General features: G+C 46.0%; 54 protein-coding genes and 1 pseudogene (2 of these 55 cut by a window edge). 40 read left to right on the top strand and 15 right to left on the bottom strand.

Annotated elements, in window-relative coordinates; all coding sequences use genetic code 11:
* The 4 genes from ACX9NY_RS03410 to glsA all read left to right on the top strand — a co-directional run.
* Positions 1-508: the 3' portion of an L-lactate MFS transporter gene (locus ACX9NY_RS03410; protein WP_472479202.1), read on the top strand. The gene continues 728 nt to the left of window position 1, outside the view; the window shows 508 of its 1,236 coding nt (coding positions 729-1,236); the start codon falls outside the window, past its left edge; its stop codon occupies positions 506-508.
* Positions 509-606: 98 nt separating this feature from the next.
* Positions 607-786, top strand: a complete 180-nt coding sequence (locus ACX9NY_RS03415; RefSeq protein WP_339256305.1) for a hypothetical protein — start codon at positions 607-609, stop codon at positions 784-786.
* Positions 773-1,255, top strand: coding sequence for a GNAT family N-acetyltransferase (locus tag ACX9NY_RS03420; protein ID WP_339256303.1), 483 nt, complete (start codon positions 773-775; stop codon positions 1,253-1,255). The genes ACX9NY_RS03415 and ACX9NY_RS03420 overlap by 14 nt, the downstream gene beginning before the upstream one ends.
* Positions 1,256-1,394: 139 nt before the next feature.
* Positions 1,395-2,336 (top strand): glutaminase A, encoded by a 942-nt coding sequence (glsA, locus tag ACX9NY_RS03425; RefSeq protein ID WP_339235652.1) that lies wholly within the window; start codon positions 1,395-1,397, stop codon positions 2,334-2,336.
* Positions 2,337-2,547: 211 nt separating this feature from the next.
* On the opposite strand, the gene ACX9NY_RS03430 is transcribed toward glsA, so the two are convergent.
* On the bottom strand, positions 2,548-2,889 hold the full coding sequence (locus ACX9NY_RS03430; RefSeq protein WP_472477065.1) for a YolD-like family protein: 342 nt from the start codon (positions 2,887-2,889) through the stop codon (positions 2,548-2,550).
* Positions 2,886-4,130, bottom strand: a complete 1,245-nt coding sequence (locus ACX9NY_RS03435) for a DNA polymerase IV (RefSeq protein ID WP_472477067.1) — start codon at positions 4,128-4,130, stop codon at positions 2,886-2,888. Before ACX9NY_RS03435 ends, ACX9NY_RS03430 begins: the two co-directional genes overlap by 4 nt.
* Before the next feature lie 853 nt (positions 4,131-4,983).
* Between ACX9NY_RS03435 and ACX9NY_RS03440 the strand changes: the two genes are divergently transcribed.
* The 6 genes from ACX9NY_RS03440 (at position 4,984) to ACX9NY_RS03465 (ending at position 13,340) form a co-directional block, all read left to right on the top strand.
* Positions 4,984-7,209 carry a hypothetical protein gene (locus tag ACX9NY_RS03440; RefSeq protein WP_472477069.1) on the top strand — a complete coding sequence of 742 codons (2,226 nt, stop codon included), beginning with the start codon at positions 4,984-4,986 and terminating at the stop codon, positions 7,207-7,209.
* 26 nt (positions 7,210-7,235) lie between these two features.
* Complete coding sequence (locus tag ACX9NY_RS03445; protein ID WP_342570617.1) at positions 7,236-8,444, top strand: HEAT repeat domain-containing protein; 1,209 nt, start codon at positions 7,236-7,238, stop codon at positions 8,442-8,444.
* Positions 8,445-8,466: 22 nt separating this feature from the next.
* Positions 8,467-9,867, top strand: coding sequence for a glycosyltransferase family 2 protein (locus ACX9NY_RS03450; RefSeq protein ID WP_339307069.1), 1,401 nt, complete (start codon positions 8,467-8,469; stop codon positions 9,865-9,867).
* A gap of 285 nt (positions 9,868-10,152) precedes the next feature.
* Complete coding sequence (locus ACX9NY_RS03455) at positions 10,153-10,956, top strand: response regulator transcription factor (RefSeq protein ID WP_342570616.1); 804 nt, start codon at positions 10,153-10,155, stop codon at positions 10,954-10,956.
* 84 nt (positions 10,957-11,040) lie between these two features.
* Positions 11,041-12,408 carry a nucleotide sugar dehydrogenase gene (locus ACX9NY_RS03460; RefSeq protein WP_472477072.1) on the top strand — a complete coding sequence of 456 codons (1,368 nt, stop codon included), beginning with the start codon at positions 11,041-11,043 and terminating at the stop codon, positions 12,406-12,408.
* 8 nt (positions 12,409-12,416) lie between these two features.
* Positions 12,417-13,340, top strand: a complete 924-nt coding sequence (locus ACX9NY_RS03465) for a hypothetical protein (RefSeq protein ID WP_472477074.1) — start codon at positions 12,417-12,419, stop codon at positions 13,338-13,340.
* Between the two features lie 321 nt (positions 13,341-13,661).
* Here ACX9NY_RS03465 and ACX9NY_RS03470 read toward each other — a convergent pair whose 3' ends face one another.
* The gene (locus ACX9NY_RS03470) at positions 13,662-14,540 is read right to left on the bottom strand and encodes a helix-turn-helix transcriptional regulator (protein WP_472477076.1); all 879 of its coding nucleotides are present in this window, start codon (positions 14,538-14,540) and stop codon (positions 13,662-13,664) included.
* Between the two features lie 551 nt (positions 14,541-15,091).
* Here ACX9NY_RS03470 and ACX9NY_RS03475 point away from each other — a divergent pair.
* The 10 genes from ACX9NY_RS03475 to ACX9NY_RS03520 all read left to right on the top strand — a co-directional run bounded on the left by ACX9NY_RS03475 (position 15,092) and on the right by ACX9NY_RS03520 (position 24,929).
* The gene (locus ACX9NY_RS03475) at positions 15,092-16,273 is read left to right on the top strand and encodes an LLM class flavin-dependent oxidoreductase (protein WP_472479204.1); all 1,182 of its coding nucleotides are present in this window, start codon (positions 15,092-15,094) and stop codon (positions 16,271-16,273) included.
* Between the two features lie 267 nt (positions 16,274-16,540).
* Positions 16,541-17,815: an ABC transporter substrate-binding protein gene (locus ACX9NY_RS03480; RefSeq protein ID WP_472477078.1), complete on the top strand. Its 1,275-nt coding sequence runs from the start codon at positions 16,541-16,543 to the stop codon at positions 17,813-17,815.
* 3 nt (positions 17,816-17,818) lie between these two features.
* Complete coding sequence (locus ACX9NY_RS03485; RefSeq protein ID WP_339235625.1) at positions 17,819-18,691, top strand: carbohydrate ABC transporter permease; 873 nt, start codon at positions 17,819-17,821, stop codon at positions 18,689-18,691.
* 143 nt (positions 18,692-18,834) lie between these two features.
* A complete protein-coding gene (locus tag ACX9NY_RS03490; RefSeq protein ID WP_472477080.1) occupies positions 18,835-19,650 on the top strand; it encodes a carbohydrate ABC transporter permease in 816 nt (271 codons plus the stop codon).
* A gap of 113 nt (positions 19,651-19,763) precedes the next feature.
* Complete coding sequence (locus ACX9NY_RS03495; protein ID WP_124116114.1) at positions 19,764-20,981, top strand: MFS transporter; 1,218 nt, start codon at positions 19,764-19,766, stop codon at positions 20,979-20,981.
* A gap of 280 nt (positions 20,982-21,261) precedes the next feature.
* On the top strand, positions 21,262-22,323 hold the full coding sequence (locus tag ACX9NY_RS03500; RefSeq protein ID WP_472477082.1) for a cell wall hydrolase: 1,062 nt from the start codon (positions 21,262-21,264) through the stop codon (positions 22,321-22,323).
* A 175-nt stretch (positions 22,324-22,498) separates the two neighbouring features.
* The gene (locus ACX9NY_RS03505; protein WP_472477084.1) at positions 22,499-22,783 is read left to right on the top strand and encodes a hypothetical protein; all 285 of its coding nucleotides are present in this window, start codon (positions 22,499-22,501) and stop codon (positions 22,781-22,783) included.
* A 118-nt stretch (positions 22,784-22,901) separates the two neighbouring features.
* Complete coding sequence (gene yaaA / locus ACX9NY_RS03510) at positions 22,902-23,654, top strand: peroxide stress protein YaaA (protein ID WP_472477086.1); 753 nt, start codon at positions 22,902-22,904, stop codon at positions 23,652-23,654.
* A 260-nt stretch (positions 23,655-23,914) separates the two neighbouring features.
* Positions 23,915-24,073 carry a hypothetical protein gene (locus ACX9NY_RS03515; RefSeq protein WP_190945054.1) on the top strand — a complete coding sequence of 53 codons (159 nt, stop codon included), beginning with the start codon at positions 23,915-23,917 and terminating at the stop codon, positions 24,071-24,073.
* Positions 24,051-24,929 carry a prohibitin family protein gene (locus ACX9NY_RS03520; protein WP_339235611.1) on the top strand — a complete coding sequence of 293 codons (879 nt, stop codon included), beginning with the start codon at positions 24,051-24,053 and terminating at the stop codon, positions 24,927-24,929. Before ACX9NY_RS03515 ends, ACX9NY_RS03520 begins: the two co-directional genes overlap by 23 nt.
* Before the next feature lie 464 nt (positions 24,930-25,393).
* Here the strand turns inward: ACX9NY_RS03520 and ACX9NY_RS03525 are convergent, their stop codons facing one another.
* Positions 25,394-25,960 carry a DUF4879 domain-containing protein gene (locus tag ACX9NY_RS03525; protein ID WP_339235599.1) on the bottom strand — a complete coding sequence of 189 codons (567 nt, stop codon included), beginning with the start codon at positions 25,958-25,960 and terminating at the stop codon, positions 25,394-25,396.
* A gap of 654 nt (positions 25,961-26,614) precedes the next feature.
* Here ACX9NY_RS03525 and ACX9NY_RS03530 point away from each other — a divergent pair.
* The 10 genes and pseudogenes from ACX9NY_RS03530 (at position 26,615) to ACX9NY_RS03575 (ending at position 34,301) form a co-directional block, all read left to right on the top strand.
* Positions 26,615-27,835: a WXG100 family type VII secretion target gene (locus tag ACX9NY_RS03530; protein WP_472477089.1), complete on the top strand. Its 1,221-nt coding sequence runs from the start codon at positions 26,615-26,617 to the stop codon at positions 27,833-27,835.
* 12 nt (positions 27,836-27,847) lie between these two features.
* Positions 27,848-28,447, top strand: a complete 600-nt coding sequence (locus ACX9NY_RS03535) for a pentapeptide repeat-containing protein (protein WP_472477091.1) — start codon at positions 27,848-27,850, stop codon at positions 28,445-28,447.
* A gap of 127 nt (positions 28,448-28,574) precedes the next feature.
* Entirely contained in the window at positions 28,575-28,991 is a 417-nt protein-coding gene (locus ACX9NY_RS03540) for a hypothetical protein (protein WP_472477093.1), read from the top strand.
* 74 nt (positions 28,992-29,065) lie between these two features.
* On the top strand, positions 29,066-29,326 hold the full coding sequence (locus tag ACX9NY_RS03545) for a hypothetical protein (RefSeq protein ID WP_472477095.1): 261 nt from the start codon (positions 29,066-29,068) through the stop codon (positions 29,324-29,326).
* A 309-nt stretch (positions 29,327-29,635) separates the two neighbouring features.
* Positions 29,636-29,830 (top strand): hypothetical protein, encoded by a 195-nt coding sequence (locus ACX9NY_RS03550; RefSeq protein WP_472477097.1) that lies wholly within the window; start codon positions 29,636-29,638, stop codon positions 29,828-29,830.
* A 565-nt stretch (positions 29,831-30,395) separates the two neighbouring features.
* Positions 30,396-30,653 (top strand): hypothetical protein, encoded by a 258-nt coding sequence (locus ACX9NY_RS03555; protein ID WP_472477099.1) that lies wholly within the window; start codon positions 30,396-30,398, stop codon positions 30,651-30,653.
* A gap of 120 nt (positions 30,654-30,773) precedes the next feature.
* Positions 30,774-31,097 (top strand): hypothetical protein, encoded by a 324-nt coding sequence (locus ACX9NY_RS03560; protein WP_472477101.1) that lies wholly within the window; start codon positions 30,774-30,776, stop codon positions 31,095-31,097.
* Positions 31,098-31,369: 272 nt separating this feature from the next.
* Complete coding sequence (locus tag ACX9NY_RS03565) at positions 31,370-32,095, top strand: hypothetical protein (protein WP_472477103.1); 726 nt, start codon at positions 31,370-31,372, stop codon at positions 32,093-32,095.
* A gap of 157 nt (positions 32,096-32,252) precedes the next feature.
* Positions 32,253-32,639, top strand: a pseudogene (tnpA, locus tag ACX9NY_RS03570) (IS200/IS605 family transposase); the annotation flags it as partial.
* Between the two features lie 543 nt (positions 32,640-33,182).
* Positions 33,183-34,301 carry a hypothetical protein gene (locus tag ACX9NY_RS03575; RefSeq protein WP_472477105.1) on the top strand — a complete coding sequence of 373 codons (1,119 nt, stop codon included), beginning with the start codon at positions 33,183-33,185 and terminating at the stop codon, positions 34,299-34,301.
* 376 nt (positions 34,302-34,677) lie between these two features.
* On the opposite strand, the gene ACX9NY_RS03580 is transcribed toward ACX9NY_RS03575, so the two are convergent.
* Complete coding sequence (locus ACX9NY_RS03580; protein ID WP_472477107.1) at positions 34,678-35,256, bottom strand: hypothetical protein; 579 nt, start codon at positions 35,254-35,256, stop codon at positions 34,678-34,680.
* A 131-nt stretch (positions 35,257-35,387) separates the two neighbouring features.
* Here ACX9NY_RS03580 and ACX9NY_RS03585 point away from each other — a divergent pair, with 131 nt between their 5' ends.
* Both ACX9NY_RS03585 and ACX9NY_RS03590 read left to right on the top strand, forming a co-directional pair.
* Positions 35,388-35,597, top strand: coding sequence for a hypothetical protein (locus ACX9NY_RS03585; RefSeq protein ID WP_472477109.1), 210 nt, complete (start codon positions 35,388-35,390; stop codon positions 35,595-35,597).
* Positions 35,598-36,688: 1,091 nt separating this feature from the next.
* Positions 36,689-36,970: a DUF6809 family protein gene (locus ACX9NY_RS03590; protein WP_472477111.1), complete on the top strand. Its 282-nt coding sequence runs from the start codon at positions 36,689-36,691 to the stop codon at positions 36,968-36,970.
* A 138-nt stretch (positions 36,971-37,108) separates the two neighbouring features.
* On the opposite strand, the gene ACX9NY_RS03595 is transcribed toward ACX9NY_RS03590, so the two are convergent.
* Both ACX9NY_RS03595 and ACX9NY_RS03600 read right to left on the bottom strand, forming a co-directional pair.
* Positions 37,109-38,488, bottom strand: a complete 1,380-nt coding sequence (locus ACX9NY_RS03595) for a right-handed parallel beta-helix repeat-containing protein (protein ID WP_472477113.1) — start codon at positions 38,486-38,488, stop codon at positions 37,109-37,111.
* Between the two features lie 655 nt (positions 38,489-39,143).
* Positions 39,144-40,736 carry a catalase gene (locus ACX9NY_RS03600; RefSeq protein ID WP_472477115.1) on the bottom strand — a complete coding sequence of 531 codons (1,593 nt, stop codon included), beginning with the start codon at positions 40,734-40,736 and terminating at the stop codon, positions 39,144-39,146.
* Between the two features lie 233 nt (positions 40,737-40,969).
* On the opposite strand from ACX9NY_RS03600, the gene ACX9NY_RS03605 reads away from it, so the two are divergent.
* Entirely contained in the window at positions 40,970-42,952 is a 1,983-nt protein-coding gene (locus ACX9NY_RS03605) for an ATP-dependent DNA helicase (RefSeq protein ID WP_150364543.1), read from the top strand.
* A gap of 580 nt (positions 42,953-43,532) precedes the next feature.
* Here the strand turns inward: ACX9NY_RS03605 and cysK are convergent.
* The 4 genes from cysK to ACX9NY_RS03625 all read right to left on the bottom strand — a co-directional run bounded on the left by cysK (position 43,533) and on the right by ACX9NY_RS03625 (position 46,952).
* Positions 43,533-44,489 carry a cysteine synthase A gene (gene cysK / locus ACX9NY_RS03610; RefSeq protein WP_472477117.1) on the bottom strand — a complete coding sequence of 319 codons (957 nt, stop codon included), beginning with the start codon at positions 44,487-44,489 and terminating at the stop codon, positions 43,533-43,535.
* A gap of 345 nt (positions 44,490-44,834) precedes the next feature.
* A complete protein-coding gene (locus ACX9NY_RS03615) occupies positions 44,835-45,218 on the bottom strand; it encodes a YhjD family protein (protein WP_472477119.1) in 384 nt (127 codons plus the stop codon).
* A 466-nt stretch (positions 45,219-45,684) separates the two neighbouring features.
* Positions 45,685-45,918 (bottom strand): hypothetical protein, encoded by a 234-nt coding sequence (locus tag ACX9NY_RS03620; protein ID WP_017687536.1) that lies wholly within the window; start codon positions 45,916-45,918, stop codon positions 45,685-45,687.
* Entirely contained in the window at positions 45,915-46,952 is a 1,038-nt protein-coding gene (locus ACX9NY_RS03625; RefSeq protein ID WP_339235578.1) for a nucleotide-binding protein, read from the bottom strand. Before ACX9NY_RS03625 ends, ACX9NY_RS03620 begins: the two co-directional genes overlap by 4 nt.
* A gap of 850 nt (positions 46,953-47,802) precedes the next feature.
* Here ACX9NY_RS03625 and ACX9NY_RS03630 point away from each other — a divergent pair.
* Positions 47,803-48,537 (top strand): YitT family protein, encoded by a 735-nt coding sequence (locus ACX9NY_RS03630; protein WP_339256251.1) that lies wholly within the window; start codon positions 47,803-47,805, stop codon positions 48,535-48,537.
* Between the two features lie 200 nt (positions 48,538-48,737).
* On the opposite strand, the gene ACX9NY_RS03635 is transcribed toward ACX9NY_RS03630, so the two are convergent.
* Positions 48,738-49,208, bottom strand: coding sequence for a DUF2188 domain-containing protein (locus tag ACX9NY_RS03635; protein WP_339256249.1), 471 nt, complete (start codon positions 49,206-49,208; stop codon positions 48,738-48,740).
* Between the two features lie 317 nt (positions 49,209-49,525).
* Here ACX9NY_RS03635 and ACX9NY_RS03640 point away from each other — a divergent pair, with 317 nt between their 5' ends.
* Complete coding sequence (locus ACX9NY_RS03640; RefSeq protein WP_472477122.1) at positions 49,526-50,326, top strand: lipid II flippase Amj family protein; 801 nt, start codon at positions 49,526-49,528, stop codon at positions 50,324-50,326.
* A 58-nt stretch (positions 50,327-50,384) separates the two neighbouring features.
* On the opposite strand, the gene msrA is transcribed toward ACX9NY_RS03640, so the two are convergent.
* Positions 50,385-51,347 (bottom strand): peptide-methionine (S)-S-oxide reductase MsrA, encoded by a 963-nt coding sequence (msrA, locus tag ACX9NY_RS03645; RefSeq protein ID WP_339235569.1) that lies wholly within the window; start codon positions 51,345-51,347, stop codon positions 50,385-50,387.
* Positions 51,348-51,527: 180 nt separating this feature from the next.
* Complete coding sequence (locus ACX9NY_RS03650; RefSeq protein ID WP_472477124.1) at positions 51,528-52,139, bottom strand: TVP38/TMEM64 family protein; 612 nt, start codon at positions 52,137-52,139, stop codon at positions 51,528-51,530.
* A gap of 199 nt (positions 52,140-52,338) precedes the next feature.
* On the opposite strand from ACX9NY_RS03650, the gene ACX9NY_RS03655 reads away from it, so the two are divergent.
* Together ACX9NY_RS03655 and ACX9NY_RS03660 are read left to right on the top strand one after the other, a co-directional pair.
* A complete protein-coding gene (locus ACX9NY_RS03655) occupies positions 52,339-53,277 on the top strand; it encodes a Gfo/Idh/MocA family protein (protein WP_472477126.1) in 939 nt (312 codons plus the stop codon).
* A gap of 32 nt (positions 53,278-53,309) precedes the next feature.
* Positions 53,310-53,624 (top strand): hypothetical protein, encoded by a 315-nt coding sequence (locus ACX9NY_RS03660; protein ID WP_091028755.1) that lies wholly within the window; start codon positions 53,310-53,312, stop codon positions 53,622-53,624.
* A 25-nt stretch (positions 53,625-53,649) separates the two neighbouring features.
* Here ACX9NY_RS03660 and ACX9NY_RS03665 read toward each other — a convergent pair whose 3' ends face one another.
* Entirely contained in the window at positions 53,650-54,468 is an 819-nt protein-coding gene (locus ACX9NY_RS03665; RefSeq protein WP_017687546.1) for an AraC family transcriptional regulator, read from the bottom strand.
* Positions 54,469-54,658: 190 nt separating this feature from the next.
* Here ACX9NY_RS03665 and ACX9NY_RS03670 point away from each other — a divergent pair, with 190 nt between their 5' ends.
* From ACX9NY_RS03670 to ACX9NY_RS03680, 3 genes are all read left to right on the top strand, one after another.
* Positions 54,659-55,771 (top strand): Gfo/Idh/MocA family protein, encoded by a 1,113-nt coding sequence (locus tag ACX9NY_RS03670; protein ID WP_472477128.1) that lies wholly within the window; start codon positions 54,659-54,661, stop codon positions 55,769-55,771.
* Positions 55,772-55,974: 203 nt separating this feature from the next.
* Positions 55,975-56,943, top strand: coding sequence for a sugar phosphate isomerase/epimerase family protein (locus ACX9NY_RS03675; protein WP_253438881.1), 969 nt, complete (start codon positions 55,975-55,977; stop codon positions 56,941-56,943).
* A gap of 24 nt (positions 56,944-56,967) precedes the next feature.
* Positions 56,968-57,671, top strand: partial view of a ThuA domain-containing protein gene (locus ACX9NY_RS03680; RefSeq protein WP_017687549.1) — the 5' portion only. 25 nt of this gene lie beyond the right edge of the window; the window shows 704 of its 729 coding nt (coding positions 1-704); it begins with the start codon at positions 56,968-56,970; its stop codon lies off the right edge, out of view.

Genomic DNA, 57,671 nt, shown 5'->3' on the forward strand with positions numbered 1-57,671 from the left:
TGCAGGTCTAGATGTAGCTACAGCTGCCAACGCAGTGGCCATGGTTGCGATCTTTAACACGGCAGGACGTATTATTCTCGGTGCGCTGTCGGACAAAGTGGGACGAATGAAAGTCATCGCTGGTGCGCTGCTGGTGACAGCTGTAGCTGTCATGACACTTAGTCTGGTTCCATTGACCTTCGGGATCTTCTTCGCCTGTGTGGCGGCCGTTGCATTCTGCTTCGGCGGTAACATTACGGTATTCCCGGCGATTGTGGCTGATTACTTCGGACTGAAAAATCAGAGCAAAAACTATGGAGTGATTTATCAGGGCTTTGGATTTGGTGCTTTGGCAGGATCATTCATCAGCGCCCTGCTGGGCGGGTTCCATCTAACCTTCATCGTGATTGCCGTACTCTGTGCAGTCTCCCTGTTGCTCGCACTGATCATTACCCCTCCAGGTCAAGGTCGTCGTGAACGTCAACGTGAAAAACAGATGAACCTTAAGCCTTCATCACGGGCAAGCTAATAGCACGCTTTGGAAGCACCGAACAGAGAATATTTCTTCATCTTAAAAAGCAAATTAAAAACAAAGTAAACAAAGCGGTCTCCAGATGAGGCCGCTTTTTGGTATCTATTGTTGCCAAATTGCTGGTCAGACTGTTGGCCTTTTGGACCATCCGGCTGCCTGCAAGTGGGGTGCCTTGTGTGCATTCCATCATTCGCTTCTGTTATACTCTAGGTGAATTCAACAACACCAAGACCAAGTTATGTACCCCAGAGGAGGCATATCATGAAATTCATTAAATACACACAACCTGATTTTGACGATTATTACGCATTGGTTTCCAATACGGAAGTGATGAAACAGATTACAGAACGGGCAATACCGGAGCAAGAGGCGAGAACGCAATTCGAATCCATGCTGGAGTTTAATGAACGTTCCACATGTGGACATTACCGAGTATTCAGTGAAGAAGGAGCGGGAGTAGCCTATGCCAAACTGATTCCAGATCAGAAAGACCCGAATCGGGCTGAAATAGGTTATATGATTCTGCCCGAACATTGGGGCAAGGGCCAAGGGACATCCATTGCGTCACGGTTGATTATCCAGGCACAAGCCGCAGGGATTGGATCGCTCTATGCTGTTATCGATCCGTCTAACGTCGCTTCCCGCCAGATTTTAACCAGACAGAACTTTGTATCCACCTGGACAGGGGATTATGATGGTCTTCCTGGTGAGATTTTGGAGTTAGATCTTCAAATGAAGCGGTAAAGTAACTGTTCTGCGGGTAATCAGACATATGAGGCATCTTGCATGGGATGGATGGAGCGCATTGCTCATTAATGATATGGGCGCTCACCATGCACATTTCATGCAAGAGGTACATATAGAGATGTGGAGGAGATGACATATGAGCAATACAACCATGGAGCGTCTGAATGATTTACTGCCGGAGTGGCTGGAGACCAGTCGGTTGCACACAGGGCAAGGTAAAGTCGCTTCTTATATCCCGGAGCTTGTCAAAGCTTCTCAGGATGAGCTGGGTATACATATCATGGACGCCGAAGGCAATCATGTGTCGGCAGGGGATTGCGGTGTGCCATTTACGATGCAAAGTATCTCCAAAGTCTTCACCTTAATTCTGGCCTTAATGGATCATGGAGAAGAAGCAGTCTTCTTTAATGTAGGAAAAGAACCTACAGGCGATGATTACGACTCGATGATCAAGCTCGAGCTGGTTGAACCCGGAATTCCGTTCAATCCGTTGATCAATGCCGGCGCGATTACGGTGTCCTCCCTCATTGGAGGAGATTGCAAAGAGGAGAAATCACGGCGCATCCTGGAGTTCTTCCGTAGGCTCGCGCATAATGATCAGTTGGGTTATAACGAGGATGTATTCAAGTCCGAGTCGGAGAGTGGTCACCTGAATCGTTCACTGGCATATTTCTTGAAGCATAATGGTGTGATCAAGGATGATGTGGAAGATGTACTTGCCGTGTATTTCCGTCATTGTTCCATTGAAGTGACCTGTGCGGACTTGGCACGCATGGCGCTGGTTCTGGCTTACGATGGAACCGATCCGATTACGGGTGAAGAACTCATCCCTCGTCGGTATGTACAGATTGCAAAAACCTTCATGACGACCTGTGGGATGTATAATGCGTCAGGTGAATTCGCTATTGAAGTCGGTTTGCCCGCCAAAAGTGGGGTTTCCGGAGGGATTCTGACTCTGGTACCGGGACAGTTCGGTATTGGAGTGATTGGACCCGCTCTGAATCGCAAAGGTAACAGCCTTGCAGGCGTGCATCTGCTTGAGCGTCTGTCCAAGGAATTCGACTGGAGCTTTTTCTAAAAAGTTTTCTAAAAAAAGCCATACCCTTATAAGTAGCCGATGAATCACGTATCCGATATTTTACTTCTTTTGAACGAAGTAAATGGCCTGGGTATGTTTCGTCGGCTGCTTTTGGTATTCATCAGGATGTGTAGGAAGACAGTCCTGAATGTAACGACTAAGGTGCACCTATCATGGAGAATCCACAACACTGGGGTAGGTATAAACGCCCTCAGTCATTGGCTTGGGCCACATTTGTAATGAGGTTCATCTGAATATCCCGGGACCCATCTTCCATCCGTAGTCTGAGGGTACGGGCAGGACGGTCCAGCCGAAGCACTTGGCCGGTGTACCGAATATCGTCATGTTCGTGAAACAACGTAATGGTGACTCTATCTCCAAGCATCATCGAGTTGCTGAGCAGACGGGACATTTCTTCCGCGGCCTGGGCATCCAGAGATGGGCGGGCACGAGGAGCAAGTTGTTCCTGATGAAGAATGTAGGCTTCCCGGTGTTCGGGGAGCATCATGCGTGAGGATTCGAAGATACCGTTTTGCTGCAGTTTTTTACTCATTTATAATGACCTCCAATTTTATGAGAACGTTCATGGGCTTGCGCGGACGAGCAGAGGGAGGATGCCCGCATAATGGCAGTATCTCCGTACCTGCGCTTGATATCATCTGTCGCACGTTCCAGCTCTCTTTTGCGTTCACGGTCATCGAACCAGGACAGCTGAACTTCAGAATCGGGTACAAGTCCGGTCAGTGACACGCTGATGCGGCGGATGGGTAGTCCGTCCCAATGGCGCAGGAACAGCGCTGCTGCCGCATCGTATACTTCGTCCGTAATGTTGGTGAGTTCATTGACCTTCATCTGACGGGAGAATCCGGTTGGTCGATCATAATCCTGTCCGCGACATGCAACCGAGACCACATGGCCCATAAGTGATTTGTCCCGGGAACGTCGACTGACGAGTTCGGCCAGTTCAAGCAGGACCACTTTGATATCTTCCCACGAGTCATAGTCCCGGGGCAGCGTCATCTGATGTCCAATTCCCTGCTGCTGATTAGCATATGTCCCGGGTTTGACCGGGGAATCATCCATACCGCGGGCGATACGCCATAGTACCTCGCCATTCACACCCCAACGTTCTCTGAGTCGGGACAGTGGGGTCTGGGCCAGATCACCGATCGTATGGACCCCCATCTTGTAGAGATGCTGCGCCATGCGGGAACCGACCATGAACATGTCTCGTACAGGCTTCTTCCAGATGGTTGTTGGCAGGTCTTTGCGGGGCAGCGTGCAGATGCCTCCTGGGACTTTTTTGGCATACAAGTCACAGGCCATCTTGCTAACGACTTTGGTATCACTGATGCCGATCCGAATGTATACACCCGTCTCCTCCATCACCCTGGATTGTATGCTGCGAGCAATCGTCTCGGGGCTGCCGAACAGCTCCAGACTTCCGGTTACATCGAGAAACTGTTCATCAATACTATAGGGCTCTACCAGATCGGTGTAAGACTGAAGGATGCGTGTAATATGAAGGGACACCCGAATGTACTCAGCCATCCGAGGGCGGACAACCACGACATCCGGACATTTGGCGAGTGCTTCGCCTAGTCGTTCTGCTGTCGTAATTCCATAGGACTTGGCGAGTGGACAGGCTGCGAGAATAATACCCGAGCGACGGGCCGGGTCTCCCGCGACTACGAGGGGGAGGTCCTTGTATTCGGGATGTGCAGACTTCTCCACACTGGCGTAGAATGACTGGCAGTCAGCCAGCATGATGACACGTCTGTCTTGGCGGGACATAAGACTTCTCTCCTTATTCGTGATGCGGTACTCTGTTCACCATGGATTATCTTCATTTGAATATCGTTATTTAACATTTAATTTACAGTTTGGAACAAGTGTTCTTATTTTATAAGCATATATGACAATTTAAAATGCGGCAACCGGAATTATTTTGCAAATTGGACACAATTGCCCTAAGACCATATTAGAGTCAGAAATTAGGAAATAAGATGTGCTTTTTTACATTTAATGTGAGAGATCCGTGACTTGAGGGTGATGACCGGGCGTTCATTTCGCTTTTTGTAAAAGGGTTATAAATGGGTACAGTCCTATAGAGGGGGACTGATGTCCTTTTTTGGTTTTCTGCACTTTTCAGAAAACCTTGATGTGACGCGGAATATCGCTGATGCGTTATCAGACTATAGTATCAATTTTGTAATCTTTATGGTTAATACTGTAAAAACGTCCGCAACTTTAAAATATAACTCGCGTTTAATGGGGTATGCGTTCTAACGGCAAACGTTGCCTGTACCCGCGTTGCACATAACAATAAAGGTTCCAGAATTGCAAGATCAGCACGGTATCCAAACCATGCGATTCAAGCAGGTATTAGTGTTCGGGAATCAGATGTACCCTGAAGGCTTTCGGGTACCCGTTGATGGCGCTTTTTACGAATCATGGGCAGAATGTTCCATTTCATGTTTGCTTCCATCAGCCTAGTTACAAATGCAGAGTCTTAGCGCTATAGTGAGAACTACACCGCTGACATCTCTACCAAGCGGACATCCGAAGCGGAATGATTCGTAAACTTCATGTTGGACCATTCGATGTTGAAGCAGGATGATATTAGAGAGGTGAGCAATCTAACGACATGAGCAGACAAAGACGAAGACGCTGGTTATTAACGGTGTTGACAGGCGCAGTGGTGGTGACCGGCGGGATATTTGCCGGATGGCACTATATGCAACCCAAGCTTGTTACGTACACAGCGGAGAACGGCACGGAAATGAAATTCAAGACCGATGGAGACCGGTTTATGGAATACGGGCCGGATGGATCGTGGAGGGAGATGTTCGTCAAAGGTGTCAATCTGGGCGCAACATCACCGGGGCATTACCCGGGAGAATTTCCGCTGACCAAAGAGGATTATTTGCGGTGGTTCCAACAGATCGAGGATCTGGGAGCCAATGTTATTCGGGTATACACGGTTCACGAACCGATTTTCTACACCGCATTGGTCGAATATAACCGTGGACGGGAGCAACCGTTATATTTTATACAGGGCATATGGTCACCTGAGGAAGAGTTGATTGAGAAACAGGATGCCTACGCCGCCCATATTGAGCAGACGTTCAAGCAGGAGATTGAAAAGGCCGTATCTGCTGTCTATGGCGATGCGGACATTCCGGCCAAGCAGGGAGAGTCCAGCGGCAAATACAAGACAAATGCAGGGAAATATCTGATGGCCTGGCATGTGGGTACGGAATGGGACCCGGCGATGGTAGACAATACAAATGAGAAACATGCGGACGTGCCGCAGTACAAGGGAGTTCATTTCTCGGCTACGCCAGAAGCATCACCGTTTGAGAACTGGCTCGCAGAGCTGCTGGATCATACGGCGGTACTGGAGAAGAAGTATGGATGGGAGCATCCGATGACCTTCACCAACTGGGTAACGACCGATGTGTTGGATCATCCCGGCGAGCCGCTGTATGAAGAGGATCTCGTCAGTGTGGATGCCCGGCATATTCAGCCTGAGGGGTGGCAGGGAGGTTATTTTGCAGCCTACCATGTGTACCCGTATTACCCGGATCTGTTCCATATTGATAAAACGCTCCAAACCATCAAGGATGAGAATGGCGAGTACAACACGTACAAAAGTTATCTGCGCAAACTCAAAGCCGAGTTTTCCGATATGCCTGTAATGGTTACAGAGTATGGCGTACCTTCTTCTCTTGGTATTTCCCATCTGGGTATGGGAGGCCGGAATCAGGGTGGACATAACGAAGTAGAGCAGGGAGATATTGACGCGTCGCTGACGCAGGATATCTATGATGAGGGATATTCGGGAGCCATTGTGTTCATGTGGCAGGATGAATGGTTCAAAAAAACATGGAACACGATGCCACTGGAAATTCCTGCTGATCGACGTGCATATTGGCTGAACGTGCTGACAAACGAGAAGATGTTTGGTCTGCTTGCCATGGACCCGGGGAAACAGGAACAGTTGACCATCGACGGATCACTGGATGACTGGGATGATCTGAAGGATGAAGAAGTTACGACCTGGCAGGGCCAAGTGGACGGCATCCAAGAAATGAAGATGACCCATGATGAAGCTTATCTGTATATTGGGCTGACCTTGGATAAACCTTTTGACCCGGATCAGACGGTGCTGCGAATCGGGACTGATACACTTGCTGGAGGCAGTCAGCCTGACAAGTTACTCCCGGGCCGAACGCTCAGTGATGGTCTTGAGACGGTGATTACACTGGGGCAGGATGAAGAATCTCAGGTGGAGATTGCCAAGGATTATGACTTCAATCAGCGCCTGTACGGCAAGGAAGGATACGACATGCTGCCAGATCAGCAGTCAGACACCGCAGATCCGTTCCACCCATGGAATCTGGCAGTCAGCCTGAGGATGACACCGCCGGATACCCGATCTGCTCATCCATTCATGAATGAAAAGGTCGGAACTTTGAAACGGGGAACGACAGCTCCCGGTCAGTCCGACACGGATTCGTTAACGGCATGGCAGTATAACGGTAATCAGGTGGAGATGCGAATTCCCTGGATGTTACTTGGGTTCGGTGATCCGAGTTCGCTGCAAGCGATCGACTATGGACCGCTCAAGAATGAACGTGAGTTCTCCACAGTTGCTGTGGAAGGTGTCACCCTCATTCCATGGTTAACGGACCGCGCCACGAAGAAAGTATCTTGGCCTGGGGGTGAACAGACAACCCTGGATCTGAAGACTTTGCCGGTATATAGCTGGCAGCCTTGGGAGCAGGTGCAGTATAGTGAACGGCTGAAGCTTAGCTACGAAAAAATGAAGAAGAGCTACGAGAAAATTCCTAGTTTTCAGATCGAATAAATGAGTATAAAGGAGGACCTTTTCACATGTTTCCAAGTTTGGCTTTGGCCTATCTGTTTTTGTACATCTGTATCGCACTTGTTGTTGTAGGCGTCATCGTATTGTTTGCCATGAAAATGTCCCACAACGGCAAACGACGCAAGACGGCGTTCTATGAATTAAAACAGCGCGACTACTTCACTTATCTGCAAACGGCCTTAACCGAGAATAGCCCGCTGAGATTGCCACCAGGCAAGCTGGCTCCGCTAGAACGCAGAGTTATTCAGGACAGGCTGATTGAATGGATCGACCAGTTCAAGGGTGAATATCGGGACAAGTTAATTGCACTATGCCGTGAAGCAGGATTTGTAGAGCATGATCTGAAGGAATTAGGCCGTCTGCGTTACGGTCGCCAGATTGATGCGGCTTATCGCTTGGGTGGCATGCGTTGTCCAGAAGCTGTTCCCGGCTTGATGGAATTGCTGAAGGATGAGAAGCCGGGGCCGATGGCCATTATGATTGGTCGCTCCATCGCAAGATGTACAACCCGGCAAGGGGAACTAAAAGACATGCTGGCGTTGCTGTTGAACAAAGGCAAGTCCATTCACCATCTTGCAGCAGATATTCTGCTTGAAACCAGTCTGGATACCAGCAGAATTCTAATCGAATTGCTGGAAGATCGGAATCCGGATTTTGTCAAAGTCGGACTCGTTGCGATGTGGGGACAGGCTGTGCCTGAAGTAATGCCTGCACTGGACAGACTTGTAGGAGCCGAACATCAGGATGTACGTGCCGAGGCGGTGAAGCTGTATCTTAGCGCAAGTCCGGCACTGCGGGATGAGACGATTCTGAAGCTGATTCAGGACACTGACCCGGAAGTTCGTGCCGAAGTGGTGCAAGCACTCGGTTCGAAGCATGCATCGGGTAGCATTCCACTGCTGCGCAAAGCGCTGCGGGATGAAGACTGGAGAGTTCGTTATAACAGTGCGGAGAGTCTGAGTAAGCTTGGCGAACCGGGATTTGAAGCGCTGTGTCAGGCTGCGGTACAAGGAACAGGTGCTGAACGCGAGATTGCGATGCAGCAGATCGAGAGTACAATGCAGCACACGAGAACCGATGACAGAGCTGTAGAGCAGATGATTGCTCATAACAAAAAAAGACTGCTGTACGATCGTTATTTTGGGCCTGTACGAGAGAACAGAACCAGCAAGAAACGCACAGGTGTCGCTACGGTAGGAGGGGATTACACTGCTTAGGGATCTATTATTAATCTACGGCATGGTCGCAATCTACTATGTTGTTTTCGTCAATACGCTCTATTTTTCCATCCTGGCCTTATCGTTCCGTAACATCTGGACGATCTTCCGCCGGTCGCATTATTCCAAATATAATACGTTGTCAGGATCGGAACTGGTACCTTCGGTTTCTCTGCTGGTACCGGCATACAACGAGGAACTGACGATTATTGAAAATGTGAACTGTCTGATGACGCTGAATTATCCAACGTATGAAGTAATCGTCGTTAATGACGGTTCCAGTGACTCCACACTGAAGATTTTGCTGGATGAATACCGCCTGAAGCCGGTACCCAATACGAAGATTCGTGGCAAGATCGCCTGTCAGAAAATTCGCGGGATTTACCATAATCCGGAGTTCCCTGATCTGTATGTCATTGACAAGGAAAATGGCGGGAAGGCAGATTCCCTCAATGCAGGAATCAACTTGTCTCATTATCCGCTGATCTCTTCCATCGATGCCGATTCGTTGCTGGAGAAGGATGCCCTGATCCGCATGGCACGCATGTATATGGAGAATCCGGAAGAGACAGTGGCCATTGGGGGAGATGTACGGATCGCCAATGGCTGCAAAATCGAAAACGGAGCAGTGCAAGATGTATCGCTGCCGCGCAAAATCTGGCCCATGTTCCAGTCGATTGAATATCTCAAAGCCTTCCTGGGCGGACGGATTGGCTGGAGTCATATGAACGGTCTGATTATTGTCTCTGGTGCTTTCGGCATGTTCCGTAAGGATGCTGTAATTGCCGTTGGCGGATACCGGGATGGTTATCCCGGGGAAGACATGAACATCATTATCAAGCTTCACCGTTATATGCTGGAAAATAAATTGAAGTACCGCGTTGCCTTTTGCCCTGAGGCGGTGTGCTGGACACAGGCTCCCGATTCCTACCGGATTCTGTCCAGTCAGCGCAAGCGCTGGGGCCGCGGGAATCTGAAGAACATGCTGGAGAATCGAGGCATGCTGTTCAATCCCAAATACAAAGTGATGGGTATGGTAACGATGCCGTATAACGTCATTTTTGAAGCACTCAACCCGTATTTCCGAATTACCGGACTGCTAGCTCTCGCTGGATATGTCCTTCTGGATATGACCCAGTGGCCAATCCTGCTTCTGTTCGGACTATTGAACTTCGTGAGTGGTTATCTGCTGAGTGTAGGCGCACTTGTCCTGGAGGAGATTGCTTTCAAGCGTTACAACAAACTCTCCGATCTGGTCAAAATGCTGGTCTACTCCGCGCTGAAATTCGTGGGTTACCATCAGCTGGGCGTACTGTGGAGATTGCAGGGACATGTGCAGTTCCTGCAAAACAACAACTCATGGGGGACCATGACACGTCAAAGCTGGTCCGAGGATGAGAAGAAAACAAGCGAAGCCGCTTAAGTACAGAGATCATGGTAATACAGTAACAGCAATATAGATGTTCAACTATATTTTTACACGATAACGGAGAGGACAGAAATAACCTGATGAAGCGAAGCGTGCGCCTAAAAGCTTTCTGAAAGAAAGCTGCATCGAAAGCATACGCTATCCCCGGATTTCCCCTTGTTAAAAGGAATCAAAAAATCTGGGATAACAGCGATCAAAAGGTTGTTCTGTCATTGGAGTGTCAGTGTAAATAACATTTTGAACATGTATAGATAATCGAGGAGAAGGGTGGAAAAGAACATGCCAAATACGGCGACATTGCAGCGTGAGGCTGCCGTTAATGTGTACCGAAGTGTAGAACAGGGATTAAAGGAAACGGGTGCCGAAACATGCGGCTTAATGTTCATCCATTGTGCAGGACACGCTCAACCTGAGCAGCAGGTCAGGACACATCTGGAACAGACGAGCGAGTCTGCCTTCCAGGTGTGGAAGGATGGGGCGACACAGGCGATTGCCGTCCTGCTGCCGGGGTTGTCACTGGATGAGGTTCACTATAAAGGACTTCGGATCAAGCATGAGCTTCAAGAGACCGTACCTGGTGCCGATCCACAGATCACACTGGCCAGTTTTGCAGAGGGTGAGCGTCCTTCGAAAGCAACCATTCAGCATATGGCTGAATCCTCGAAGCTCGTAGATTCGTCGGAGATTCATATCTACACGCTAGACAATACAGCGGACGAGCCGGAACGCATTTTGATTGTGGACAACGATCCTACGGTACGGGAATTCCTGCAGTTGCGTTTGAAAATGCAGGGATACGAAACCTATGAGGCTGTAGATGGACTGGCTGCACTGGACTTGATCGAGAAAGTCACACCGGACTTGGTGCTCACCGAACTGAATCTGTATGGCATCGACGGTCTGCCGTTCATTCATCATATTCAGAATCTGGAGATGGAGCAACCGCCCAAAATTGTCGTGTTGACCGAGCAACGTGTTGAGCAAACGATCAGTCAATGCTTCCGCAGCGGGGTCGATGATTACATGACCAAACCGTTCTCGCCCGTAGAGCTGGATGCCCGAATCAGACGCTGCCTGCATTAAAAGATAAAAAAGAGCAACAGACAGACAACCATCTATTTACATGGATTTGAAGCACCATCAAATACACTACCCGGAGGGAATATCATGGAGAATCAACAATTCCACACATTACTGAATGCGATTGAAAATAAAGAAGCTGTACTCGGCGTTGTCGGGCTCGGTTACGTAGGACTTCCACTTGCCGTGGAAATGGTCAATCAAGGTTTCACGGTAATCGGAATTGATCTGGATGCGTCCAAAGTAGAGAGTATCTATCAAGGGGATTCCTATATTCACGATATTTCGTCCGATGAGTTGAAAAAAGTCATGCAAAGCGGTCGCTTCCAGCCAACGACAGATTACAGCATGCTGCGCGTCATTGACGCACTCAGTATCTGCGTTCCGACACCGCTTAGTGAGAATCAGGACCCGGATACGTCTTACATTGAGACCGTTGTGGATCAGATCAAACTGCATATGAAACCAGGTATGCTGATTACGCTGGAGAGCACCACTTATCCAGGTACGACGGAGGAACTGATCCAGCAGCAGCTGGACAAAATCGGACAAGAAGCAGGCAAAGACTACTTCCTGTGCTTCTCGCCTGAGCGTGTAGACCCGTCCAACGGACGTTTTACAACATTCAATACACCGAAAGTGATCGGGGGCACAACCGAAGCTTGCCTGAAACTTGGAACCGCACTGTATGGCAAGTATGTAGAGACCGTAGTACCGGTATCTTCGCCAAAAGTGGCTGAAATGTCCAAACTGCTGGAGAACACATTCCGCAGTGTAAACATTGCCTTTGTGAATGAAATGGCGATGATGTGCGACCGCATGGGCATCGATATCTGGGAAGTAATTGATGCGGCAGCAACGAAACCATTTGGTTTCATGCCATTTTATCCAGGGCCAGGGATCGGTGGACACTGCATCCCGCTTGATCCGATGTACCTGTCGTGGAAAGCCAAAGGTTTCCGTTTCTATAGCAAATTCATAGAACTGGCGCAATCGACCAATGACAACATGCCATATTATGTGTTGAACAAAACGTCAACGATTCTGAACGAATACGCGAAATCTGTACGTAAATCCAATATCCTGCTGCTCGGTATGTCATACAAACCGAATATTGCCGACCTGCGTGAATCACCAGGACTGGAAGTATATGAACTGTTCAAGGAAAGTGGAGCCAACGTAAGCTACTATGATCCACACGCGGATTCCTTTAAGGACAAGCATGGGGAGACGGTACACAGCGAAGCGTTCAATCTGGAACAGTTCAAGAAATACGATTGCATCGTGTTGATCACCAACCACAGCGATTTGCCTTACTTTGATATTGCCGAGATGGGTGTGCCGATTCTGGATACACGTAATGCATTCCGTTCGTACACACATCCGCACATCTACAAAATTGGTCACTCGGTTCAGCATCCTGTGTTTGAACCAAGTGAAGCGTTGCTCGTCTGAGGAAATATATGAAGCAACGGGGCAAGCTGGTGGGGATGGCGAAATGGGCCATTCTGGCTGTGGTGTTGTGCCTGCTGCTTCTGTCTTGGATGTTTAAATGGTTCTCCACCGAGGAACACAAAGCGACCTGGCTGTGGGACGCGTCCATTATTGCAGAACAGACACCTGAGATTATTGCTTTCTCCAAAGAGCAGGGCGTGGATACCATCTTCCTGCAAATCCAGGATGAGGTGCCTGATGCAACATACCGCAAATTCATTGCGGCTGCCCGGCAGGCTGAGATTGAAGTGCATGGACTTAACGGCCATGCAGACTGGGCCTATGAGCAGAAGCGGGATGAAGGACTTGCTTTTATCGAGCGAGTGAGAGCCTACAATGCAGCTTCTGCCAAAAATGAACGTTTCCAAGGTATTCAACTGGATGTGGAGCCGTATCAGCTGAAACGCTGGGAGGATGAAGAAAGCAGTGTCATTGCGGAGTGGAGCGACAACATGAAGGCTTGGACGAAAGCGGGAGAGGCCGCCGGATTGTACATGAGCGCTGCCATTCCGTTCTGGCTTGATGCCCGTCAGTCGGCGGAAGGTGAGGGTACATTCAGTCGCTGGGTTATCTCCCACTTCGATGCAGTGGCGATTATGGCTTATCGGGATAGCGGGCAGCAGATGTATGATCTGTCCAAGGAAGAACTGGACGAAGCGGATGATCTCGGCAAGAAAGTCTGGATTGGCGCAGAACTCGCGGATACACACGAAGGGGATCACCTGACCTTTTTCCGTAAAGCGGTTAGCAACATGAATGAAGAAATGGCCAAGGTGTTTGATCTCGGTTCTTCCCATTCCTCTTTTGCAGGTGTGGCTGTGCATCATTATGAAGCATGGTATGCGAAGGAGAACGGTATTCCGCTTGCACGTAAGGATGAGAAAAAGGAATAGCGTTACGTCAGTGAAAAGTCCCTGATTCCTGCATGATACGTGAATCAAACTATAGTATAGAAAGAAGGCAAGTCCCAGGTAGATGGGGCTTGCCTTTTTTGGTGATGGATTAAGCAATGGGTTTTGCAGCACTATGATGTACAAGAGTGCTGCAAAATCCACTGTAATTCTCATCTAACAAGGCTGTTTCGATTTTATGGAAAGTTTCTTCGAAGTCCTTTTGTGCACGTTGTTCGGTAAAGGGGACATTGTACACAAGCGCATACAAGGCGTGGTACACGTGGCTTAATTTTATAGGTTGGGGAGCGGAAGGTCGCTCCCTTACTGTTTCGTGTTTTCTGTGGTCCGATAGCGATTGGGTGGCAGTCCAACCTGCTTTTTGAACGCTTTGGAGAAGGAGAACAAGTCGGGATAACCCACGGAATGAGCCACTTCAGTTAAACTTAGCGGCGTCTGCACGAGTAGACGTTTGGCTTGATTCATTTTTAATTGCTGGATGTATTGTACGGGGGACAGACCATAGGCTTTGCGGAACTGTTTGGCAAAATGGGTTCGATCCACACCCGCATGAGCGGACACACCTTCCACGGAGATGCCACCTGCAAAATGAATATCCATGTATTCCTTGCCTTTCTGGAGCCAAGGTGTGGCTGAATCCGGTTGCAACCCTTTGGTGGCCGGTGAACGGGCTATCCGGTCAAAGAGGCTTAGAAACCGGGTGAGTCGCCCCAGATCACTTGCTCCATCCTGCGGTTTACGAACATCCTCCATGAACGAGCGCATGGCGCTTGCAGTCTCCGACGTCAGTACACCTGAACGATATGGTGATTCGGGTGTAAGTCCAATACGAGACAACAGTTCGGCTGCGTATGCACCATCGAAGGCAATAAAAATTTTTTGCAACGTGTCCTCCGGGTCCGTCCAGTACTCATGTGTTACATGTGGATACAGGCAGAACGCATCCCTGGCTCGAAGGGCATGACGCTGTCCGTTCTGTATAAATGTACCTTCTCCCTCCAGCACAAATAACAAATAATGATAAGGTGTGGTGCGAGGCCCAATATGATAGTTGGTCTTGGCTATATTACGGCCGATGCGAATCGGCCAGGCGCCCCCGGCTTTCTCAAATTCTGATGGAGTGAAGAATATAATATCCAAAAATTCGTGGTGGTCCTCCTTCATGCGTTCAATCTCGGTCATCAGGAACACCTCTTTAGTATATAAGTATCGTTTGTACTTTCTAAAAGTTTCGCTTATAACCTATTATACAGGTGGGTTTTGTACATATTCAAGATCAGCAAGACCTAAATCTGAGAAAAGACCACAAAATGACAAAATAAAATTGCCGCGAAATGACATTGCTCACAGACAAATCAATTGATATGATGTCCATACCTATTAAACCAAGTTAATTAATCGGCATTTGGATCTTTCATACGAATAAAATGATTAGAAATTAGGCGCACTTTAAAAATAAGTTTCAAGAGATGCCAACGTAGTGGAGGGGACGAAATCGATTCTGAAGAAGCGAAGCGGTCGCCTGAAAGCTTTCTGAAAGAAAGCTACATCGGAAGCATAAGCTATCCTTGAATTTTTACCTTTAAAAAGGAGAATCAAAAAAAATCAAGGATAACAGTGATCGGAAGAACGATTCGTACCTGGAACGTCTAGGAGGCGTAACGGTAACTTTTTTAACATGAGACTTTATTTATTCATAGAAGGGATTGACTTTTGTGAGCGAACAGGAAGATATGAAGTTTGGATGGTTTTTGCCTACAGCAGGAGATGGGAAGTATGTGGGGGTTGCCCCGGAGCGTGAGCCGAGTTTGGATTATCTGATCGATGTAGCACAGACGGCGGAGAAGGCAGGATTCGAATTTGTACTGATTCCTACAGGGGGAGCCTGTCTGGACGCATGGGTGGTTGGCTCGGCAGTAATGAGTCACACGAAGACATTGCGTCCCCTTGTCGCCATTCGCCCGGGTTTGGTTACACCCGTACTCGCTGCACGCATGGGAGCGGCATTGGATCAGCTATCTGGTGGTCGTGCCATGATCAATGTAGTGACAGGCAGTTCGGTTCGGGATCTGGAGGAACTGGGAGATCCACTCGCACATGCGCATGATGAACGGTATGTTCGCGCGAGTGAGTATATGGAAGTGATGAAGCGTTCATGGACGCAATCGACGGGACTGAATCTGACGGAGTTTGCCGGAAGTGGCACACAATCAGGAGCTGATGCATCCAGTGATCCCAATCCTGAATTCAATGGCCAGTATTATAATTTCAAAGGGCCTGTAGGCATGCCGGAGACGGTACAAAATCCGTATCCACCATTCTATCTGGGAGGAAGTTCACCGATTGCTAAGAAGGTCGCTGTGGAACATGCGGATACGTTCCTGATGTGGGGCGAGCCTCATGACTGGATCCAGGAGCAGATTGAAGAGATTGAGGTCATTCGTCAGCAGGTGAAAGAGGAGACTGGACAAGATCGTCAGCTCCGTTACGGCATGCGTGCTCAGGTTCTCATTCGGGATACCGAAGAAGAAGCCTGGGCTACAGCGTGGGAGATTATTAGCAAAGTACCACCAGAAGCGATCGAGAAAGCCAAAGCCGTATTTGCCGAGACGGATGCAACCAATCAACGCAGACAGAACGAGTTACGGGAACTGTCCGAGAAGCAGCAGTTTGTCGTAGGTCCCAACCTGTGGACAGGCTTGTCCGTTGTGCGTTCTGGCGGTGCAATCCTCATTGTAGGTACAGCGGAACAAGTCGCAGAACGTCTGATGGAATATGGAGATCTGGGCGTTACGACATTCATTCTGTCCGGTTATCCGCATCTGGAAGAGGCCGAAATCTTCGGACGGACCGTGATGCCGATCATTCGCGAGAAATGGAAAACAAGACAGAAGCAGCAAGTTACTACTAACTAAGTTATTACCAAGTCTAAGTAAGTGCCAGCTTTTTTTACACTATAACGGAGAGGGCAGAACCGATCTGAAGAAGCGGAGCTAAAAGCTTTCTGAAAGAAAGCTACTTCGTAAGCATAATCTCGCCTTTATCCCCGAATTTTAACCGTTGAAAGAGTGATTCAAAAAATCCGGGGATAACAGCGATCGGAAGATGGTACTGCACTCGGAGTGCGCCGTGTAGAAACTTTCGTGCAACTTACATTAATCACCCTCAGGAGGTCGTCTTTCATGAAAAAAAATAAAAAAATGATCCTGCCGCTCGTCAGTATGCTGGTGATGTCCATCCTGTTGTCAGCTTGCGGCGGTGGGGATAACGCGCCCTCTGGAGATAACGGCTCCTCAGGTTCAGGCAAGGTTACGATCAGCTTTATGCACTGGCGCGGAGAGGATTCCGAAGCACTCAACAAGACCATAGACGCATTTGAAAAAGAAAACCCGAACATCAACGTGGAGATGCAGACGCTTCCCTCCGATCAATATCAGTCCACTGTTCAATCCAAAATCAGTGACGGTTCGGTAGGAGATGTATTTGCATCCTTCCCGGGTGCACAATTCGAAGCTTTCACCAAAGCGGGTTTGTTCACGGACCTGAGCGGGTCATCGTTCCTTTCGGCTTACAATCCGAAGCTGATTGAAGCAGGACAGCATGATGGCAAGCAATATGCGATCCCGTATCAACTTGTATATAACGATCCAATCTACAATGTGAAACTGTTTGAAAAATACGGCTTGACGCCACCAACCGATTGGGAAGGCTTCTTGGCCCTTTGCCAGAAGCTGAAAGACAATGGCATCATTCCGATTGCCTTTGCCGGAGCGGACATTGGCCCAGGGCAATTCATGAATACAATGGTGATGAACAACGCACCAAGTGACGACATTTTTACCAAAGTAGAAGCAGGCGAAGCCAAACTCACAGATGAGTTCTGGGTGAAAACGTTGACTCAAATTAAGGAATTGAACGATAAAGGTTACTTCCAACAAGATGCACTGGGTACGAAGGACCCTGCGGCTGGCGCACTGTTCATTCAGGAAAAAGCAGCCATGCTGGCAAGTGGATCATATCAACTCGCTCAGAACAAACAGCAGAATCCAAATCTGGAGCAAAAACTGCTTGCACCAATTACAGTAAGTGCAGATCAAGCGAAGTATGAAGGGGTGCATACGACCACATTCATGCTTGCGGTGAATAGCAAATCAAAACATCCGGAAGAAGCGAAGAAGTTCCTTGAATTTTTGAGCAATCCCGATGTAGCTAGTGACTACGCCAACCAGACAGGACAGAATGTAACGGTGAATGATGTGAAGTACGATACGCCTGAGCTTCAGGTAGCCGGAGAATGGGCAAGCAAAAAGACCGTGTTCCAGCCACGGTTCACCATCCTGAACGGAGATAATCAAAAAGCTGTAACCAACTCCATTCAGGCTGTGCTGAGCGGCACTTCTCCAGAAGAAGCAGCACAGCAGGCACAAGCGATCATTGATCAGCATATCGGGAAATAAACGATGAAGAATCGTATTCAGCTATCCCTGTTTTTGATCCCCGGGTTGCTGCTGTACGTGGCACTGTTCGTATTTCCTACATTGACGGGGCTGTTCTACTCCTTTACGGATTGGGACGGGGTATCCCCGTCGTATGCATTTGTAGGGCTGGATAATTACAAGGACAGTCTCAGCAGCATCGTATTCCGCAAAGCCTTTGGTAATAACGTGGAGTTCATGTTAACGGTAGTTATAGCACAAACCTTTATCTCACTTGTCCTGGCCCTGCTCCTGGTACGCAATACCAAGACACGCATTGTGCTTCGGGCATTATATTTCCTGCCTGCGATTCTGTCTTCCGTATCGGTCGGATTGATCTGGGCGTTCATGTATGATCCATCCATTGGATTGATCAACTATGGACTGAATGAAGCGGGCATGAGCAGCATCGCCCGTAACTGGATTGGAGATCCCAAGATCGCCATCTATTCCATCGCTGCGGTCCAAGTCTGGGCACATGCCGGACAGATGATGATCGTATTCATCGCGGGTCTGCAAGGCATCCCGGCAGAATTATATGAGGCGGCTCGTATGGACGGCGGCAGCAAATGGCAGGTATTCCGTACCGTGACCTGGCCGCTGCTGGCACCTTCGGCAACGATTGTTGTGGCCTATACGACCATTCAATCGTTCAAGGCCTTTGACCTCATTTTCACCATGACGGACGGAGGCCCGAACTACGCAACTGAAATTTTGACCACATATATCTATCATACCGCCTTTGGCAGCTATTCATTTGGTCTGGCTTCTGCCGGTTCGATGATCTTCCTGGTGCTGCTCGCGCTCTTGACGCTGTTGCAGTTCAAGGCACTTCGTGCCGACCGGGTAAGCTATTGAAGATTGGACGCGTGTTCGTGAGTATGTGAGCCGTGACTGAATGAGATGTAGAAGTATTTGTCGTTTCCGTTCCATCCGAACGGCGAACCTGAACGGCACCGAAGTTGACCTAATAGACTTAAAAAAGAAGGGAGGGAGTTTATATGGTTTTAAAATGGTTCAATCGACTGATCCTGTTGGTGTACGCGCTACTGATCCTTGTGCCGCTATATTTTGTATTTGTATCTTCGTTCAAAACAAGCAGCAACTTCTTCACCAGTCCATTCAGCTGGCCGGACCCGTTCGCGTGGGATAACGTCATTGGCATGTTCCGCAATCAGCCGATGTGGCAATATTTCGGAAACAGTCTGGTCGTAACGTTGGGTACTGTTGCGATTGAGCTGCTGCTCAGCAGTATGATTGCTTATGCCATTGTCCGTTGGGGCGGCAGCGTAGGCAAAATCGTATTTGCGCTGTTCGTGGCAGGCCTAATTGTTCCTTCCCAGGTGAGCATGCTGCCAATCTATTCCCTCACGCGTACACTCGGTTGGTCGGACAGTCTGACGGGCCTGATTGTCGTATCCGCCGCGATGCTCATGCCTGTCTCTGTATTTATGCTGACAGGTTTCATGCGCATGCTCAATTCGGAGATTCTGGAAGCGGGCAGTATGGATGGAGCAAACGAATGGAGGCTCTATACCCGGATTGCACTGCCACTTGCCGCACCTTCGCTGGCGGCAACAGCGACGTTCCTGCTCGTCATGGTATGGAATGACTTGCTTATTCCGATGCTCATGCTCAGCAGTAAGTCCAAGCTGACTTTACCACTCGCACTGATGCAATTCCGTGGGGAGTATGTAACCAACTATCCGATGATGCTCACGGGTGTACTTGTCACTGCTATTCCGATGATTGTGCTGTTCCTGTTACTCCAGCGTTACTTCGTTGCAGGTCTGACAGCGGGTTCACTCAAGGGGTGAGGTATCGTAGAAATCGGAAGGAAAAGCTTATTTTGCATTGATTTCTGGAGCATTCTGCATAATAATGATGTAGTGTCAGAGTGACTACATAGAGATCAAGGGAGCTATAAGTGATGAGCAAACTGGAAGTATTGCGGAATCCCAAGCAGCGCAAGCTGCTGTTCAGTGCCGGTATGAGCTGGCTGTTTGATGCGATGGAAGTGGGTATGATCTCCTTTATCGTGGCTGCACTCGCCAAGGAATGGAGTCTCAGTCCCGGACAAGTCGGGGTGCTTACGAGTATTAACTCGATCGGTATGGCACTCGGTGCTTTGCTTGCAGGTGCACTTGCGGACCGTTTTGGACGGAAGGCCATTCTAATGTGGACCTTGTTAATCTTCACGATTGCAAGCGGTCTATCTGCATTGGCGACTGGATTTGCCGTATTGTGTGCACTACGTCTGGTTGCGGGTATTGGACTTGGCGGAGAGTTGCCTGTGGCATCTACACTGGTATCGGAGTCGATGCCTACAGCGGAACGTGGACGTGCCGTTGTATTGTTGGAAAGTTTCTGGGCTGGGGGCTGGATTGTATCGGCGCTCATTGCCAACTTTGTCATCCCGGAGTACGGATGGAGAATTGCCTTTGCCATCGGTGCACTTCCGGCGTTCTATGCACTGTATCTGCGTCGTGCCATTCAGGACCCGCCGCGGTATAAGAATCATGCCAAGCTTCGTAAAATCACGTTCCGCGAGAAAGTGGCTACCGTCTGGTCAGCACCACATCGCCGTACAACGTTGATGCTCTGGATTTTGTGGTTTACCGTCATTTTCTCTTATTATGGCATGTTCCTGTGGCTGCCTTCCGTTGTGATGGCCAAAGGATTTACGTTGGTTAAAAGCTTCCAGTACGTGCTGATCATGACGATCGCACAATTGCCAGGTTACTTCACCGCAGCGTACTTCATTGAACGTTACGGTCGCAAGTTCGTACTTGTTGTCTATCTTACGTTGACTGCATGCAGTGCGATTGCGTTCGGACTGGCAACAACGGAAGCGACGATCCTGGCCGCAGGAATCTGTCTCTCGTTCTTCAACCTGGGTGCCTGGGGTGGATTGTACGCGTACAGCCCGGAATTATATCCGACTTCCGTTCGTTCGACGGGTGTCGGTCTTGCCACATCGGTAGGCCGGATCGGTGGGGTACTTGCTCCACTGATGGTCGGTATGCTGGTTCAGCGTGAAGTGGCAATCAGCCTGATTTTCACCATTTTCTTCGTGACCATCCTCATTGGCGCAGCGGCTGTGCTGTTCTGGGGCCGGGAAACGAAGGGACAAGAACTCGCCGAGTAATTGTCATTATATTCAAGCGCAACTTTTGTACGGGTCTGCCTGCCTACGGAAACGGGGGCTAGACAAGCGGTACAAGGTTGATACAAGAAGAGGTGTGACCCTGATACGACCATGGGCTCATGCCTTTTTTTGTTGTGTCCAAGACTCATTTTTACATGCTCCATCGGTCCGATAGACGGCACTTTTTCTATATCCTATAATGACACTCGGGATGTAGAGCCGTGAGGATTCAGGGGAAAGAAATGGGATCTGGATTCAGAAAATGGAGGGTAACGAAAAGATGCAGACCAAGCGAGAAATGGATCAGATGAATGAATTCAATGAAAATAATACGATGGGTGAAGCGACTCGTGCGAACAGCATAAATGGAAGCCACAACAACGTGATTGACATGGTGCGAGTACATGGTGATAACAACATACATGTAACTTACAGTGATAATAACAGTAAACAACTGAGTGAGATAAACGGAATGTATGTTGTGGATGAAAGTAAACCTACGAAAGAGATGGAGGTCACTAATATTATGAATAACATGACGTTTACGAAAAATATGGAGTACACGGGCAGTGAGGATGTACGGGTTAGAGCCGGTAGCACAAATGAGGGAGATGATGTGCAGTTGAGTGCTGACTTCATAGAGCCTATCACCGTTAGCCGAAAAGTAACCCATCGGAGAGGGAGAAAGGCAGGCAAAAGAGCAGGACGTGTGGGTATGCTTCTCGGTACTTGTGCGATGGCTGTCGGGTTGACCGTAGCAGCGCCTTCTGCGGGAGCACAGAAGCTGGAACAGGGCGTTCGCAGTGAACATGTGCTGCAATTGCAGGAGCAATTAAGCGACCTGGGGTATTTTGACGCGGGAATGACCGGTTATTATGGTTCGATTACCAAAAGCGCTGTCCGCGAGTTCCAGCAGGCGCAAGGACTGAGTGCGGATGGAGTTGCAGGTCCCGCAACGCTAAACAGGCTGAATAAAAAGGCCAAAGCGGAGGGCGAGACGCTACGCCAGTTGGCAAAGCTGATCCATGGCGAAGCGCGCGGAGAATCTTTTGAAGGACAGGTTGCTGTAGGAGCGGTTGTCTTAAACAGGGTGCATTCGGATGCATTTTCGTCGTCGATCTCCAAGGTCATTTTCCAGAAAGGGCAGTTCACGGCAGTTGACGATGGACAGTTTAATACAAAGCCGACGGCGACCTCTTATAAGGCAGCACGCCAAGCATTAAATGGCGTTGACCCGACGAATGGAGCGCTGTATTATTACAATCCGAAGATTGCCACTTCGGTATGGAGCAAGAGCAGGCCGACGCTGCTGACCATTGGGCAGCATGATTTTACGAGATGAGATAGTTTGAGTTATTAATTAGATCAAAGGTATTTTTTAATACAATAAGGAACCCCGGCTGTAATCTGCTCATCTGCAGGTACGTGGCCGGGGTTTAATCATTATTATATTATCGTGGACAAATGGTATATTAACATTGAAGCAAAATGTAAAAATAAAAGTCAGGGTGAGTAAAATGAAGTTGCTAAAGACCTCATTAGTTATCGTTGCACTAGTGGTCATCGCTTCTTTTACATGGTATGGCTCGTATAAGAGTGACATGAAGAAGCTGGAGGATGACTTGAGAACACATTTAACCGCCGAAAAAGGAATAGATGGGAATACGATTATAAGCATCACCGCTCGTCGAAGCAAAATGCCGATGTATCCTGTTGTCGTCCAATTCAAGGACAATCCACAGGAATATATCTACTATAGAGCAGATGAATGGATTCAGCTGACGCCTGATCCAACTGAATAATTCAATCATACTTACTATGACAAAAGAGAGTAATATGCAACACCATTGGATTTACCCATTCAATCCTGTACAATGGATAACGACAAAAACAAAGGTAGATTAAGGATGGATTAGCACGATGAGAATTATTATATCACCAGCTAAAAAGATGAGGATCGACACCGATTTGATGGCTATCGCGCAGATGCCGCAATTTATAAATGAATCAGAACAGCTATTGAGTCTGCTTCAAAAGTTATCCTATGACGAACTCAAAGCGATGTGGAAGTGTAACGATGCAATCGCCGAACAGAACGTGGAGCGGATTCGGAATATGAATATAAAAACAAATCTTACACCAGCCATCTATGCCTACGAGGGCATTCAGTATCAATATATGGCACCGGGCGTTTTTCAAAATGAGGAACTGGCGTATCTTCAGCAGCATTTACGCATATTATCCGGTTTTTATGGCATTTTACGGCCTTTAGATGGCGTTACGCCGTATCGGTTGGAGATGCAGGGTAAGCTGCAAGGTCCAGGTTTCAAATCGCTCTATCAATTCTGGGGCAGCAAGTTGGCGGATCAGCTTCAATCTGAAAGCAATTGTATTCTGAATTTGGCTTCCAAAGAGTATAGCAAGAACATCACGCCTTTCCTGAAGGAGGAAACCCGGATGATCACTTGCGTGTTCGGACAAATGGTCGATGGAAAACTTGTTGAAAAGGCAACCCGGGCCAAGATGGCCAGAGGTGAGATGGTACGATATATGGCTGAGCGGAAGATTACAGATGTGGAGGATATCAAAAGCTTTGATCGGTTAGATTTTGATTTCTCAGAAGAGAAATCGGAAGAGAGTACTTATGTATTTATATATTCGGAGGGACAGTAGCCTGTTGTACAATGGTTTATAAATTTTGGTTCGTATAGGTTACGCATTCGTAAATGCCATCAAATAATTTGATGGCTCTTTTTTTGCAAGACTAAGGCAGTCTTGTTCGGAATATGTTTGTATCTACAGAGGTCTACAGGAAGCGACGCTGAATATCATTGAAACCTAATATGAATTTACAAAGTATATATAAAGAAGGATATAATTAGTTGCTATTTATAAATTTGTACTCGGTTACATCCAAAGAGGGGAGGACGAATATGCCATTTATTGGGGGAATCATTTTAATCTTGATCCTAGCATTTATTCTATGGGCATTAATGATCCCGCTATTCAATAAAATAGGTAGTAGAATTCTGAAGAAATATAATAAATTCAAACAAGAGGAGAATGTTGATGAAAAATTCAAAGACGTTTAGAGTAGGGGCAATAACAGTTGCATTGGTTATTATAGTGGGAGTATTACTGGTGACCTTCTTTGTCACACGAATTCCTAATGGTTATGTTGGGGTTGTGTATTCACCCAATGGAGGGGTAAAAGATAGCACACTGAGTCAAGGGTGGAAACTGGTTGGAGCGTTCGATAAAGTAACCAAATATCCGATCCGAATTCAAACGGTGGAATACAGAGATATTCAAATTGCTACATCTGACGGAAAAAACATCACCATCGATTTTGCTTACAACTATCAGGTAGAACCAAGTAAAGTATCTTCTATTTTCAACACATTTGGGCCAATTAGCATTCAAGAAATTGAGGATACATATCTCAAAACACGTTTCCGTGACGCAGCTCGTAAAGGTATTTCCAAGTTTACAGTCATTGATGTGTATGGTGAAAAGTCATCTGATGCAGGCGTGGACGTGCAACAACGTTTCTCTGATGACGTTAAAGAGTTAGGTTTTATCGTATCCAACGTTACCGTAGGTGTTCCTCAACCTGACGCTAAGACTCAGGAAGCCATCGATAAACGTGTCGAAGCATCTCAAGAACTGGAACGTAAAACGACTGAACTGGAGATTGCCAAGAAAGAAGCAGAGCGCAAGCGCGTGGAAGCGCAAGGTAATGCAGACAAACTATTAATTGAAGCAGAGGGTCAAGCTAAAGCCAATAAAGAGCTTCAACAATCCTTATCCAGCCAACTCGTTGAATATGAAACCATTAAGAAATGGGATGGAGCCCTTCCATATGTAAGTGGGTCCAACACGCCAATGATTCAATTGCCGACTACCAAAACAGAGCAAAATAGCGGCGCGGGAAGCGTATCTCCCTAATTAGCGGTTGAAAATGCACGCCTTGCTTTCTCACCAAATTAATGTGTTGAAAGTCGAATGAACAAGCCGGTCCAATCGTGGGCTGGCTTGTTTATTTTTGATGAATTTCAAAGGTACTGGATACATTTAGTCTAAAAATCGGATTCAAGAGTAGTGCGAACGTGGCTTTGTTGGGCTACAAGTTCAGGCTTGTTGTGGCAAAAAGATACTCGGCATTGCCTTGGCAATTTTGCTCGGCTACTGCTCTTAGGATAACGTCACAATGAGAAAAGACGCAGCGATAAATATCCCTGCGCCTGATCAAGCTAACGTAATTGTTAGCAGAAGAATGAGCTGTCATATCATATTGGGGCGATCCGATTCGTTTCCAAAGCTGATGAGTTTTTGGGCTTACCTCCCGTATTCCTCCTCAGGATAGAACCTGGATAGCCAATTACTCCAATATTCAGATTACATCCTTCCTGTTAACGAACATTAATCCAAGCGGTCCACTGTGTTGGGATGTTAATGGAATAGACCGTACCTACAAATTGTCCACCTGTTGTATTAGGGGATTCATAAACCCATGAATGGGCGAAAGCATCTATGACACGATCACCGTCCAGATCAATAGCTTCAGACCAGTTGTTTGTCATTGTATTGCCGGCGAGTTTGCCGAAGTGACTGCTGTCATAACCGATCTGGAACGTAATACACTGAATCCAAGCCCCACCATGATCATTGGTCGTGGAGAGCGGGTTGTTATTGAAGCCGTAAATTTCTTGACCGCCATTAGGAGATACAACACCGTATACATTAATGTGAGATACGTTCGGAGCAGGCGCAAACAGAACTGGACCCCCCGTATCTTTAGACTTTTGCGCTTTAAATTCAGCCTTAGCAGCCTCAACAGCTTCACGAAATTCTTTGGAATTAATAATTTCTTCCTTTGTTAACGGTTTGGCTTGAGTCACATCACCATCTGCATAGGCAGCCACATTAAACGAAAGTACGAGAACAAGAATAAGAGCTAAACCAACCAACTTTTTCATAGTAATAAATTCCACCTTTCTTGTTATGGGTATTCTTTTTACAAAAAATATGGATAACGACAAATAGACCTGCTTGCAGATAAAGCCCCTTGCCCTCCTCTCTTATGAAAATGGTTCTACCCTCTTTGTTCTTTACTGAAAACAGAAATAAAGGAGATAGAACTCTACAGGCTAGAAAACTCTATGAAGTAGGAATGTATATGTAAAATGAATGCCTGCCAATGATTATGTGTTGCAGACAAAATGGAAAACTCAATTATAAGAATTGATATCTTGGCTGTGGTAAGCTCTGACACATATGTTGGAGTATAATATTCCGAAATAATTATTTAAATTGAAATATATTCCATATATACAAACATATAGTACCTCTAATTACCAATTCAAGTCAAGTTTATTTATTAATCCCATGAATTGTTAAAGCGTGTTGCTCGTCGCAGTAAAGATGCTACAGTATCCTGAAGTCGTGAAATAAAAGGAACCCCCTCAGGAACATGTATACACCTACATAGAAATCGAAGGGGGCTGAAGGACGGATATGGATCATTCTAAGCGTGGATTGATGCAGTGAAATCAGGAGATTAGCCGGATATCATTGCCATTAAACTTCTGCTAACATAGTTGTATCATTTATTAGATGAGCGGTGAAAATGGATGAGTACAATTAAAGTTACCCCGGAGCAACTACATCACGTGTCGAATCAAGTGGATCAGGCGAGACAACAATTGAATTATATACGGGAGGATCTCTCAAGACAGATCATGTTCCTTCAGCAGATGTGGCTGGGTGTAACGCAGGAGCGATTCTATTATGAGTTTGAGCAGTCGCGCCCTATATTGGATAAAGCACTGGAGAGTATGGTGGGTATCTCCAAAGAACTTAAGGATATCGCCATGCGGTTTGAGAATACTGATGCTCAGAAGGTAAGTTTGGGTAAAGCTGTTGGTACTGTTGGCGCTGTAGCGATGATGGAAGACTCAAGATATTATGCCGGTTCGAATGATAAGGGCTATGGGATGGCACAAGTCAATGTTTTTGGAAAGTGGATGTCGATGCCTGTCAACGAGAATGGGGTTACGGATCAGTCTGCGCTCCAAGCTTATGAGAGAGATCAAGGGCATTTGGATATTAATCGAATGCAAGCTGTAAATGCTGAAGCGTCAGGGGAAGATATCTTTGCGATGCAGATCAAGGCATTTGAAATGGGAATCGATCCTTTCACAGGCGAGCCTGTATCCGATAAGTATGCTCAGATGATGCTAACTTCCCTGAAGTTCAGCCAACTATTCATGGCATTTCAGATGGTTCGCGGGAGTATGCCGGGTGGCAAAGGGCCGTTTCGGTTGCCTGCTTCTCATCCGGCTGTGGCGAAGATTAAAAAGAATTTGGAAGCGGCTGAAGCGAGGAAAACGAGTAAAATTAAAGGGATGGGTAAAGATACATACACTGGAGGCAGGAATCACAAAGAGTTGGATGATTTGGCTCGAGATCCTTCTGGTGGTGGGAAAATAGAACCCAAAAATATAAATGAAAGAGATGTTGGATTACAATTAGAAGCAAGAGGTGATTTAGGGAGAATAATACGTGATTCACAAGCAGATAAGGGCGCAGAGTTCATTGATACCACTACGGGCATAAAGTGGGACGTGAAGAGTTTTGAATCATATCCAAGTGGTAGGAACGGAATACCTATAACCAATCCTAAAAAGGGTGCTTTTACTATTCAAAATGGTATGCAAAAAATACATGAAGAATTTGCTAAGGGGCATGACGTAATTATTGATACGAAAAAAATGGTGCCAGAGCATATTGAACAACTGAAGAAAGCAATTGATAAAGAAGGAATAGCAGATAGAATATTGTGGTTCCCCTAAAGGAGTGGAAAAATGGAAGAAAAAGATATTATCAATATGTTTGATTTGCATAAAAAGTGGGTTGAGACAATTGGTGATGAAGGTGAGCAGTTAAAGTTAGATGAAGTTGATTTAAGAGTTTTTGACTTATCTGATGTATTACTTGAACAATCCTATTTAATAGATTGCACTTTTGATGATCTCAAACTGGAAAATGTTGATTTTCATTCATCATTATTAGCCTCATCAACTTTTATCAATGCATCTTTAGATAAATGTGATTTTTATAAATCAGATCTCAGGTATACGGACTTTTCCAACTGCATCATTAGAAATAGTAGATTTAGTAAAGGTGATTGTTGGGAAGCAGCATTTAATAACGCATGTTTAGTTGATTGTAATCTGATTAATGTATCTTTCCATTTAACCGATTTTAGAAATGCAAGACTAGAAAATATAGATATAAGTGTATCGACATTTAAAGATACGTTGTTAAACGGAGTAACACTAAAGGGTATTAAAGGGATAGAAGAAGCTTTTTTTCAGAGTATAAATATTGGCACACCGGAAAAACCATTGCTGTTAGAAAAAGAAGAAGCTAGGAGATGGTTTTTAGAAAAATGTGAATCTTAAATATTTATTTCATTATATTAAACAGGTTGATCATAGTTACCACGATGATTGACCTGTTTGTGTTATCTTCGTTTTCCGGCCATGTTGTAGATAACAAATGAGTTTAATAAGAGTAAGGATGATTGCCTTGACTTTACAAAAAACAGTGGAAACACTGCATCAGTGGATTGACCAGAATTGGTCGACATTAGATCAGATAGAATTAAAAACAACGAGAGAGACGGTAGACTCTTTATACAATAAATTGATATCTGAAATAGATCATACGGACAACTCGGATCATTTATTGGAAGCAATCAATTACGAACTTACTCATTTCTTTCTGTCCATTCCTTGTGTAATGAAGATGTATCAAAGATTGATTTGGTTAAATCCATCCAACCGTTCCTACTATGAAAGGTTTACAGATTACCTTTTACAATATGGTCCCGATTGGGAGGAAGAGGTGAATACTTTAATCGAACTTTACATGAAAGAAGATCTTCGAAAGGCTTGTGAATTTACACAAAAGATTGAGAAAGTTAAAAATTTTGAAAATAAGTAATCCATGTCCAGGTATTATTTAAGATGGTGACCCTATAAAAGACTTCATCAATGGTTTGAATAGGAGGAGATATTTTGACTACTCAAATGAATGAGGTAATTTTTTCGACTAATTTATCTAAAGCCGTTGATAAGATAAAAAAGGCAAAAAACATTTCGAGCGATATCGTTAAGTTTGTCATAGAGCCCGTTGAGGAACAGGGGAAAATGTTAGATGGTGGCGATGAAATGATGAAACGTCTTGTGTTATCTAAAGAGAATGTTGACGGTAAAAAACTATGGTTAGAAGATGTTGTTGGGGTTTTAGGAGGTCTTTTTCCGAAAGCTCCAATATAGATTAATGTATCTTTTATAAAAATTGAAGGAGATACTGCTATCTTCAAGCTGGAAACCAGTTTGCGCTTTAGAAAACCGAGTTTATTAAGGAATACTGAAACAGGTCATGCTCCTTTTAAAGCCATTGTATAAAGTATGTGAAAATTGTTTAATATCTTTATTAGAAATTTAAGTAGAGGCTACTTAATAAGTATTGATTCATCATTCAACAAATACAGCAGGTTGATCGTGGTCAAGATATCACCATGATTAATCTGTTCTTTTGTTAGACTACAAATTTAGTGCTACTTTTTGGAGTTGAATAAGTGCATGTCAATCAGTGCTGTAATATATGAACGACAAAATGATTTTGAACAGAGTTTCTTTGTTCCCATTGCTACGGAATCGTTTTTTAAAGAATGTTGGCAACCTGCGATTGAAGCATTAGGGTTACAATGGACGGACCTCTTTTCATCAGGTGTTGATGTAGAGGAGGAAGATGTACCGTCAATTATTGGGCGGTAAAAAACTTAACTGAGGAAAAAAGGGATAAAATGTTTGAAAGAATAACTATCCTTCAAAATAAATTGCCACTAGCATTTCAGCGCAAAGATGCTGTTGTTTTTATAGGATAGATAGGTTATTAGTTATGTTACAGTTTGATGGGACTACCCAGTGCAGAGTGAATCCATCATTCAATCAATAACATAAGACCCGTATAAAGATTTCATTAATTGAGTTGTACACAGGAAAAGGCTTTGGGTTCATCCCTAATTAATGTTACTCTGTTACATCGAACAGGTCGATTATGGTTAGATATCACTATGATTGATCTGTTTTTTTGTTACATTGGTTTTTTAAGAAATGACTTGGACACAACTGATTGGAGATATGAACATGATTAAGTATAGGCATACCATTGAATATAAAGAAGATTTCAACGAAGTTATTGTTGACTTAGGTAGGGATTCATCTTTACAGAATGGTTATCTGATTAGTAATTCTTTGGGATCGGATACAGTTCTGTAGTAGACCAGCTTGTCCAAAAAAGGTAAAATATCCCTGTTACTATAAAAGGGGGAGAGACGAGATGTCAGATCGCGATATTGTTTACGAAATCCTAAAGATTATCGAATCAGGAAAAGAGCCTAAGAAAGAAGACATTGGAGCCGATAAGGAATCATTTCATGAATGGATGGAACAGATCCATGATGATAAACTTGCTGAAAACATTTCGTTTTCTAGAGGTGGATCAAGCAATAATATATTGATCGTCTTCGCTAACGGTGTAAAACTTACTAAATCTGGTCGTCAGTTAATTGAGCTCAAAGAATCAGGTAAGATTTAAGTGCATCCTTCGGGGTGCTTTTTCTTTTTGTTCAAACGAATAATAGAAGTTTGCGACCAAAATATCCCATAGACGTATAGTAATCTGTAACACTACTATTCTTTGATAGGGGATACGAAGATGAATCAAAAAGAATATTTATTACAGGTTATTCTCCATTTTCTTAAAGAGAATCCACAAACTCAGACAGGTGCTATTCATGAGTATGTTAGAAGTGTTTTACACAGTGAATCCCCGATTAATCCTGTAGAAGCCCGGTTTAATATTAGGCTGAGTACTCCTATTACGAACGAAGACGCTATGCTTGTTAATGAAATCATTTATGATTTGATATACACTAGGGTCCTTACCCCAGGAGTTGACCGTAACAACTTGGATCTCCCTTTTATCAGTGTCACTTCCGAAGAAAATTTTAAAACATACTACAGACCATTTAATACTTGAATTTAAAGTAGGACACAAGCACCCACCGTGGTGCTTTTTCTTTTGCTTTCATATGACAGAATGTGAGCCGTTCTGAGCTTTTTAACATGAGAACGTCCGTTTACAGGGATCAGTCCATTGAAGAACGGAGAACAGGCGCTGAGTGAGCCTACGCATTCATATGATGATCACCCAAACGTTGAAACCAACTCTAAACAAATCTCTCTTGACCACCGTCATTTATTGTCTGATACTGGAAGATGTTCTTTCAGAATTATACGAGGAGTGGGCGAATGAAACGGCATGTTGTCTTTGGATCAGTAGTAGCGGCAATCATTTTATTGTGGGTGGCTTCGTGGTACTTCGTACCGAAATTGTATGACGCTCAATCTTTAGAAGCGGGAACGTTTGGGGATATGTTCGGGGCAGTCAACGCGCTGTTTTCGGGTTTGGCTTTCGCCGGCCTTATTTATACGATAACAGTTCAAAGACAAGAGCTCGCTCTCCAGCGACAAGCTATTACAATGCAAACCGAAGAGTTAAGAATGCAACGTGAAGAGACGGCTCGATCTGCTGACCAATTAGAGGATCAAAAAAACCTATTAAATCTTCAAACAGCAATGGGAATAGTAAACGACCTTATTCAAACTAAAAATAGACGAGCAGAGGAAATGCAGTATGACCTAAATGGCAATTACCATACTGGATATTATGGAATTTCTATAATGGTAGAGTATGATAAATATCTAGGAGGAGTTAAGCCTACAGAGGATTCTTATTTCATACAAAGCTACCTTAATACATTCTTTTTTATATTAAGTTTTATTGCAGGATATAAGCTTCAAGATGAACAAAGGGACCTCTTGGATAATCTTTTGAACATGAATATGATAGACGATGAAATTAGGCTGATTTATATGGCAGTAGAACAAAATCAGCCCAGATTAATGATGCTTAAGGTGCATGGTTTTTATCCAAGGCATCAAAAACTAACTGAAAAAACAATGAAGCCATCCTAGAGGATGGCTTTTTATTATGGCTTTAGCCAGTTGAGTGCGTGAAACGCGCGAAACAAAAAACCACCCGCTATGCGGGTGGAGGGACCTGAGGTTTGACCACCAAGACCATTCCGATAAAATTGAGATGTTCAGGCTCAAAAGAAGGGAATGGTCTTAGATGGCAACCAAGAGCTATAACCTAGCTCACACAAAGTGGATGTGCAAATACCACATTGTATTCACCCCGAAGTATAGACGGAAAGAAATCTATAATCAAGTGAGACAAGATTTAATCGAAATTTTCAAGCGTCTATGTAAGTACAAGGGAGTAGAAATTATAGAAGGTCACATGATGCCCGATCATGTCCACATGCTGGTAGCGATCCCGCCAAAGATTGCGGTCTCCACATTTATGGGATATCTAAAGGGGAAAAGCTCACTTATGATCTTCGAAAAGCATGCCCAGCTCAAGTATAAATACGGAAATCGAAAATTTTGGGCTGAAGGATACTACGTGAGTACGGTGGGGTTAAATGAAGCAACCGTAAGAAAATATATTCGTGAGTAAGAAGCACACGATCAGGCAGTAGATAAGCTGAGTGTAAAAGAATACGAGGATCCATTCAGCAGTAATCGAAACAAAAAGAAGTGAAACCAGTTTGACTGGTAAGTGAAAGAGGCAAAGAACACTGAGCCTGAACAGCTCTGCTGTCAGGCTAGCGTCTTTAGGCGCAGTTTGGCAACAGGGGGTTATACCCCAAGAGCAAACCACCCGTTGGACGGGTGGTTCTGATTTGGAGGTATTTAAGTGAACATCAGAATCGTGCAGATCGATTAGATTAATGCAGCAGCCTACAACCCCCTCGTTGACCTTCAGCCAGCATATGAGAAGCTTCGCCCGGAGCATAGAGCAATTTGGCTATGTTGAGCCTATCGTTTGGAAATAGCGCACCGGGAACATGGTCGGCGGCCATCAAAGTTAAAAAATTATGGTCAACGAGCTAGATCATAAACAACTCTGATGCGGATAACCTAACAGAGTTGTTGTATAACTTTCTAAAATGAACGAATAATACCTTCATTAAAATTAAAAGGCAGGTGTTAAAGAATGAAGATTGGCGGCACTCTAGGAAAGTGGTCAAATGAAGCAAAACAAATAGTTCATACAGCAGGAGAAATGGCAGAACAATTTTATAAAAATACAGTCAAGGATATAAATGATTCACTAATGGATATCGGTGACTGCTTGAGTGCTATGGATCGAATAAGAATACGGGTGATGGAACGAACTGTAGAATATGAAACTGGTGTCCTGAGATTACTATTACACAGTAATTATGTGGAACATGAAATTATTGAGGCAGTTTGGAAAATCGTTAAAAATGATATTAGGCGCGATCCAAATCCTGATATATACTTTTTGCCTAACCCAAATTCTTCATCAACCGCAGTGAAAATTGATATAGACAGTTACGTTTTTCCTCAAAATAAAATCCCCTGTGTATTTGTTCATGGCATGGGATATAAGGCTTCACTTGATCATGCATTTTCATTTTTTAGAGACTTCGAGAATGAGGTTAATGTATTTGATAATCCCCAATATAATGATCATGATGTGTATCTGGTTAGTTACGATACTGAATTAACAGATGAAGAAGACTCTATTATTCGAGCTGTGTTCGAATTATTAATACCTGCCATAGGAGAGGCTAAGCCATTAATTCTTGCTGTTTTTTGGCGTGAATTAGAAAGACGTGCTTCAACAACTGGCGATTATATTCTTCGTTTCTTAAAGAAAATTAAAGAAGAAACGCCCAAACATCATGGTTTCGCAGTTACACATTCACTCGGTTGTTATGCTCTTGCTTCCGCCGGTCAAAAATTAGTAGAAGAAGACGAGAACAATAGAGTTTTTTTGAACTGGTTATGTATGGCGGCAGCTTTGCCGTCTGATGGATTTGCTAATACAGGTTCCTTTAACTTAGCTCCGTTAATAGCTGGATCTCCTGATGGACCTAGATATGGAACGAGTGTTTGGTACTCAAGATTAGATCTAATTTTGAATATTGCCTATACACTTGCAAACGGACATTTAGCAATGGGTGTATCTGGACCTTTACAATCACGGACTTCTGGAATCGATGTTACAAATATAACTAGAGAAGATCATTATCAAGCATATTTCAAAAAACTAGCTCCAACGTTAAAAGATTTATTTAGAGTATAATCCTTGACTTTCCCCATAATTGCGTGACGATTTATTGATTGCAAAAAGGAGGACGCTGTGACGTCCTCCCATCAATCCAGGATATTCCCGGCTGAGATAGGTGCCCGCCGCGCGCGGTATTTATGCAAACATCCGCTATCTGACATGCCATTTTACACTCAAAGATGAGGTGTAGGTATGAGAACACCAGATAAAATTTTGATGCAGCATGAGCTCGAAGTCGCGGAAGGTACCCTCTAATCCAAAGAGCAGTCCGTAAGATCGTTAAGCTGCCATTGCCCAGTAAGTGAAAGACCTACAGGCTGAAAATAAAAAAGATGCAGACTGTTCAGGATCTGGAACGTTTCATTGAACTGGACATCAAGCTTCAACAGGATTATTTCTGAGAATACTCTTTTTCGATTTCATCAATAACAATTAAATGTTTTTTGTGAAGGCTAACCTTTGCATAAGAAATGAGAATATTCACAAAAGCTACAAAGAAGAGAATAGTACCAATATATACAAGAAATTTATATGATGACATACCCTCGTTTAGAGATTTAAAGATTTTTAGAATGCTGTTCATCCAAGATTGCTCATCAATATGTAGAGCCCTAGTAGTATTAGCGAAACTCAAGTTAGCTATTAAAATCGTAGTACTAACTCCAACGATTGTAATGAGTAGAGATATTACCATTTTAATGAAAAAGTCAATAGTTTGAGTGATGAATTCTGGTTTATGCCAAGCCCTTATTTTCATCTTAGCTGATTTAAATTTGCCTTTCGGTAATTTTTTATATGCATCGTAAAGAGAATCAACAGTCTTATACTGTGACTTTCTTATTTTTTTGATAGGACTTAATTTGTCAAATGGTTCTCTTAGAAATTTTAGAAAACCATAATAAAAGATAATATCAGTTCCAATCACAGATAGGAAGACAACAAGATTCAAAATTAAAGCAAATAACTTCATGAATTTACACCTCGCTAGATAATTTAAATAGACTATCGGCTAACTTATCCCGTTTTTTTATGTCAGGGGTGGTGGTAGTGTAGATGGCCAACGAAAGAAATTAGTATTGGAATAAGAATGGATGTATAAATTTGTCTGTTAAAAGCTATCAGAAGATCATTCCTGCTACGGCCATTCAGTTCGAAGGAAGCAGCTCGACACTTACAGATGAGATCTTCGCTTTTGTTCAGGTGCCAATTTCGATTGACCTTGCGGGTAGCACTGTAAAGCTTCGATTGATCTTTGATCCATTGCAAGTACCTGTTGAGGAAGGTGATAAATGTATGAGGATTGCTGATTAAAATCCGTAGTAATACTATAGTAACTCGATGATATTATAAATCCATAGAAGTATGAAGAAATGTAGAAGGTAAGGAAACTTTTCCTGCTTTCTATTTTTATGTCTGGAGGTGAAACATTGAAATGGTATCAATAAAGCCATTTTTTCATTTGCGAATTCGGTTCTTCCGGCTGCTGTAAAGCGACAGATGATGGGTTTTGGCAGGGGGACCTCGCCAAGATCGTCAAACGGCTGGGATATATTCAATTGGCTCCCGAAAAAGTACCAGAGTGCTCATAATATTGATCTGACCAAACTCCAAAACTATACAGCCGAGGAATTGCTTGAGATCCTTGTGTCTTTTCATCCCGATATTTCGCATGCGCTCTACAACTTTCTGCGTATGGGAGACACGCCACTTACATTTACAGCAAAGAAGCAGAGTGGGAGTGATGGTAAGAGAGGGCAAAGGTCACTTGATGCAATCAAAACTTACTGGATTCTCTACTTCCTTCTCCTGTTATCAGCATGGAAGGTCGCTGATAAGCTTAATACGATTCAGCGGATGATGATTATGATACGTGGCCTTGTGATGATGAAGTAGTTCTGAACGAGCAATGTAAAGATATGATTGATATAGTACCAGTTGATCCTGCGACGATTTGGTTCAGGAGAGGTGCCTTGGCGATACATTAAGAGTCCAAGTCCTCGTACTGGTCAAGAATGGTCTGGGCATTACGAAAAGATTGATACGCCGACATTCATCTAAAAAGAGTTCGATCTTTTGGTGAATGATCCTTACAGACAAACGCCCATAGCAAATTTGAAAGGTTGAATTCATTACTCGAGTACTATTTTGGTTTTACTTTCAGCATGAAAGGATTTACTAACGGGGGTGTAAAACTCAAGGCGAATCACTTGATGGATACGGCCTTCTTACATCTGTCCGATTTAAAAGAAATCTGTGCTGATCTGATGATAATCAGCCAGTTTAATCAATATAGCTGTTGGGATGTATAACTCGCCACGCTTGCAATTATTTTAGCGGATTTCCCGCTAAATCCCCATTTCACCTCATCCCTTGAGTTACAATCTTTTTGAGGTGACCTTACCATGAAGGATAACATGTCAAACCTGATCGAAGATTTGTTTCACGGAAACCTGCGGTTGGACGAGTCAATTCATCCTGAGCATGCCGAGTATAAGGAGATTAATCGCCAGATATCAGACCTGATGCAGGATTACAAAACACAGCTTACAGAGAACGAATACGATGCTTTGGAGAACCTGATAGACTTGATCGGACAGTCCACGTCCATGTATGTGGAAGCAGCGTTTGAACAAGGTTTTCGTACAGGCGGCAGACTGATGATTGAGGTTTTAGCCAGAACGTAAGTATTTATCTATCTACCTCATAAGCCAGCAGACAATACAAAGCAATTCAAAAATCCCCTCCTCCATTACCACCAATCAGGCTGGAATGGGAGAGGGGACTTTGCTATTAAATTATACTTTTATCATATTACCTACCACTTACCTTGCCCCAATATTCGTACCCGATGGCGTACCTGAGCCAATCAGATCACTACCACCCGCAAGCTTCAGGAAATTACCCAAGACAGGCGTTCCGTCCGCGCTACGTGTTATCGAAGGTACGAGGGAGACAAAGTCGGCTGCGCTGGCGAGCAGGCCTTTGGCGTTCTCGCTTTTTTTGTTCTTCCACCAGACGTTGGTGCTGCTGACGTCGGTTCCACTTGTTTTGTCACTGGCGCCGCCTTGGAAGGACAGGTTGTTGGTGAAGATGTGGGTGCCTACATCAAAGGCAAAGTTGCTTTGCCCGTTGTTCCAGGAGGTGTTATTTTTCATCAAGATCGAACCTGGATTGCTGTTGTAGGTGAAGCCATGCTTTTTGTTGTTAAACGCAATATTGTTCTCAACGATATGATTCACGGCGATTTTCTCGCCGCCAAGCTTAAATCCGTTGCCATCGCTGTTGGAGGTAGAAGTACCGTCCGATGTTGCACCGTTACCGTAGGCGATGCTGTTGCGGATCGTGACCGCGCCGATGGCGCCTGTATCCGTTTTGCTGTACAGATCCCATCCATCGTCCACATTATAGGCGGCAATACAACCGTCGAAGACGTTGCCCGGGCCAACGGTCAGTTTGGCGGCAAAACCGTCTGCATCCTCGCCGTCATCCGGGTCATAGTTGTTGTGGGAGTAGGAACGAATGACTTCATTATACGCAGGCCATTCACTCTTGGCGGCGGTGGAAGCATAACGTCCCATTTGAATCCCCGTATCCCGATTGTGATGGGCTTCGATCTGCTCCAGGCGGTTGTAGCTGCCACCGATAAAGATTCCGTTATCGCCCGCACCCTTCACCTCAAGCCCTTTGACGAACCAGTAGTCACCGAACATTTGCAGTCCGCGATTGGTGGAAGCGAAGGCTTGAGCGGAGAAATCAAAGACTGGTTTTTCCGATCCATACGCCACCAGATTTTTACGTTGTGAGGAGGTGCCGCTGTTACCACGTTCAATGGTTATGGTCTGCGAGAAGCTGTAGGTTCCGCCGCGCAGATAGATCGTTTTACCCGGAGCGATCTGGGTCAATGCGTTAGCCAGAGATGTTGGACTATTTATGGTTCCCGGATTGCTGGCTGAGCCGTTAGGGGAGACATAGAGATCACCCGCAGCAAGTGTCACACTTGAGGTAGCCACGGCTTCTGATGGATTATTTTGCAAGCTGCTCTCGATTACATCCGCTGCGCTAACCGATCCACCACCAATCAATAAAAGAGGAAATGCGGCACTCAGACAGATCTGGGCCATTTTTGATTTGAGGGAGCGCTCCTTCAGGGAATGTACAGAACGTGCAGACACATGAGTAGATGTGGATGGGAATAATTTCATTAGTAGACCTCCTTGGTTAATGGAAAATAGAATGCGTGAGCTGTTGCGGTATGCCGGACAGATGCATCAATGAAGTAGCTCATTGCGATGGAATGAATACTATCTGTACAGCATATTTTTATGGTAAATGTTGTAAACGTTATCTTCAATAATCATTTGATCAGATGGGTCTAGATACAGGCAGGTTAGGCGTAGTCGTACCCAGTGCATGGGGTTTCACAGGTTACATGTAATCCTGACGTTGGCTGGTAGCCCTGATTTAACGATGAATCATCTGAAATGAACCTAGAGATGCACGCTTTTACAACCCCCAAGGCACGAGACTTACCCTCAATCGACTCAAATGAACTTCGCATTTTCAAAAAAAGAGCCACACGCATCCAATAGGGGAGCGTAATCATAATCCTTGCCTTCTATCAAAATGATGGGGCAATTAACGCATAACAAAAAGCCCCGTAGCGGCTGCCAGAGGCAACGAGACTATTGGGGCGATGTTCGAAGTTGTATTATCTGATCATTGTAGGCATTGTCCTGCATGGAAAGACTCATTCAATCAAGCGATGTGCTCCATTAAACCAACGCGGGGACTTATCGTCCGAACAATCTCATGCATTATAAGCGATGCATAGACGAAAGTTATACAACGTTGCCCACTTTAATATCCGTCCGTCTCACGACTGCGCTTCTTCGCTTGCTCGACACTTGGTTCATGTTTCGGTTGAACTGTCGCACTATCATCGGTAGGCACTGACGCCAGTCCTTCCGCCACACGACGACCGTAGTCGGCATCCGCTTGGGTAAAATGAGAGATCATGCGCTCCCGGATATCCGGTTTGCATTGGGCCAGAGCATCGACCATGTTGCTGATCAGCTCATCCCGCTCCCAATCCTCGAACGCTCGGTACGTATCTCCGGCTTGACCAAAATCATTAGTACGTTCGATCTTCTCACGAACTAGCCTGCCTTCCACCAACGGTACATGTTCCGGGCCGCGCGGTGTAGCTTCTTTTAACCCGCTAAGGGAGGAAGGCTCGTAGTTCACATGCGGATTCTGCCCCGGTGCACGATCCACCTGATATTGCATCTGCCCGCCGCTCTGATTGGTCGCAACACGGTTCTTCGGCGCATTCACAGGCAGTTGCAGGTAGTTCGCACCGACTCGATGACGCTGGGTATCCGAATAGGAGAAGGTGCGTCCTTGCAGCAGCTTGTCATCCGAGAAATCCAGCCCGTCCACCAATACACCTGTGCCAAATGCCGCTTGCTCCACTTCATTGAAATAATCCTCGGGATTGCGGTTGAGCGTCATTTTGCCAACGGGTAGAAACGGAAACTGATCCGGCGGCCACAACTTGGTTGGGTCCAACGGGTCAAAGTCCAGCTCCGGGTGCTCGCCATCTTCCATCACCTGAACGCACAACTCCCATTCCGGATAGTCGCCTTGTTCAATGGCATGATACAGATCCAGCGTGGCATGGTTGAAATTCTGCCCCTGAATCTCGCTCGCATCTTTTTGCAGCAGGTTACGTATGCCTTGATTGAGCGGTTCCCAGTGGTATTTGATGAGCACGCCCGTGCCTTCCTCATTGACCCATTTGTATGTATTGACACCTGACCCTTGCATCTGACGGTAATTGGCCGGAATACCCCAAGGGGAGAAGAGGAACGTCACCATGTGGGTCGCTTCGGGACTGAGTGAGACAAAATCGAAAAACCGCTCCATATCCTGTGCGTTGGTCAACGGGTCGGGTTTGAAGGCATGTACCATATCCGGGAACTTGAGCGGATCACGAATGAAAAAGATTTTCAGGTTGTTACCGACGAGATCCCAGTTGCCATCTTCGGTATAAAATTTCACGGCAAAGCCACGCGGGTCCCGCAGCGTCTCGGGAGAGTGTCCACCGTGAATAACCGTTGAGAATCGAACGAATACGGGGGTTTCTTTTCCTTTTTCCTGAAACAGACGTGCCCGTGTATATTTGGATATCGGTTCATTCCCGGCCGTGCCATACGCTTCAAATACGCCATGAGCACCAGCACCCCGGGCATGCACAACCCGTTCCGGAATGCGTTCACGGTCGAAGTGAGTGATCTTTTCGAGAAAATGATAGTTCTCCAGTGTTGTCGGTCCACGGCTGCCCACGGTTCGTACGTTCTGATTGTCCGTGATGGGGTGACCCTGTCGGTCCGTTAAAGTCTCGCTTGATTGGTCTGAGGAATGCTCGGATTGTGAAGAATGGTTATCCATGGAGTGGAACGCCACCTTTCCTTAAGTTGGATTCCTGTATATATTTTCCCTGTGGGCAGGTTCTATACATTATGGCAACCAACGAACATCTAAACGACCTTTTGAAAAAGCTAATCAACTGCCCTTCGATTTCCTCGTAAAAAAAGCTTGTCACCCGCCTCATCGCATGAGATAATTAACTTTTGCCCTGCGGCCTTTTTTGAACGGAAAATGAAAGAGGACCGCGTCTAAGAATGGAGGCTGACCTAGGATTGTCTACACAACGTTATCCTTTTGCATATGATCCGGCTGAACCTTTTGTATCCCGTCTGGGAGAGTGGGTTGCCGATGTTTTTTACGATATTTTGCCTGAGTCCGGCTTCGAGGTACGGGATGAACAGATTTTTATGGCGTACCAGCTCGAACGGGCCTATGGAGATAAAAAGACCATTATGGCGGAGGCCGGAGTAGGAACAGGCAAGACGTTAGTCTACCTGCTCTACGCGGTCTGTTATGCACGTTATACGGGGAAACCGGCGGTGATCGCCTGTGCCGATGAGTCCTTGATTGAACAGCTTGTGAAGCCCGGCGGAGATATTGCGAAGCTGGCTGCACATCTGGATCTGGAAGTGGACGCGCGTCTCGGAAAATCACCAGACCAATACGTCTGCCTGAACAAATTAAGTGCGGTGCGATTCGCCGATGAGGATGCGCCTGTTATTGAAGAAGTGCACGAGAGTCTGCCGGATTTTGTGAATACGCCGGGTACGCTCCAGGCTTTCCATCCGTATGGTGACCGCAAACAGTATCCACATCTGAACGATCGCCAGTGGAACAAAATCAACTGGGACCCGTTCCAGGATTGTTTTGTATGTCCAAAAAGACAACGCTGCGGCCTGACGCTGTCGCGTGACCATTACCGCCGTTCCAAGGACATCATCATCTGTTCCCATGATTATTACATGGAGCATGTGTGGACCTATGATGCGCGCAAACGCGAGGGACAACTGCCCCTGCTGCCTGATCACAGCTCGGTTGTATTTGATGAAGGACATTTGCTGGAAGAAGCAGCCCTGAACGCACTGAGTTACAAGCTGAAACACCGCATCTTCGAGGAACTCGTGACTCGCCTGCTGGAAGGAGAGATTCGTGAATCCCTCGCGGAGCGTGTGGATGAAGCGATTGAGAGCAGTGAGCGATTGTTTGCGCTGCTGGATACGTATACGGTGGCGATTCCGGGATCGGAACGGAAAGAAGTTCGGGTAGAAGCTCCGCTTCTGCGTGAGATTGAACGTCTGACCAACGTATTGGATGCGATTGGCGAAGAATTGGTATTTGAAAGTGGATTGTTCTCGCTGGATGGGTACCAGATGCGTGTCGTCGAAGAACATTTGGACATGATTCAGTCTGCACTTGCGTTGTTCCGTAAGGAAGACGGCTACATCTGCTGGGCGGAAGAGAGTGAGGACGAGACGACATTATCGATCATGCCGCGTACGGTGAAGGAAATGCTGAATGAGCGTGTGTTCAACACAGGTATTCCAATCGTGTTCTCCTCTGCAACGTTATCTGTGGACAGTTCATTCCGTTATGTGGCGGACAGCCTGGGCATTGATGATTTTGTATCGTTCTCGGTGGCTTCCCCGTATGATTATGCGGACAAAATGAAGATGAAAATTACCGATGAAGCTGTACCGGGTCACCCGGAGAACGAAAATCGCATGCGCGACGCAGTATCCATGCTTCAGGAGAGTGGGGGACGTGCGCTGATCCTGTTCCGTACGATGGAAGAATTGCGCGCGTTCAAGCAGGACATTGTTCATGTGCCAGAAGCAGAAGGTTTGCGCTTTATGTATGAGGGTGATCGGGAGATCAGTGATCTGATCGCGGCATTCCAGCAGGATGAGGAGAGTGTGCTGTGCTCCGTCAATCTGTGGGAAGGACTGGATGTTCCAGGACCGTCATTATCCAATGTCATGATCTGGTCGCTTCCATATCCACCACAGGACCCTGTCTTCAATGCAAAACGCAGTGCATCGGCAGCACCATACGAAGAGATCGATCTTCCGTATATGCTCCTGCGTGTGAAGCAAGGTCTTGGACGTCTGATTCGGACAAGCACGGATTCCGGTTCCGCGGTCATTCTCGATGAATCACTGTATACCAAAAAGGAAGCCAAAGACCGTATTGCGGCCCTGCTTCCCGAAGGTGTGGAATGGACAACCCTGACACACTAATGACTGAATTCTAAATCATACAAAATCGTACTAAATCCTACATTTACATTGGATTATGCGTTCTAACCGGGCCGAAATGGCTCCCATCAGAAAAAAGCTCTTGTTCTCTGCGGATGCACCATCCGTATGTGAGCAAGAGCTTATTTTTTTATTTTGATATGATATTTTGATGGTTCCTGCAATGTACGTCTTTTCCCTTTTTTTCGAGGGATTTTCCCTCGCCCCCAATCGCTCCAAAATTCTAACGAACCTACCACACCTTATTAGGGCGATAATGAAGAGATGTAAATTCTAACGAATCTCAGTAACGTTATCCCGCCGAAAATAGCTTTTAAGCCTGTAAATCAACCCAATTCGGGGAAATAACGCCGCTGTGATTCGTTACACTTCAAACCTGCATAAATAGGAGCGAATAGCGTGTCTCAGGTTCATTAGAAGCAATGAGCGCTAAATGAATACTACATGTGTGAGTACTAAATGAATGCTCATAAGGGAGGGCCTCTGTCAAGCTTATAACTTATGGGTTCATGGCTTGTGGGACATGGAAGCCCCTTTTTGACGTGTAAAGATGTTAGCTGTGTTAAAAAATATCCATGCTCAGATACCGTTCCCCGGTATCCGGCGCAATGCAGAGCACCCGGTGCCCCGGCCCCAGTTCCTTCGCGATGCGAAGGGAGGCCCACACCGAAGCGCCAGAGGAAGGGCCCAGCAACAGCCCTTCCCGGGCAGCAAGCTGCCGCATCGTATCCAGTGCGTCCTCATCGGACACCTGGATGATGGCATCCCACACGTCGGTATTCAGGATGTCCGGAATGAACCCCGGACTTGTACCGACGAGCTTGTGTGGTCCGGGCTCGCCACCGGACAACACCGGAGAACCTTTGGGCTCCACCGCATAGATACGGATATCGGGCAACTGCTTACGCAGTTCTTCCCCGGTTCCCGTAATCGTTCCGCCAGTTCCCGCCGTAGCGATGAAGGCATCCAGCCTTCCGTCCATCTGCTGCATAATCTCGGGAGCTGTCGTGATCCGGTGAATATCTGGGTTCGCCGGATTCTCGAATTGCTGCGGAATGAAACTTCCCGGAATGTCTGCCTGAAGTTCTTTCGCTTTGCGAATCGCACCTGGCATCCGCTCCGCAGCAGGGGTGAGCACCACATCTGCGCCGTAGGCTTTCAGGATGTTGATGCGTTCCTTGGACATATTGTCCGGCATGATTAGGATGGCTTTATATCCTTTGGCAGCGGCATTCATCGCCAAACCAATCCCGGTATTGCCACTGGTTGGTTCGATAATGGTTGCGCCGGGTAGCAAGTGTCCCGCACGTTCAGCTTGAAGTATCAGGTTATAGGCGGCACGGTCTTTGACGCTGCCGCTGGGGTTGAAGTATTCCAGTTTCACGTATACGTCAGCGGAGTCGCTGTCTGTGAGTCGGTTCAGTTTAACGGCAGGTGTCTGGCCGATCAGTTCAGTTACATCCGCAGCAATGCCTGTATGTGCTTGTGTTCGTTTAATCGAATGTGTATTCAGATCCATGAAGTACAGCTCCTTGATTGATAAGACGTTGAGAGATATCCAGTTGAACTCAAACCCTACGGAACAATCTGTCTGCCATGAATGGCAGGATGCTTGTTTTAGTATAGGAATTGAATTTAGATCATGCCTTATTGGAATGGTTGGTTATCTCTCCTCCATCTTAATGAACATAACCTTCTGTGGTCAACTTGTTTTGAATTAAGCGGAGGGCGCGGAATCATACGAGCAGTGAATCGGACAAAGCGAGTAGGAGTTGGATTCAAGCGTAATGACGGATGGACGCAGATCCATATGTGTTTGGATAACAACAGGCGTATGCTCCGGTTCAATAGGAATAGAGTTGCATCAGCTCTGTGCCAAGTCCATCTGCAGATGCCGACTGAGTTCTTTTTTGACTTCATTGCGTGCGAACGTCCATAACATATAGAACCGTTGCCAATACCCCCTGCACATATACAGAGTTTCGATACCATCAGCTTCACGATTCTCTTCCAGAACTTTGACACCGCGAATTCTCATCTGCTTGCGAAGACCCAACATCTCCTTGAGCACATTGTTCTGAATACGGGTCAGCGAAAGAATGTAGACTTCAGGCATCTTAAGCATAAGTGTATCCAACGTTTGAATATCTCGCTCAAGTACATCTAGCAATAGGGTACGTACAACCAAACCTTTAATTAGACGATGGTCTTCATCCGCAGGGGATGGTGCGGAAGTTGAGGATGTCATATGTTCACTTCCTTAACCTTTAATTGGAATTTTTTATTTACAGAACATGTGTTCCTATATTATAATCAATATATGTAATGGAGATACACAATACAACCGAGAAATATTGGAAGCAAGCACTAACGTATTTTCCTGAGGATACAGATCGTGTAGTGAGGCTAAGGATTTGAGGACAAGCCTGCTCCAAAATTAGGTATAATTTATGGGTTTTACAGGAAACCTAAGGCCATAAACCAAATAAGCATTATGCAATGCGCCTACTACAGAAGTAATAACAAGCAATGAATTTTTGCAATCAACTGCAATAATCATCAAGGCTGGCTTGCCTTAATACGCTGATGCTATGACAACAAGAAAAAGCAATTCACTCTACTAAAAATGTGCAACAAAAAAGCCCCTGCCTTGGGCGGCGGGGCCTATGGAATACTGCCGATTCAGCGGCAGGTTTAATGACGTGTTTAAGAAATTAAGCAAGATATTGAGGCTTTTCGTAGAACGCCTCTTTTTCAAGGATGACCTTATAAGGTCTTTCCTTGCCCTTCAGGGAGGGCCCAATAGTCGTTAGCGGTACGGCCGGCTTGTGGAAACGATCTTCTTCCTTGGGTTCCGGAACCGGTCGTGATGATTCGGGCGCAGAACTGAGGCGTACCTTTTTTTCGCTGCCCCAGCGCTTGCTTATTTTTTTCGTTTCCGGTTTCATTCCGGTTCGCCTCCTAACAAATCGTTGATGGCGTTGAACAGTTGACGATTCTGAAGGTCAATCTGCTGAAAAACCGCCTCATCCGCTTCAATATGTCCAATAATGTGAACGGTGATTACATACCTCTTGGCTACAGGATAGCATAGCAGATACTCTTTCTCAAGGTAATCATCATATAGGTTGATCTTGATCTTGTTCTCCCGGTAAGAATCAATCACCAGGATGCGCTTGGGATCATCCGGTTGTTTGTCGTCATTAGCGGACAAGTCATACTTTCTCCCCGGTTCTCCAACATTACCACATAATTGCTCAATATAACCACTGTCATCTGTACGGTATATGGCTGTGCCACGTACAGCGAATGGAGGATGAGAGACAAAGGCAGTACGCAGGGCATCACTCATTCGTTCCAGCATTTTGGCATCTGCTTTGCGGGTACGCAGCAATTCCCTAAAGAACCGCAGCAACTTAAGCAATTGTAACCTTGCTTCTCCCTCGGTGCGTTTATGCTTCTCAATGATGTTCTCCAATTCCGGATCGCTCCAGCGTCCTTGTTCCTCAATACTGTCTGCAATCTTGGAACATGCCACGGACACGGCTGGTGCCCACTTTCCGTCAGAACGGATTTCATATACGAGTGGATTTAATCCCAGCAGATCTGTGGGCATCCGCAATCCTTCGATCTTGGTCGTGTCCTTGATGTCCGTAATATCTTCAGGAAGAATGAAAAAAATACGCTTTCGTCCCAGACGACCCATAAACAGACCCATTTCAAGCATTGTATTATCCCGGACCGACGCGTAGTACTTCCCGCGAATCTTGGATATATCATCCGGATGAAAAATAAAAATTGCAAAGTCAGTCGTGCGTACCTCTACTTCCAGATCGTCCATGGTATAGCTGCTTGGATTAAAAACCCCGGAATACCAAGGGGTAACTTCAGCTGAAAAACGTAAGTTTTCGTGTACTGCGGCTGCAATCGGCTTCGCTTCCAGCGAGCAGCCAATAAAGACTCTTGGCTTTAACGTTTTCATCAATCCGCCTCGCTTAAACGGTAGTGGGATTCAATTGTTATATTATACCATAAACAGCAGAGTAAGTCTGGAAACGTCTGAACTGGACAAATCATAAGCCGATTACGTTTGCTATAGTGTATGTGTGAAAGGGAAATGATTCCTTTAAAAAGCGCAAGAAAATAAAAAAAGGCCCCAATTTGTCACAGTTGGGTGACTGACAGTTATTTTTGGAAGCTTCGGTCATAGAATAAAGGAGCAGGTTGCACCATTAGCAAGCATTGCTACTCCTGATGTGCCCGTACGACTGCTGGAGCAGCCCAGATGCTGCTTTATGCGCATATTTGACGGGTCCGCTGTTTAGACCCGGTCACGTTGGTGTTATATAATAGAAGAACAAGCAAGTTAGCTTTGGTGTTTAAGCAGAATCTTTACATGGTAACGAAGAGTGCAGAACCCGTCTGAAGAAACGAAGTGCTCGCCTTTATCAACGGATTTTCCCATTTAACATAGGGGATCAAAAAAATCCGTGGATAACAGCGATCGGAAGAGGGTACTGTTATCGATGTATTATAGTGTAAAGTATAATGTTTAACCAAGCACAGCTAACCACAACAGAACAGAAAGGATCAGGATACCATGAGTCCCCGAAGGACAATCTCCCCAAGGACAATCTGGAAACGTTACGATCTCTCATACACATAGCGCCCCTTGTAGAGTACATCAACCGGTTCAAAAAAACGGCTGACTCTGCGAAAGAGGGGATTGGAATGAATATTCGAAGGACACACACGATGATTTCTTCCAGGCTTGCCTTTTGCAGGGTACGGTCGGTCTAAAAAACCAACCTACAAACTGCGAGGGAACCTGAATGAAGAGAACATCGTTAACCTTACAACACGTTAAAACAGAGGCGATCAAATTCGCCATTATGCTGCTCGGTACATTTATTTTAGCTTTTGCCTATTATCACATTAACTTTCAGAATCATTTATCGGAGGGCGGATTTGTTGGTCTGGCCCTGCTCGGAAAATACGCAACAGGCTTATCACCTGCCATCGGTATGTTGTTGCTCGACATTCCGGTCATGATCCTGGCTTGGTTCCTCAAAGGCTGGAAATTCATGATTCAGGCATTGCTTGGCGTCGCTGCATTTTCCCTATTCTATGACGGCTTTGAACGATACTCCACACTGGTGTTGTCGTTTAACGGAAATCTGTGGATTCCGGCAGTTCTATCCGGTGTATTGACTGGAGTAGGCGCTGGGATTGTGCTTCGATTCGGCGGAGCGACAGGCGGAGACGATATTCTCGCCGTGCTGGTTAGCCGCTGGAAGGGATGGAAGTTGGGGACCGTTTTCTTTGTCAGTGATGCTTTTGTATTGGGATTGTCGCTTTTCTTTCTTCCGGTAAAAGAAACTTTATATACGATTCTGGCCGTATGGATCGCCAGCAAAGTCATTACGTACGTCGTTAGTGTTCCGGCTCGTGGAACCGTGGTAACGACTTCGGCTGTGAAATTGCCGATGCCATCGGCTGCAGCCAAAGCAGTTAATGCTGCCGCTGTTTCACAGCGGACTACGGTGGCTAGAGGGGTATCCCATTGATCTTACGTTTCAGAATAATCATAACCTGTATGGATCTTGTTGAGATCTTAATTGACGGTTACGTTCATACCAAATCCCTTTTGACTGCATGTCAGCAGCAAAAGGGATTTTGTTGTTTTTATTCAGATTATGATTAATTATTCGCTGATGAATAACAGCCAACAATGAATACGGCCATTTTCCGGTGTAATGCAATTCATTCAAGGCTTAATCGAAGAAGCAATCTGCCCATCCTGATTATGGATAATGGCGCGAATATGTTGATGGCTACTGCGTTTTTTAGCTTCATCCACAGCTTCAGCTTTCGTTTCAAATGTAGACAGATAGGTAGACTTTCCTTCTTCCTTAATTGCCCAACCGGAGTCGGTAGGCACCACATGAATGTTGTCATGACTCTTGGACGATGAGACAGGTTCGGAATGCCGACGCTGCGTGGAAGATGACTCTTTATGGTTAGAATTTTCGGAAGAAGATGTGGAGTTCGATTTCGAGCCTTCCGGTGTGGGATGATTTTCATCCCATTCTTCCGCCTTAGCTGTCGCTATGGCAATCGAACGTCCTTCCTCATACCCGTCTTCGAGCAGCGCATTCGCAATCTCAATTGCTTTGTGTCTGACACGTGGTTCCAGGTTCTTCATGGATACCGGATAATCCTGTTTGTTCCAAGGCATATAAATCCCTCCTGTACAATAATGGATTAGTTGTATATTACCCTGTGAGGGAAGAGATAAACGATGAAGAGGAACGGGAAGAAGCAGAGCTAAAAGCTTTCTGTGAAAAGCTACTCCGTAAGCATAAAGGAATCAAAAGAATCTGGGGATAACAGCGATCGGAAGGTTGTTCTGTCATCGGAGTGTCAAGTGTAAATATACTTTAGTACAACGAATATAGAAGGATCTCGTTCCTATACTTTTAGAACACAGAAGAGTATAATGCTGTGCATGAAAGAAATAAGTTCAACAAAAGGAAGATAAAGGAGTACATACATATGTTTAGCCTCAGTCTGGCAATACCGATGATATTCACTATGTTGATTCATGCAGCAGACAGCCTATCTTATGCACTTCGTCTAGGTGGCTTGCGTACGCGCAGAATCGCGCTAGCCATTTCATTGGCTGGTATTTTGCTGTTGGTTTCTCGAACTTCCAATATGGCTCAGGGCCCGTTGGTAGGTAATCTGGTGGATACCGCAACACGTGGAGCTAATCCTCACTTTGCAGCACAACTACATTGGCTGATGGGGGCGGCTACCATCGGAACCGCATTAGCCATATTGTGTTTTCCGACCATGGTTAAACTCTCATCCCGAATGGTCGTGCATTTTGAAGCAGCGGGTTCCATTCCTGTGATGGTTCGTGGGATGTTGAAGCGAAGCAAGATTAGAAATGCAATGTATTACATCACTCCGCCATCCTGGAAGATGGCCAAACGATTGGTACAGCATGGGATGCCAAGACGATTAATGATGCTGAATGTAGCGGTAACCGCAATCTACACCACGGGTGTCCTGTCCAGCTTATATGCAGCGTACCTTTACCCCGGTCAGGCTGTAGCTGCATCCCAATCAACCGGGCTAATTAACGGCATAGCGACTATTTTGCTAACTATCCTGATTGATCCGAGGATTTCCTTGCTCAGTGACAAATCATTACGGGGTGAGATCCGTTTGGATCGCATGAACCAGATTTATGGCTGTATGCTCGTATCCCGTTTATTCGGTACACTGGTGGCACAGCTGTTATTAATTCCATTTGCGTATTGGATTGGTTGGATTGTAAATATGATGTGATTGTAAAGTACCAAGAAGAGCAGCGGGATCATCCCACTGCTCTTCTTGGTATTCAAACTTATTGGAAAAGGACGGCGTACTCACCGTATCCTTCTTTTTGAAGGTCTTCTTTGGGTACAAAACGAAGTGCCGCAGAGTTGATGCAATAACGCATTCCACCAGCTTCGGCAGGACCATCGTTGAACAGGTGACCCAGATGGGAATCCCCCTCACGACTTCTCACTTCGGTACGAATCATGAAGTGACTGAGATCGGTTTTTTCCTTCACATTGTGGTCACGCAATGGACGTGTGAAGCTCGGCCAGCCGCAACCCGAATCATATTTGTCGGTAGAACTGAACAATGGCTCGCCGGATACGATGTCCACATAGATCCCGTCACCGTGGTGATCCCAGAATTCGTTATGGAATGCAGGCTCGGTCGCGCTGTTCTGGGTCACTTCATATTGAAGCGGCGTCAGACGCTCTTTCAGTCCGTCTTTGTCCACTTTGCCGGACCAGTTGCGTTCGATGAAATCTACGCGTCCAGAACCTTTGCTGTACCGTTTGTAGTGGGCAGGGTTCTTCCGATGATAATTCTGGTGATGTTCTTCCGCTTCATAGAACGGTTTGGCTGGCAAGATCGGAGTGAAGATGGGTTTGTCAAAACGCCCGCTTTGTCCCAGCTCCGCTTTGGACGCTTCGGCAATCTGACGCTGCTCTTCGCTGTGATAGAAGATGGCCGTCTGATAGGAAGATCCGCGATCATGGAATTGCCCGCCTGTATCCGTAGGGTCGATCTGCTGCCAGAACAGTTCAACCAGTTTCTTATAAGGGAAGATGGCAGGGTCGAATGTAATTTGCACAGCCTCTACATGTCCTGTTGTCTCCGAGCAGACCTCTTCATATGTTGGATTCTCGGTATGTCCTCCTGTATAACCCGATACAATCTTGTGAATACCGGGCAGTTCTTCAAAGGGGGATACCATACACCAGAAGCATCCGCCTGCAAAAGTTGCTAACTCACTTGAATGTTGTTCCATGCTATAGTCACTCCATTTCTGATGAAGATTTAGCGCTCGTGTTCGAGCTCCAGCAATCTACCATTTTTATTAACCTGTTAACACAAGCATTGGGCTTGCTCTTCTATTATATCCTGAATTGGCAAGCCAACCAAGCAGGATTGAAAACAAACTGGATCTGAATACTTGCGAATTCTGAATTCAGGCTTTGTTGCGTGACCGAAAGCGAAATAGGAGCAATACAATGGCCATGAACACCAGGTATCCGGCAAGGATCGCCAAGCTCAGCCAGATCGAGGTTTCAGCCTGTGCACCTGCATAAGCAAAAACAAAAATCGCGGGCATTTTGCCAATAGCCGTAGCGACCATGAAGACCCAGAATGGCGTATACGTTATACCTGCGTAGATATTAACGGCCATCTGAGGCACGACCGGCAACAAGCGCATCGACATAACACCCATAAACGGATGTGCTTCCATCCATGTGGTAAAACGGCTCAGACCCCGAATGCGTTCGAGGTACGATCTCGCCTGATGTCTGAAGATGGTTCTTGCTCCGCCATAGACGAGCATGGCAGCAAGTGTAGTGCCAAGCCAGCATATCCAGGCTGCCGTGGTGGTACCGTAACTATAACCAAAGGCGATAATAACAAACTTATAAGGAATTACAGGCACCAGAGCAAACAATGTTGCCATGGCGAGTAACAGCGGGATGGACTGATGGAGATCGGTCCAGGCCAGCAGTTCATATCTGTTAATAAACGTGACTCCTGCAAGTAAAACATATAACAGAAGCCATAACCATTTTCGCAAAATCCCAAACGCTCCTTTCAGATCAGGCAGGTCTAGTCGTGTCCCGATCTGTACTGCTTTTCATTATAAGTTTACCACGTTCGCCCATGGTCTGAACAATTCGTGCGAAGTCTGCTGCAATCACTGGCAAGTTGCTGTCCGAAGGGTTACACTATAGGACGTGGAAATATAGAACCGAACTGAAGGTGGAATGATCATCATGGAAACAACCCAACGTAAACGAGTTGCAATTATCGGCCTCGGCGATATTGCACGTAAAGTATATTTGCCGCTGTTAACCGCTCATCCGAACGTGGAGATTGTAGGCATTATGAACCGATCTCCGGAGCCGGTCAAAGCCGTTCAGGAGGCGTATCGATTAGAACGGGGAACAACGGATCTGAAAGAACTGTTGTCCTGGGACTTGGATGCGGTGTTTGTACATACAGCAACAGAAGCGCACTTTGACATTGTCATGCAATGTCTGGAACAGGGATTAGCCGTGTATGTAGACAAGCCGTTATCCTATACGCTTCGGGAGTCGGAAGAGATGACTGCTTTTGCCGAGGCACAAGGTCTGTTGCTGGCCGTGGGCTTCAACCGCAGATTCGCACCGATGTACCAAAAAGCGAAAGAATGGATGGAGGGTGGAAAAGGCTTCGACTCCCTGACAGTGACCAAACATCGTACAGGCATTCAGGATCGTCCTGCGGCTGAAACGATCTATGATGATCTCATCCATATGCTCGATCTGATGTTGTGGTACTCGAATCATAATGCGGAGCTGCTTCACCAATGGATTCGGAAGAATGATCTGGACCGATTACTGCATGCAACCGGAACGGCCAAGCTGGGTAGAACAGCCTATGGTCGATTCGATATGGTGCGTGAAGCTGGGGCAGATCTGGAGAAGGTCGAATTGCATGGTGGTGGACGTTCTGCTGAAGTGGTGAACATGGACACGATTAGCTACTTGGAACAGGGGAGTCTGGAAACCCAAGAAACGTTCGGGAGCTGGGACACCGTGTTAGCACGCAGAGGTTTTAGCGGAGCAGTTGATAATTTCCTGGCTTGTCTGGACTCGCCAGATGATTGCCTGATCAGTGCAAGTCATGTCATGGACAGTCATGAACTGGCTGAACAATTGATTCGCAAATAGTTAGAGAATACACTTACGGAGGATTATACGTCATGGATGAATATGAAAAGGAACGTAACAAGCAGATCGAGGAAGCGGTCATTGAAACCTATAAACAGGAAGAAGAGATGATGATCCTTGTATTTGCCCAGTGGTGTGTGAATAATGGTTTGGACCCGGAAGAGATGTACCGGCAAGCCTACCCGAATCAGCAGAGCAACGAGCGTTTGCAGCAGGTGCAGAAGCTGATTGTATCCAAGGAGGAAGCCGGTGAGATTCCGGATGATACGGTACTTGGGGTATTGTCCATGTTTGGCAATGAAGATCTGGCGATGGTTGTATCCGAGGCCATAGCCGCGCGCAAATAAGTTCAACTTACGTATACTGGTATGATTACATCTGTTCCCGGTGAATGACGCGGAATTCCTTCGGGGACATGCCGAACCGGGAACGGAATACCCGATGGAAATAGGTATAGTTGTTAAAGCCGGAAGACTCGGACACTTGCTCCAGGGTCATTGGACTGAAAATAATCCGTTCCCTGGCCATGTTCAGCCTTACGTCAAGCGTGTATTGCATGATGCTTTTGCCAAATGCCTCTTTGAAGAGATGAACACCCCGTGAGACACTGATGCCAATGTGTGTTGCCACATCATCCAGCTTGAATAAAGAGGAAGCGTTTTCTTCAATGTAGTTCTTGATCTCATAAGCCACATAATTGGTATTGGTTATCGTTGGATGCTCCGCAAGCAGACGATCCACTTCGAGACATAAAATTCGCATATAATAACTTGAAATTTCCGGATAAGGATTGGAGATGCGGCGCTGCTCCAGCACGAGCTGTCGAAAAAGGACCAAAAGACTTTCCGTCAGTTCGACTTTGATCCGTGTCGGCCGTTTGTGACGCTTCCACCACTCATCCACCCAGGAACCATTGAAGAAGATGTGATAGTCACCACTCTCCACCAGTCGTTCTCCCATCGGATTGGTTTCGTTGTCTATTCTCAGCTCATAGGGCTCATCAGGATCAAAAAGAAGCAGATCGCCCGCATCCACCAGGGACATGTCCCCGTCAATGCGTGCACGGCAACGTCCGTCTGTTTGCAGTCTTAACAGGTAGTTCTTGACCCCTTCAGGCTGCACCATAGCGTAGGGTTTGCGATGAAATGAAAAGCCTGCTGTAAGAACTTGGCAGGATTGATCTGTCGGCATGGGCATACTCCTTGCAATTTGAAAATTATGACCAGATAGTTCATGTTTCAATCATATTATTCATTTTAATTGAAGCTGAAACGGAATACCATAGTATTAGATTTAAGGAACAGGAAACATCCAACAAAACATATGTATCTCAACCATTCAAACGCAGATTTTCACCATGCGTAAGGAGATGAACGTCACAGTGGAGAAAATGAAAGCAGGCATCATCGGGTGTGGTAACATCAGCGCCATCTACCTGGAAAATCTCAAAAACAACCCGGTCATTGAAGTCGTGGCTGTTGCGGATTTGATTCGTGAACGCGCTCAGGAACGGGCAGATGAATTTAATATCGCAAACGTTTACAATGTAGATGAGTTGCTGCAAAATAATGAAATTGAACTTGTGTTGAACCTTACGGTTCCTGGCAGTCATGCCATGACCGATCTGGCTGCACTCGAAGCAGGCAAACATGTGTATGCCGAGAAGCCGCTGGCAATTTCGCTTGAGGATGGTCGCAAGGTTGTCGAGCTGGCTGAAGAAAAGGGATTGTATGTGGGTTCTGCACCGGATACGTTCCTTGGTTCAGGCATTCAAACGGCTCGTAAAGCGATTGAGGATGGCCTGATCGGCAAGCCGATTGCAGCGACTTCATTCTTCATGGGTGGAGGACCGGAAGCTTGGCATCCTAATCCGGAGTTCTTTTATGTTGCAGGTGGTGGACCGATGTTTGATATGGGACCCTACTACCTGACCGCTCTGATTACGCTGCTTGGACCGATACGCAGAATTAGCGCATCGGCAGGGATACAGATCGCAGATCGCAAGATCGGCTCCGGGCCGAAGGAAGGTACAGCGTTGCAAGTAGAGACGCCTACCCACTTGGCAGGAACCATTGATTTCGCAGAAGGTGCCATTGCGACCATGATTACCAGTTTCGATATTCGCGGAGCTTCGGATCTGCCACGTATTGAAATCTACGGTACAGAAGGTACGCTTAGCGTACCGGACCCCAACTATTTTAACGGGGAAGTGAAGGTTCGCAGATACGGTAAAGACACTTGGGAGACAGTCAAACCAGTCTTCGAAAGTGGACAAAACGAGCGAGGCATCGGCGTAACCGAAATGGTTGAATCCATTCGTGCCGGACGCGAACACAAAGCCAGTGGCAAGCTCGCTTATCACGTACTGGAAGCTATGCATTCATTCCAGCGTTCTTCACTTGAAGGCAAGCACATACATCTGGAGAGCAGCTATGACGCTTTTGCAGTAACTCGCACAGTTCGAACTGAGATTGAAAGCGTGGAATCGCTCTAGTATGAGCAACAAGTGTTAACGCTTGATGCCCATACGAATGATGGAGAATAACCAGTATTCTTACGTTCAATTTCAGGATAGAAACACTCTCGATTTTCCACACTAAGCAAACAGGCATATGATTCTGAACGGTAAATGTGTATACAGTTCAATTTTCATGAATTCAGCAATTATTCGATATCTAATCCAGGGAGGAATCGCACTTGAAACTCGGCGTATTTTTGGTACTATTCGGAGGACGTAAATTGGAGGATGCTCTTGATTATGTAGCATCCAAGGGATTAAAAGCAGTAGAGATCGGAACAGGTGGACATCCAGGCAATGCACATTGTAAGCCGGATGAATTGTTAAGCAACCCTACGGCACTTAAAAACTTCAAAAACGCAGTGGAGTCACGTGGTTTGACAATTAGTGCACTGAGCTGTCACGGTAACCCGCTTCATCCGCAAAAGGATATTGCGAAGGGATTCCATGATGATTTTGTTAAAACGGTAGAACTGGCTGAGAAGCTGGAAGTGCCTGTAGTGAATACATTCTCCGGTTGTCCGGGAGACCATGAGGATGCCAAGTATCCGAACTGGCCTGTTGCACCATGGCCGAATGATTTCCAGGAGGTCCTGAAGTGGCAGTGGGAGAACAAAGTGATCCCGTATTGGACAGAGTGGGGTAAATTTGCAGCAGATCGTAACGTAAAAGTCGGATTGGAGCTGCACGGTGGATTCTCCGTTCATACACCAGCAACCTTGCTGAGACTGCGTGAGGCAGCAGGTGAAGTAATCGGAGCCAACCTCGACCCAAGTCACATGTGGTGGCAAGGTATTGATCCGGTTCAGGCCATTCACATCTTGGGCCGTGAAGGAGCCATCCATCACTTCCATGCCAAAGATACAACAATTGATCCGGTAAACGTGAACAAACACGGTGTAACGGATATGCAGGACTATACGAATATGCTGGATCGCGCTTGGCAGTTCCGCTCGGTCGGTTATGGACATGATAACAAGACATGGGCAGATATTATTAGTGCCTTGCGTCTGGTCGGTTATGATTATGTAGTAAGTATTGAACACGAGGACGGTCTGATGTCGGTTGAAGAAGGATTCTCTAAAGCCGTACAAAATCTCCAGCAAGTATTGATTGAAGAACCGCTGGGCGATATGTGGTGGGTTTAGAGCTACACTAGGGGGAAATTGAATATGATCAACGTCACCATTTGGAATGAATTTGTCCATGAGAAAATTCACGATGAAGTAAGGGAAGTCTACCCGGATGGTCTGCATCGAGCACTGGCTGACGGACTTGGCGGCGAAGGCTTTGCTATTCGTACGGCTACACTGGATCAGCCTGAACACGGATTGAGTGATGAAGTGCTGAATTCCACAGATGTGCTTATATGGTGGGGACATATGGCACATGATCGTGTAAGCGATGAGATCTCACAGAAGGTTGCACAGCGAGTGCTGAACGGGATGGGAATGATTGTGCTCCATTCAGGTCATTTCTCCAAACCATTCAAAGCGCTGATGGGAACCAGCTGCGATCTGAAATGGCGTGTAGCTGACGAGCAGGAAATTGTGTGGTGTGTTAATCCATCTCATCCGATTGCAGATGGCATTGAAGGCAAGATTGTATTGGAAAAAGAAGAGATGTACGGTGAATTCTTCGATATTCCAGTACCGGATGAACTGGTGTTTGTAAGTAACTTCCAGGGTGGGGAAGTATTCCGGAGCGGATGTACGTTCCGGCGTGGTGAAGGTAAAATCTTTTATTTCCGACCAGGTCATGAGACGTATCCGACCTATTACAAACCGGAAATATTGCGAGTAATCAGTAACGCAGTAAAATGGGCATATCCTGCCCGCAGCTTTAAGCCGGAATTTGGCAAGAGCGAACCTGTAAG

Source organism: Paenibacillus sp. CB74, assembly GCF_055687625.1.

Bases quoted from the DNA above. Each gene is read 5' to 3' on its own strand.
- ACX9NY_RS03450 (WP_339307069.1), top strand. From the start codon at position 8,467: ATGGTCGCAATCTACTATGTTGTTTTCGTCAATACGCTCTATTTTTCC.
- ACX9NY_RS03655 (WP_472477126.1), top strand. From the start codon at position 52,339: ATGGAAACAACCCAACGTAAACGAGTTGCAATTATCGGCCTCGGCGAT.
- ACX9NY_RS03455 (WP_342570616.1), top strand. From the start codon at position 10,153: ATGCCAAATACGGCGACATTGCAGCGTGAGGCTGCCGTTAATGTGTAC.
- ACX9NY_RS03525 (WP_339235599.1), bottom strand. From the start codon at position 25,960: ATGAAAAAGTTGGTTGGTTTAGCTCTTATTCTTGTTCTCGTACTTTCG.
- ACX9NY_RS03475 (WP_472479204.1), top strand. From the start codon at position 15,092: ATGAAGTTTGGATGGTTTTTGCCTACAGCAGGAGATGGGAAGTATGTG.
- ACX9NY_RS03430 (WP_472477065.1), bottom strand. From the start codon at position 2,889: ATGAGTAAAAAACTGCAGCAAAACGGTATCTTCGAATCCTCACGCATG.
- ACX9NY_RS03635 (WP_339256249.1), bottom strand. From the start codon at position 49,208: ATGCCTTGGAACAAACAGGATTATCCGGTATCCATGAAGAACCTGGAA.
- ACX9NY_RS03625 (WP_339235578.1), bottom strand. From the start codon at position 46,952: ATGAAAACGTTAAAGCCAAGAGTCTTTATTGGCTGCTCGCTGGAAGCG.
- ACX9NY_RS03440 (WP_472477069.1), top strand. From the start codon at position 4,984: ATGAGCAGACAAAGACGAAGACGCTGGTTATTAACGGTGTTGACAGGC.
- ACX9NY_RS03505 (WP_472477084.1), top strand. From the start codon at position 22,499: ATGAAGTTGCTAAAGACCTCATTAGTTATCGTTGCACTAGTGGTCATC.
- ACX9NY_RS03500 (WP_472477082.1), top strand. From the start codon at position 21,262: ATGCAGACCAAGCGAGAAATGGATCAGATGAATGAATTCAATGAAAAT.
- ACX9NY_RS03535 (WP_472477091.1), top strand. From the start codon at position 27,848: ATGGAAGAAAAAGATATTATCAATATGTTTGATTTGCATAAAAAGTGG.
- ACX9NY_RS03445 (WP_342570617.1), top strand. From the start codon at position 7,236: ATGTTTCCAAGTTTGGCTTTGGCCTATCTGTTTTTGTACATCTGTATC.
- ACX9NY_RS03560 (WP_472477101.1), top strand. From the start codon at position 30,774: ATGAATCAAAAAGAATATTTATTACAGGTTATTCTCCATTTTCTTAAA.
- ACX9NY_RS03495 (WP_124116114.1), top strand. From the start codon at position 19,764: ATGAGCAAACTGGAAGTATTGCGGAATCCCAAGCAGCGCAAGCTGCTG.
- ACX9NY_RS03640 (WP_472477122.1), top strand. From the start codon at position 49,526: ATGTTTAGCCTCAGTCTGGCAATACCGATGATATTCACTATGTTGATT.
- ACX9NY_RS03590 (WP_472477111.1), top strand. From the start codon at position 36,689: ATGAAGGATAACATGTCAAACCTGATCGAAGATTTGTTTCACGGAAAC.
- ACX9NY_RS03435 (WP_472477067.1), bottom strand. From the start codon at position 4,130: ATGTCCCGCCAAGACAGACGTGTCATCATGCTGGCTGACTGCCAGTCA.
- ACX9NY_RS03600 (WP_472477115.1), bottom strand. From the start codon at position 40,736: ATGGATAACCATTCTTCACAATCCGAGCATTCCTCAGACCAATCAAGC.
- ACX9NY_RS03555 (WP_472477099.1), top strand. From the start codon at position 30,396: ATGTCAGATCGCGATATTGTTTACGAAATCCTAAAGATTATCGAATCA.
- ACX9NY_RS03460 (WP_472477072.1), top strand. From the start codon at position 11,041: ATGGAGAATCAACAATTCCACACATTACTGAATGCGATTGAAAATAAA.
- ACX9NY_RS03565 (WP_472477103.1), top strand. From the start codon at position 31,370: ATGAAACGGCATGTTGTCTTTGGATCAGTAGTAGCGGCAATCATTTTA.
- ACX9NY_RS03595 (WP_472477113.1), bottom strand. From the start codon at position 38,488: ATGAAATTATTCCCATCCACATCTACTCATGTGTCTGCACGTTCTGTA.
- ACX9NY_RS03630 (WP_339256251.1), top strand. From the start codon at position 47,803: ATGAAGAGAACATCGTTAACCTTACAACACGTTAAAACAGAGGCGATC.
- ACX9NY_RS03665 (WP_017687546.1), bottom strand. From the start codon at position 54,468: ATGCCGACAGATCAATCCTGCCAAGTTCTTACAGCAGGCTTTTCATTT.
- ACX9NY_RS03515 (WP_190945054.1), top strand. From the start codon at position 23,915: ATGCCATTTATTGGGGGAATCATTTTAATCTTGATCCTAGCATTTATT.
- ACX9NY_RS03620 (WP_017687536.1), bottom strand. From the start codon at position 45,918: ATGAAACCGGAAACGAAAAAAATAAGCAAGCGCTGGGGCAGCGAAAAA.
- ACX9NY_RS03465 (WP_472477074.1), top strand. From the start codon at position 12,417: ATGAAGCAACGGGGCAAGCTGGTGGGGATGGCGAAATGGGCCATTCTG.
- ACX9NY_RS03420 (WP_339256303.1), top strand. From the start codon at position 773: ATGAAATTCATTAAATACACACAACCTGATTTTGACGATTATTACGCA.
- ACX9NY_RS03480 (WP_472477078.1), top strand. From the start codon at position 16,541: ATGAAAAAAAATAAAAAAATGATCCTGCCGCTCGTCAGTATGCTGGTG.
- ACX9NY_RS03660 (WP_091028755.1), top strand. From the start codon at position 53,310: ATGGATGAATATGAAAAGGAACGTAACAAGCAGATCGAGGAAGCGGTC.
- ACX9NY_RS03490 (WP_472477080.1), top strand. From the start codon at position 18,835: ATGGTTTTAAAATGGTTCAATCGACTGATCCTGTTGGTGTACGCGCTA.
- ACX9NY_RS03615 (WP_472477119.1), bottom strand. From the start codon at position 45,218: ATGACATCCTCAACTTCCGCACCATCCCCTGCGGATGAAGACCATCGT.
- ACX9NY_RS03550 (WP_472477097.1), top strand. From the start codon at position 29,636: ATGTCAATCAGTGCTGTAATATATGAACGACAAAATGATTTTGAACAG.
- yaaA (WP_472477086.1), top strand. From the start codon at position 22,902: ATGAGAATTATTATATCACCAGCTAAAAAGATGAGGATCGACACCGAT.
- msrA (WP_339235569.1), bottom strand. From the start codon at position 51,347: ATGGAACAACATTCAAGTGAGTTAGCAACTTTTGCAGGCGGATGCTTC.
- ACX9NY_RS03605 (WP_150364543.1), top strand. From the start codon at position 40,970: ATGGAGGCTGACCTAGGATTGTCTACACAACGTTATCCTTTTGCATAT.
- cysK (WP_472477117.1), bottom strand. From the start codon at position 44,489: ATGGATCTGAATACACATTCGATTAAACGAACACAAGCACATACAGGC.
- ACX9NY_RS03470 (WP_472477076.1), bottom strand. From the start codon at position 14,540: ATGACCGAGATTGAACGCATGAAGGAGGACCACCACGAATTTTTGGAT.
- glsA (WP_339235652.1), top strand. From the start codon at position 1,395: ATGAGCAATACAACCATGGAGCGTCTGAATGATTTACTGCCGGAGTGG.
- ACX9NY_RS03485 (WP_339235625.1), top strand. From the start codon at position 17,819: ATGAAGAATCGTATTCAGCTATCCCTGTTTTTGATCCCCGGGTTGCTG.
- ACX9NY_RS03520 (WP_339235611.1), top strand. From the start codon at position 24,051: ATGAAAAATTCAAAGACGTTTAGAGTAGGGGCAATAACAGTTGCATTG.
- ACX9NY_RS03575 (WP_472477105.1), top strand. From the start codon at position 33,183: ATGAAGATTGGCGGCACTCTAGGAAAGTGGTCAAATGAAGCAAAACAA.
- ACX9NY_RS03580 (WP_472477107.1), bottom strand. From the start codon at position 35,256: ATGAAGTTATTTGCTTTAATTTTGAATCTTGTTGTCTTCCTATCTGTG.
- ACX9NY_RS03530 (WP_472477089.1), top strand. From the start codon at position 26,615: ATGAGTACAATTAAAGTTACCCCGGAGCAACTACATCACGTGTCGAAT.